This window comes from Herbidospora sakaeratensis (genome assembly GCF_001570525.1).
GTDB lineage: Bacteria > Actinomycetota > Actinomycetes > Streptosporangiales > Streptosporangiaceae > Herbidospora > Herbidospora sakaeratensis.
Map to the genome: position 1 here is coordinate 538707 of NZ_BBXC01000007.1, position 57671 is coordinate 596377.

General features: G+C 72.7%; 49 protein-coding genes (2 of these 49 cut by a window edge). 29 read left to right on the forward strand and 20 right to left on the reverse strand.

Features of this window, described 5'->3' with window-relative positions; all coding sequences use genetic code 11:
• The 3 genes in view from AW271_RS02275 to AW271_RS02285 are tightly spaced (each overlapping or abutting the next) and all read left to right on the forward strand, a layout consistent with a single transcriptional unit that may run on beyond the window.
• Positions 1-270, forward strand: the end of a protein-coding gene (locus tag AW271_RS02275; protein ID WP_062330942.1) for an enolase C-terminal domain-like protein. Its footprint begins 813 nt before the window's first position; the window shows 270 of its 1083 coding nt (coding positions 814-1083); the start codon falls outside the window, past its left edge; its stop codon occupies positions 268-270.
• Complete coding sequence (locus AW271_RS02280; protein ID WP_062330945.1) at positions 267-3170, forward strand: FAD-binding and (Fe-S)-binding domain-containing protein; 2904 nt, start codon at positions 267-269, stop codon at positions 3168-3170. The genes AW271_RS02275 and AW271_RS02280 overlap by 4 nt, the downstream gene beginning before the upstream one ends.
• Positions 3167-4186, forward strand: coding sequence for an SDR family oxidoreductase (locus AW271_RS02285; protein WP_062330948.1), 1020 nt, complete (start codon positions 3167-3169; stop codon positions 4184-4186). Before AW271_RS02280 ends, AW271_RS02285 begins: the two co-directional genes overlap by 4 nt.
• Here AW271_RS02285 and AW271_RS02290 read toward each other — a convergent pair.
• The 4 genes from AW271_RS02290 to AW271_RS02305 form a co-directional block, all read right to left on the reverse strand.
• Positions 4155-4943: a hypothetical protein gene (locus AW271_RS02290; protein WP_062330950.1), complete on the reverse strand. Its 789-nt coding sequence runs from the start codon at positions 4941-4943 to the stop codon at positions 4155-4157. The two genes, AW271_RS02285 and AW271_RS02290, sit on opposite strands and share 32 nt — an antisense overlap.
• Positions 4940-6163 carry an NRAMP family divalent metal transporter gene (locus AW271_RS02295; RefSeq protein WP_062330953.1) on the reverse strand — a complete coding sequence of 408 codons (1224 nt, stop codon included), beginning with the start codon at positions 6161-6163 and terminating at the stop codon, positions 4940-4942. The genes AW271_RS02290 and AW271_RS02295 overlap by 4 nt, the downstream gene beginning before the upstream one ends.
• Positions 6160-6588: a hypothetical protein gene (locus AW271_RS02300; RefSeq protein WP_062330956.1), complete on the reverse strand. Its 429-nt coding sequence runs from the start codon at positions 6586-6588 to the stop codon at positions 6160-6162. Before AW271_RS02300 ends, AW271_RS02295 begins: the two co-directional genes overlap by 4 nt.
• A 129-nt stretch (positions 6589-6717) precedes the next feature.
• A complete protein-coding gene (locus AW271_RS02305; RefSeq protein ID WP_174553060.1) occupies positions 6718-7716 on the reverse strand; it encodes a DNA topoisomerase IB in 999 nt (332 codons plus the stop codon).
• Between the two features lie 57 nt (positions 7717-7773).
• On the opposite strand from AW271_RS02305, the gene AW271_RS02310 reads away from it, so the two are divergent.
• The 5 genes from AW271_RS02310 to AW271_RS02330 all read left to right on the forward strand — a co-directional run bounded on the left by AW271_RS02310 (position 7774) and on the right by AW271_RS02330 (position 11943).
• Positions 7774-8136 (forward strand): hypothetical protein, encoded by a 363-nt coding sequence (locus AW271_RS02310; RefSeq protein WP_062330958.1) that lies wholly within the window; start codon positions 7774-7776, stop codon positions 8134-8136.
• Between the two features lie 79 nt (positions 8137-8215).
• Positions 8216-8848, forward strand: a complete 633-nt coding sequence (locus tag AW271_RS02315; RefSeq protein ID WP_062330960.1) for a DUF6766 family protein — start codon at positions 8216-8218, stop codon at positions 8846-8848.
• Between the two features lie 55 nt (positions 8849-8903).
• Entirely contained in the window at positions 8904-9425 is a 522-nt protein-coding gene (locus AW271_RS02320) for a PadR family transcriptional regulator (RefSeq protein ID WP_062330963.1), read from the forward strand.
• On the forward strand, positions 9422-10147 hold the full coding sequence (locus tag AW271_RS02325; protein ID WP_062330966.1) for an ABC transporter ATP-binding protein: 726 nt from the start codon (positions 9422-9424) through the stop codon (positions 10145-10147). The genes AW271_RS02320 and AW271_RS02325 overlap by 4 nt, the downstream gene beginning before the upstream one ends.
• A gap of 5 nt (positions 10148-10152) precedes the next feature.
• Positions 10153-11943 carry an ABC transporter permease gene (locus tag AW271_RS02330; protein ID WP_062330968.1) on the forward strand — a complete coding sequence of 597 codons (1791 nt, stop codon included), beginning with the start codon at positions 10153-10155 and terminating at the stop codon, positions 11941-11943.
• A gap of 12 nt (positions 11944-11955) precedes the next feature.
• On the opposite strand, the gene AW271_RS02335 is transcribed toward AW271_RS02330, so the two are convergent.
• Positions 11956-12843: an SDR family oxidoreductase gene (locus AW271_RS02335; RefSeq protein WP_062330970.1), complete on the reverse strand. Its 888-nt coding sequence runs from the start codon at positions 12841-12843 to the stop codon at positions 11956-11958.
• 100 nt (positions 12844-12943) lie between these two features.
• Here AW271_RS02335 and AW271_RS02340 point away from each other — a divergent pair, with 100 nt between their 5' ends.
• Together AW271_RS02340 and AW271_RS02345 are read left to right on the forward strand one after the other, a co-directional pair.
• Positions 12944-13519, forward strand: coding sequence for a TetR/AcrR family transcriptional regulator (locus AW271_RS02340; RefSeq protein ID WP_062330971.1), 576 nt, complete (start codon positions 12944-12946; stop codon positions 13517-13519).
• A 119-nt stretch (positions 13520-13638) separates the two neighbouring features.
• Positions 13639-14973, forward strand: a complete 1335-nt coding sequence (locus tag AW271_RS02345) for a type I glutamate--ammonia ligase (protein WP_062330973.1) — start codon at positions 13639-13641, stop codon at positions 14971-14973.
• On the opposite strand, the gene AW271_RS02350 is transcribed toward AW271_RS02345, so the two are convergent.
• Complete coding sequence (locus AW271_RS02350) at positions 14945-15580, reverse strand: DUF998 domain-containing protein (RefSeq protein WP_083975980.1); 636 nt, start codon at positions 15578-15580, stop codon at positions 14945-14947. The two genes, AW271_RS02345 and AW271_RS02350, sit on opposite strands and share 29 nt — an antisense overlap.
• A gap of 136 nt (positions 15581-15716) precedes the next feature.
• Between AW271_RS02350 and AW271_RS02355 the strand changes: the two genes are divergently transcribed.
• From AW271_RS02355 to AW271_RS02370, 4 genes are all read left to right on the forward strand, one after another.
• On the forward strand, positions 15717-16040 hold the full coding sequence (locus AW271_RS02355) for a YciI family protein (RefSeq protein ID WP_062330978.1): 324 nt from the start codon (positions 15717-15719) through the stop codon (positions 16038-16040).
• Positions 16037-17923, forward strand: a complete 1887-nt coding sequence (locus tag AW271_RS02360) for a sigma-70 family RNA polymerase sigma factor (RefSeq protein WP_062330981.1) — start codon at positions 16037-16039, stop codon at positions 17921-17923. The genes AW271_RS02355 and AW271_RS02360 overlap by 4 nt, the downstream gene beginning before the upstream one ends.
• 67 nt (positions 17924-17990) lie before the next feature.
• Positions 17991-18434 carry a CBS domain-containing protein gene (locus AW271_RS02365; protein ID WP_062330985.1) on the forward strand — a complete coding sequence of 148 codons (444 nt, stop codon included), beginning with the start codon at positions 17991-17993 and terminating at the stop codon, positions 18432-18434.
• Between the two features lie 49 nt (positions 18435-18483).
• Positions 18484-22149, forward strand: coding sequence for an FHA domain-containing protein (locus AW271_RS02370; protein ID WP_062330988.1), 3666 nt, complete (start codon positions 18484-18486; stop codon positions 22147-22149).
• Positions 22150-22153: 4 nt separating this feature from the next.
• Here AW271_RS02370 and AW271_RS02375 read toward each other — a convergent pair whose 3' ends face one another.
• Positions 22154-23485, reverse strand: coding sequence for a S41 family peptidase (locus AW271_RS02375; protein ID WP_062330991.1), 1332 nt, complete (start codon positions 23483-23485; stop codon positions 22154-22156).
• A gap of 87 nt (positions 23486-23572) precedes the next feature.
• Here AW271_RS02375 and AW271_RS02380 point away from each other — a divergent pair, with 87 nt between their 5' ends.
• Positions 23573-24226, forward strand: coding sequence for a response regulator transcription factor (locus AW271_RS02380; protein WP_062330994.1), 654 nt, complete (start codon positions 23573-23575; stop codon positions 24224-24226).
• On the forward strand, positions 24223-25284 hold the full coding sequence (locus tag AW271_RS02385) for a sensor histidine kinase (RefSeq protein WP_062330999.1): 1062 nt from the start codon (positions 24223-24225) through the stop codon (positions 25282-25284). The genes AW271_RS02380 and AW271_RS02385 overlap by 4 nt, the downstream gene beginning before the upstream one ends.
• On the opposite strand, the gene AW271_RS02390 is transcribed toward AW271_RS02385, so the two are convergent.
• Positions 25277-25855: a hypothetical protein gene (locus AW271_RS02390; RefSeq protein WP_083975982.1), complete on the reverse strand. Its 579-nt coding sequence runs from the start codon at positions 25853-25855 to the stop codon at positions 25277-25279. The genes AW271_RS02385 and AW271_RS02390 overlap by 8 nt on opposite strands.
• Before the next feature lie 332 nt (positions 25856-26187).
• On the opposite strand from AW271_RS02390, the gene ctaD reads away from it, so the two are divergent.
• Positions 26188-27846 carry an aa3-type cytochrome oxidase subunit I gene (gene ctaD, locus AW271_RS02395; RefSeq protein ID WP_062331005.1) on the forward strand — a complete coding sequence of 553 codons (1659 nt, stop codon included), beginning with the start codon at positions 26188-26190 and terminating at the stop codon, positions 27844-27846.
• 210 nt (positions 27847-28056) lie between these two features.
• Here the strand turns inward: ctaD and AW271_RS02400 are convergent, their stop codons facing one another.
• The gene (locus tag AW271_RS02400) at positions 28057-28731 is read right to left on the reverse strand and encodes a VOC family protein (protein ID WP_062331008.1); all 675 of its coding nucleotides are present in this window, start codon (positions 28729-28731) and stop codon (positions 28057-28059) included.
• 222 nt (positions 28732-28953) lie between these two features.
• On the opposite strand from AW271_RS02400, the gene AW271_RS02405 reads away from it, so the two are divergent.
• Both AW271_RS02405 and AW271_RS02410 read left to right on the forward strand, forming a co-directional pair.
• Entirely contained in the window at positions 28954-32301 is a 3348-nt protein-coding gene (locus tag AW271_RS02405; protein WP_218007921.1) for a beta-L-arabinofuranosidase domain-containing protein, read from the forward strand.
• Positions 32301-33461 (forward strand): cytochrome P450, encoded by a 1161-nt coding sequence (locus AW271_RS02410; protein ID WP_062331013.1) that lies wholly within the window; start codon positions 32301-32303, stop codon positions 33459-33461. Before AW271_RS02405 ends, AW271_RS02410 begins: the two co-directional genes overlap by 1 nt.
• Here AW271_RS02410 and AW271_RS02415 read toward each other — a convergent pair.
• Both AW271_RS02415 and AW271_RS02420 read right to left on the reverse strand, forming a co-directional pair.
• The gene (locus AW271_RS02415; RefSeq protein WP_062331016.1) at positions 33458-34066 is read right to left on the reverse strand and encodes a TetR/AcrR family transcriptional regulator; all 609 of its coding nucleotides are present in this window, start codon (positions 34064-34066) and stop codon (positions 33458-33460) included. The two genes, AW271_RS02410 and AW271_RS02415, sit on opposite strands and share 4 nt — an antisense overlap.
• Position 34067: 1 nt before the next feature.
• On the reverse strand, positions 34068-34709 hold the full coding sequence (locus AW271_RS02420; RefSeq protein WP_062331018.1) for a biliverdin-producing heme oxygenase: 642 nt from the start codon (positions 34707-34709) through the stop codon (positions 34068-34070).
• Positions 34710-34901: 192 nt separating this feature from the next.
• Between AW271_RS02420 and lon the strand changes: the two genes are divergently transcribed.
• The 6 genes from lon (at position 34902) to AW271_RS02450 (ending at position 42820) form a co-directional block, all read left to right on the forward strand.
• A complete protein-coding gene (lon, locus tag AW271_RS02425; protein ID WP_062331020.1) occupies positions 34902-37274 on the forward strand; it encodes an endopeptidase La in 2373 nt (790 codons plus the stop codon).
• 115 nt (positions 37275-37389) lie between these two features.
• Positions 37390-38358, forward strand: coding sequence for a GlxA family transcriptional regulator (locus AW271_RS02430; RefSeq protein WP_062331023.1), 969 nt, complete (start codon positions 37390-37392; stop codon positions 38356-38358).
• Positions 38359-38988, forward strand: coding sequence for a DJ-1/PfpI family protein (locus AW271_RS02435; RefSeq protein WP_062331026.1), 630 nt, complete (start codon positions 38359-38361; stop codon positions 38986-38988).
• A gap of 102 nt (positions 38989-39090) precedes the next feature.
• The gene (locus AW271_RS02440; protein WP_062331029.1) at positions 39091-39660 is read left to right on the forward strand and encodes a hypothetical protein; all 570 of its coding nucleotides are present in this window, start codon (positions 39091-39093) and stop codon (positions 39658-39660) included.
• Between the two features lie 107 nt (positions 39661-39767).
• Entirely contained in the window at positions 39768-41294 is a 1527-nt protein-coding gene (locus AW271_RS02445) for an acyl-CoA synthetase (RefSeq protein WP_062331032.1), read from the forward strand.
• Between the two features lie 119 nt (positions 41295-41413).
• On the forward strand, positions 41414-42820 hold the full coding sequence (locus AW271_RS02450) for a S1C family serine protease (RefSeq protein WP_062331034.1): 1407 nt from the start codon (positions 41414-41416) through the stop codon (positions 42818-42820).
• A gap of 165 nt (positions 42821-42985) precedes the next feature.
• Here the strand turns inward: AW271_RS02450 and cydC are convergent, their stop codons facing one another.
• Genes cydC through AW271_RS02470 form a run of 4 tightly spaced genes read right to left on the reverse strand, consistent with a single transcriptional unit; the run spans position 42986 to position 48142 of the window.
• The gene (cydC, locus tag AW271_RS02455) at positions 42986-44665 is read right to left on the reverse strand and encodes a thiol reductant ABC exporter subunit CydC (protein WP_062331037.1); all 1680 of its coding nucleotides are present in this window, start codon (positions 44663-44665) and stop codon (positions 42986-42988) included.
• Positions 44662-46263 (reverse strand): thiol reductant ABC exporter subunit CydD, encoded by a 1602-nt coding sequence (cydD, locus tag AW271_RS02460; protein ID WP_245652893.1) that lies wholly within the window; start codon positions 46261-46263, stop codon positions 44662-44664. The genes cydC and cydD overlap by 4 nt, the downstream gene beginning before the upstream one ends.
• 10 nt (positions 46264-46273) lie before the next feature.
• The gene (locus tag AW271_RS02465; protein ID WP_062331041.1) at positions 46274-46966 is read right to left on the reverse strand and encodes a cytochrome d ubiquinol oxidase subunit II; all 693 of its coding nucleotides are present in this window, start codon (positions 46964-46966) and stop codon (positions 46274-46276) included.
• A gap of 9 nt (positions 46967-46975) precedes the next feature.
• Positions 46976-48142, reverse strand: coding sequence for a cytochrome ubiquinol oxidase subunit I (locus AW271_RS02470; RefSeq protein WP_062331044.1), 1167 nt, complete (start codon positions 48140-48142; stop codon positions 46976-46978).
• Between the two features lie 107 nt (positions 48143-48249).
• On the opposite strand from AW271_RS02470, the gene AW271_RS02475 reads away from it, so the two are divergent.
• Entirely contained in the window at positions 48250-48546 is a 297-nt protein-coding gene (locus AW271_RS02475) for a PadR family transcriptional regulator (RefSeq protein ID WP_062331046.1), read from the forward strand.
• Here AW271_RS02475 and AW271_RS41045 read toward each other — a convergent pair.
• Together AW271_RS41045 and AW271_RS02485 are read right to left on the reverse strand one after the other, a co-directional pair.
• Positions 48515-49189, reverse strand: a complete 675-nt coding sequence (locus tag AW271_RS41045) for a permease prefix domain 1-containing protein (RefSeq protein WP_063817828.1) — start codon at positions 49187-49189, stop codon at positions 48515-48517. The genes AW271_RS02475 and AW271_RS41045 overlap by 32 nt on opposite strands.
• A 40-nt stretch (positions 49190-49229) precedes the next feature.
• A complete protein-coding gene (locus AW271_RS02485) occupies positions 49230-50384 on the reverse strand; it encodes a pentapeptide repeat-containing protein (RefSeq protein WP_062331049.1) in 1155 nt (384 codons plus the stop codon).
• Positions 50385-50782: 398 nt separating this feature from the next.
• Between AW271_RS02485 and AW271_RS02490 the strand changes: the two genes are divergently transcribed.
• Positions 50783-51148: a thioredoxin family protein gene (locus AW271_RS02490; protein ID WP_062331051.1), complete on the forward strand. Its 366-nt coding sequence runs from the start codon at positions 50783-50785 to the stop codon at positions 51146-51148.
• 52 nt (positions 51149-51200) lie between these two features.
• On the opposite strand, the gene AW271_RS02495 is transcribed toward AW271_RS02490, so the two are convergent.
• Together AW271_RS02495 and AW271_RS02500 are read right to left on the reverse strand one after the other, a co-directional pair.
• On the reverse strand, positions 51201-52535 hold the full coding sequence (locus AW271_RS02495) for a class II 3-deoxy-7-phosphoheptulonate synthase (protein ID WP_245652894.1): 1335 nt from the start codon (positions 52533-52535) through the stop codon (positions 51201-51203).
• Between the two features lie 51 nt (positions 52536-52586).
• On the reverse strand, positions 52587-53804 hold the full coding sequence (locus AW271_RS02500; RefSeq protein WP_062331054.1) for an FAD-dependent oxidoreductase: 1218 nt from the start codon (positions 53802-53804) through the stop codon (positions 52587-52589).
• A 52-nt stretch (positions 53805-53856) separates the two neighbouring features.
• On the opposite strand from AW271_RS02500, the gene sigK reads away from it, so the two are divergent.
• Entirely contained in the window at positions 53857-54438 is a 582-nt protein-coding gene (gene sigK / locus AW271_RS02505) for an ECF RNA polymerase sigma factor SigK (protein ID WP_245652895.1), read from the forward strand.
• Entirely contained in the window at positions 54435-55151 is a 717-nt protein-coding gene (locus tag AW271_RS02510) for an anti-sigma factor (RefSeq protein WP_062331060.1), read from the forward strand. The genes sigK and AW271_RS02510 overlap by 4 nt, the downstream gene beginning before the upstream one ends.
• A 9-nt stretch (positions 55152-55160) precedes the next feature.
• Here AW271_RS02510 and AW271_RS02515 read toward each other — a convergent pair whose 3' ends face one another.
• On the reverse strand, positions 55161-57671 hold the 3' portion of the coding sequence (locus tag AW271_RS02515) for a hypothetical protein (protein WP_157553864.1). 1662 nt of this gene lie beyond the right edge of the window; 2511 of the gene's 4173 nt are visible here — the last part of the coding sequence; the start codon falls outside the window, past its right edge — the gene reads right to left on this strand; it ends in the stop codon at positions 55161-55163.

Below are 57671 nucleotides of genomic sequence, written 5' to 3' on the forward strand. Positions count from 1 at the left end.
CGCGCCGCCGCGCTGGCCGCCGCCGCCAACCGGGACGTGTCGGCGCACTGCGCGAACTCCCTCTCGGCGCACGCGGGCGCGGCCACCCAGAACCTCCGGCACCTCGAATGGTTCGCCGACCACGAACGCGTCGAGAACCTGCTCTTCGACGGGTGCCTGGAACCCGCGGACGGTGTCGTCACCCCGCCGGTGACGGTGTCCGGCCACGGCATGTCCGTCCGGGAGGACGTCGCCCGGCGCTACGCGGTCGAACTCGGAGGAGACCCATGACGATCATCGACGCCCCGCCCGCCCTCGAAGCGGCCCTGCGCGACCGGGTCGACGGCGAGGTCAGGTTCGACGCGGGCAGCCGCGCCGCCTACTCCACCGACGCGTCCAACTTCCGCCAGGTGCCTCTGGGCGTGGTGGTGCCCCGCACCCCGGACGCCGGGGCCGAGGCGGTCGCCGTCGCCCGCGACTTCGGCGCGCCCGTGTTGTCGCGGGGCGGCGGCACGAGCCTCGCCGGGCAGTGCGCCAACACCGCCGTGGTGATCGACTGGTCGAAGTACTGCACCACGCTCGAATCGGTGGACGCCGAGGGCCGCACCTGCGTCGTCCAGCCGGGCATCGTCCTGGACGACCTGAACCGGCGGCTCGAACGCCACGGCCTGCGGTTCGGCCCCGAGCCCGCCACCCACATGAACTGCACCCTCGGCGGCATGATCGGCAACAACTCGTGCGGCGCGACCGCGCAGCGCACCGGCAAGGTCGTCGACAACGTCGCCCGCCTGGAGGTGCTCCTCTACGACGGCACCCGCTTCTGGTGCGGCGAGACCACCGACGAGGAGTACGCCGCCGTCGAACGCCGGGGGGACCCCCGGGCGGCGGTCTACCGGCGGTTGCGCGCCCTGCGCGACGACCACGCCGACGAGATCCGCCGGCGCTACCCCGACATCCCCCGCCGGGTGTCCGGCTACAACCTCGACTCCCTGCTGCCCGAGCACGGCTTCGACGTCGCCGGGCTGCTCGTCGGCAGCGAGTCGACCCTGGTCACCGTGTTGCGCGCGGAACTGGAACTGGTGCCGGTGCTGCCCGAACGCGCCCTGGTCGTGCTCGGCTACCCCGACATCGCCGCCGCGGCCGACGCGGTGCCCGCGATCCTGCCGCACGACCCGATCGCGCTGGAGGGCGTCGACCACAAGCTGGTCCGCGACGAGCAGCTCAAGCGCCTCAACCCCGACGCGCTCGGCGAGCTTCCGGCAGGCCGGGCCTTCCTGATGGTCCAGTTCGGCGGCGAGACCGCCGAGGAGGCGCGGTCGCGCGCCCAGGGCCTGCTCGACGACGGGCACCGCGCCGACGTCCGGTTCCTCGGCGACCCCGTCCGCGAGGACGAGCTCTGGCACGTCCGGGAGGCGGGCCTGGGCGCGACCGCGCACGTCGCCGACCGGCCCGACACGTTCGAGGGCTGGGAGGACTCCGCCGTGCCGCCCGACCGGCTCGGCGAGTACCTGCGCCGCCTGCGCGACCTCTACCGGGAGTTCGGCTACGAGAGCGACACCGGCCCGGCGCTCTACGGCCACTTCGGGCAGGGCTGCGTGCACACCCGCATCCCCTTCGACCTCTACACCGCCGACGGCGTCGCGGCCTACCGCCGGTTCATGGAGCGGGCCGCCGACCTCGTCGCCGAACTGGGCGGGTCGTTCTCCGGCGAGCACGGCGACGGCCAGAGCCGGGGCGAACTGCTGCCCCGGATGTTCGGCCCCGAGATCGTCGCCGCGTTCGGGCGGCTCAAGGCGATCTTCGACCCGGACGACCGCATGAACCCCGGCAAGGTGGTCGCGCCCGACCCGCTCGACGCCCATCTGCGGCTGGGCCCGCACTGGGCCCCGGCCGAGCCGGGCGGCCTGCGGTTCGCCTATCCGCACGACGGCGGCTCGTTCGGCCAGGCGGTCAACCGCTGCGTCGGGGTCGGCCGGTGCCGTCAGCACAGCACCGACGGCGGCCAGGTGATGTGCCCGTCGTACCAGGTCACGGGGGAGGAGGAGCACTCCACCCGGGGCCGCGCCCGGCTGCTGTTCGAGATGCTGAACGGGCACGGCGACGAGACCCTCCACCGGGGGTGGCGCTCGCCGGAGGTCAAGGACGCCCTCGACCTCTGCCTGGCGTGCAAGGGCTGCAAGAGCGACTGCCCGGCGAACGTGGACATGGCGACGTACAAGGCGGAGTTCCTGTCCCACCACTACGAGGGCCGCCAGTGGCGGCGGCCCCGGTCCGACCTGGCGCTGGGCTGGTTGCCGGTGATCGCCGGGATCGTCGGCGGGCTCCGGCTCGGGCCGGTGGCGAACCGCCTGCGGGGCCTGGCCAGGACGGTCGCGGGGCTCGCCGACCGGGAGCTCCCGGCGTTCGGCGGCGAGAGCCTCCAGCACTGGTTCACCCGCAGGGGCGCGCGGGGGACCGGCGAACGCGGGACCGTGCTGCTGTGGCCCGACACCTTCACCAACCGGTTCCACCCGGAGGTCGGGCGGGCCGCCGTCGCGGTCCTGGAGGAGGCGGGCTGGCGGGTCGTGCTGCCGCCCGGTCCGGTGTGCTGCGGGCTGACGTGGATCTCCACCGGCCAGGTCGACACCGCCAAGCGGGTGCTCGGCCGGACCGTGGCGCGGCTCGCCGGGCACGTGCGCGACGGCGGCCTGGTCCTCGGGCTGGAACCCAGCTGCACGGCCGTGTTCCGCGGCGACGCCGAAGAGCTCTTCCCGGCCGACCAGGACGTGCGGCGGTTGCGGAACCAGACGGTCACCCTCGCCGAACTGCTCACCCGGCACAGCCCCGGCTACCGGCCGCCGCGCCTCGGCGTCGACGCGCTGGCCCAGGTCCACTGCCACCAGCACGCCGTGCTGGGGTTCGACGCCGACGCGGAACTGCTGGACGCCGCCGGGGTGCGGGCCGAGCGCCTCGACTCGGGCTGCTGCGGGCTGGCCGGGAACTTCGGCTTCGAACGCGGCCACCTGGAGGTGAGCGAGGCGTGCGCCGAACGCGTGCTGCTGCCCCGCCTGCGGGCGGCCGGGCGGGAGACCGCCGTGCTCGCCGACGGGTTCAGCTGCCGGACCCAGATCCACCAGCTCGACAGCGGCGGCCGGGAGGGCGTGCACCTCGCTCAGCTGCTCGCCGTCGGGCTGCGTCAGGAGGGGCGATGAAACCCGGGGAACAGGTCGTGGTCGTCACCGGCGCGAGCGGCGGCGTCGGCCGTGCCGTGGCCGAGGCGTTCGGGGCGCGCCGGGCGAAGGTGGCCCTGCTCGCGCGGGGCGTCCGGGGCCTGGGGGCGGCCGCCGGGGACGTGCGGCGCGGCGGCGGCACGCCGCTGGAGATCCCGGTCGACGTGTCGGACTTCGCGCAGGTGGACGCCGCCGCCGGGCGGGCCGAGGCCGAGCTCGGGCCGATCGACGTGTGGGTCAACGTCGCCTTCACCTCGGTCTTCGCCCCGTTCGCCGACATCCGGCCGGACGAGTACCGCCGCGTCACCGAGGTCACCTACCTCGGTTACGTCCACGGCACGATGGCCGCGCTGAACCGGATGCGGCCGCGCGATCGGGGGACCGTCGTCCAGGTGGGCTCGGCGCTGGCCTATCGGGGCATCCCGCTGCAGAGCGCCTACTGCGGGGCCAAGCACGCCATCCAGGGCTTCAACGAGGCGCTGCGCTGCGAGCTGCTGCACGGGCACAGCGGGGTGCACGTGACCATGGTCCAGCTGCCGGCCGTCAACACGCCGCAGTTCTCGTGGGTGTTGTCGCGACTGCCCCGCCAGGCCCAGCCGGTGCCGCCGATCTACCAGCCCGAGGTCGCCGCGCGGGCCGTGCTGCACGCCGCCGACCATCCGGAGCGCCGCGAGTACTGGGTCGGCGCGAGCACGGTGGCGACGCTGCTGGCCAACGCGGTCGCGCCGGGGCTGCTCGACCGCTACCTGGCCAGGACCGGCTTCGACTCCCAGCAGACCGACCGGCCGAGGTCGCGCCGTCAGCCGGCCAACCTGTGGGCGCCCGCCGACGGCCCGCACGGCCGCGACTACGGCGCGCACGGCGTGTTCGACGACCGGGCGGCGGCGGTCAGCCCGCAGGCGTGGGCCAGCCGGCACCACGTCGTGGTCGCCGCCCTCGGCGCGGTCGCGGGCGCGGCGGCCGTCGTCATCCGGAGGCGCTCGCGTCACCCCGCGTGAACAGCTCGGCCAGCGGGAGCAGGGCCGCGCGCGGCTCGGTCAGCCTGATCGGGTCGCCGGGGTCGGCGACCTGCTCCCACGAGACGAACCGGCTGCCCCGGTGGAGGCGCCGGATCACCGCTCTGACCAGCGCCGGGCTGTTGCCGCCCGGGCCGCGCTCGTAGCCGAACAGCTGGCCGGTGTGCCGGGGGACCACGACCAGGCCGCTCAGCCGCAGCGCCTGCGTGGTCTCCCCGAGGAGCGGGCCGTCCTGGGTGAGCTGGACGTCGGCCACCTGGCCGACGGGCGCGCCGTCGCGGTCGACGACCCGGCGGCCGACCAGCGAGCTGAGCCGGTCGCGGGCCGGGACCTCTGGCCGCCGGACCGGACGGGGCTCGCGCAGCCCCGGGTCGGCGCCGCCGCTGCCGGGCAGCGGGTCGATCAGATGCTCCCGGACCCAGCGTTCCAGCGACGCCTCCGGCACGTCCCCGCCCACCGTCAGCGCGCTGCCGATCTCGCCGACCAGGGCCATCGGGATGCGGCGCGGGGCCGGGTCCTCCTCCGGCCGGAACAGGCGGGTGGTCCCGGTCATCAGCCGGCCGGCCACGCCGCCGACGCGCGGGCCGAGCGCCAGCGGCCCGGCCAGGATCGCGGTCACGTACGGCGCCTCGCCCGGCTCCGTCTCCAGGTCGTCGACCTTGCAGAGCAGGCGGCCGTCGGCCCTGACCACCTGCCGGTCGAACAGGTGGAGATGGGCGTGCAGGACGCGGCCGGTCACTGGCCCGCCTTGGTGGCCAGCATCAGCGGGACGGCCGCCACCGCGACCACCATGAGCAGGATCATGTAGAGGGTCCCCAGGGTGTTGGAGAGGCGGCCGTTGACCCGGTCGCCCATGTAGTCGGGGTCGTTGGCGATCATCAGCACCGGCAGGTACGTCAGCGGCAGCGCCGCCGCCGAGAAGACCAGCGAATACTCGGTGACCTTGATCGGGTCGATCGTCGTCAGGATCAGCGCCACCGCGACGATCGTCGAGACCAGCAGCGTCGCGTGGAACCGGGCCGCCTCCCGGGGGCGCACGTACTTGCCCCACTGCCAGCCGAAGTACTGGCTGATCGAGTAGCCCGACGACAACGCCGTCTCCAGGGTCGCGCCGAACGTCGCGGCGAACACCCCGAAGATCACCAGGGCCAGCCCGATCTGGCCGAAGGCGAGCCCGGCCGGCAGCACCATCTGGCCGAGCGTGTCGACCTCGATCATCCGCGGCAGGAAGACGGTGGCCGCGCAGGCGGCGATGGCGATCGACAACAGGCCGCCCAGCGGGAAGCCGACGAACACGTTGGCCCGCATGACGCCCAGGTCGCGCCGGGTCCAGCGTTCCTCGACGCCGCCGGAGGAGAAGAAGAACACCTCGTACGGCGTCATCGCCGCGCCCAGCAGGGCGACGGCGTAGAACCAGTAGGTCGCCGCCCCGTCGTCGGACGGATTGTGCGTCAGCTGGTGCCCCAGCTCCCCGTAGTCGGGGCCCAGGGCGAAGAAGGCCACCAGGAAGACGATCAGGGCGAGCCCGGCCAGGCCGAAGACCCGCTCCATCGTCTCGAACCTGACCCGCCACATCACCAGCCAGGCCACCAGGCCGACGGCGGGCACCCACAACAGGTAGTCGATCCCGGTGGCCAGCTCCAGCGCCAGGGCCGCGCCGCCGATCTCGGCGGCCAGGGTGAGCAGGTTGATGCCGAAGGACGCGGCCAGGTTGAGCAGGCCCGCGCGGGGGCCGAGGCGTTCCCGGACGAGATCGAAGACGGGCCGCCCCGACACCGCCGCCACCCGCCCGGCCATCTCGGCGAACAGGCAGATGCCGACCACGCCGACCACGACCACCCAGGCCAGCGACATTCCGAACCGGGAGCCGACCAGCGCGTTGGCGACCAGGTCGCCGATGTCGACGAACCCGCCGATCGCGGTCAGGATGCCGAGGGTGACGGCGAAGAACCGCTTCACGACGGATGCCTCTCGGCGAAGGCCCGCAACCGGTCGGCCAGCGCGGCCAGGTCGGCCGCCGCCTTCTCCGGTTCGGCGATCTCCCGGAGCCGCACCTCGTCGAGAAGCACCTGCACCTGCTCGGCGGCCTCCGAGGTCAGCTCCGTGATCTCCGCCCGGACTTCCACGGCCTGCTCCGACGGCGGCTGCACCGCGCCGAACTGGGAGTCCACGCTGCCGAGCGCGGTGGCGGTCTCGGTGAGGAGGGTCTGCAGGTAGGGGCGGGTCAGCCGCGCCTCGTGCTCGACCGCGAGCCGCACCAGCGCCACCGAGGAGGCGGCGGCCTCGGCCGTCGCGCCGGCCTTCTTGCCGTAGTCGGCGTCGTTCCACGCGGGGGAGGCGCAGCCCGCCAGGAGCAGCGGCACGATCAGCAGGAGCCGTCTCACGGCCGCGTCCGCAGCAGGAAGTAGGCCAGCAGGCCCAGCAGCACCACGAACTGGCCCCACGCGGCCAGCAACACCAGTCCCTCGTCGGTCACGGCTCGGCCACTGCCCCCGCCGGAGCAGGCCGAACGTTCACCCCTTGGTACGTCGGAGCAGCGCGATCACCGCGCGCTCGGCCGCGCCGTGGGTGGCCGGGCCGTCGCCGTCGCCCAGGTCGGCCAGCGCGCGGTCGATGGTCTTCCCGCGTTCGTACGCGGTGACCACGCGGGGGTCGACGTAGGAGGCGCGGGCCACGGCCGGGGTGTTGCCCAGGTGCCCGGCCACCTCCTTCATGACCCGGGTGATCGCCCGGCGGCGGCCGGTCCGGCTGCGCACCCGCTTGGAGACGGCCAGGCCGACGGCGGCGTACACGGTGGCGTGCCAGGTGCGGAAGTCCTTGGCGCTGACCTCGGCGCCGAAGCGGTCGCGCAGGTAGTCGTTGATGTCGTCGCTCTTGACGTCGACCCAGTCGCCGTCGCGCTGATATTGGAGCAGTTCGCCCTCGTCGCGCCCCTCGCGCAGAGCGGTGACGACCGCGCAGACGTCGGGGTCGGTGATCTCGATCTCGCGCGGCACCCCGCCCTTGGCCGGATAGGCGCAGGAGACCCGGCCCCGCGAGCACGTCACGTGCTCCAGGCGCAGGGTGGCCAGGCCGAAGGACTCGTACGCCTCCCCGCCGACCCGGAACAGGCCGATGTCGAGCATCCGGGCGGCGGCGGCCAGCACCCGCTCCCGGGTCAGGCCCTTCTCGCCGAGGTCGGCCCGGACCCGCTCGCGGAAGGCGGGCAGCCGTTCGGCCAGCTTGCCGACCCGCTCGAACTTGGCCCGGTCCTGCTCCTCCCGCCAGGCGTCGTGGTAGCGGTACTGGCGGCGGCCGGCCGCGTCGGTGCCCACGGCCTGGATGTGGCCGTCGGGGTCGCGGCAGATCCACACGTCCCGCCAGGCGGGGGGCAGCGCCAGCGCCCTGATCCGGCGCAGGGCGCGCAGGTCCTTCACGGGGCGGCCGTCGGCGTAGGCGTAGGAGAAGGACCGCCCGCGACGGCGGCGGGTGATGCCGGGTTCGGCGGGGTCGCTCGGACGCAGTTCGGGCACCCTGCCTCCGTGCCCGTCGTCGTGTCGCCCTAACGGACCGGGGGAACATCCGTTGACGTGCTGAAATACGTGATGATCGCGCTGCCGGTCAGCGCCTGCGCCGCCGGGGCCGGGCCCGACGTCGAGGAGGCCGCGGGGCGCTTTTTCGCCGCCGTGGCCGCCGGGCAGGGGGCGGCGGCCTGCGCGCTGCTCACCGACGCGGCCGCCGCGAGCCTGCCCGAGCCGTGCGCGACCAGCATCCTGGACGCCGGCCTGCGCGGCGGCCCGGCCGAGGAGGTCGCCGTGTGGGGGTCGGAGGCCCAGGTGCGCCTCGCGCGGGACACCGTGTTCCTGCACCGGGGCCCCGGTGGCTGGCGGGTGCGCGGGGCGGGGTGCCGCCCCGACGGCGAGCGGCCCTACGACTGCGAGGTGTCCGGCTGATGCGCGCCATGTTCGCCGTGACCGTCGCGATCATCGTGGTCGGTCTGGCCTGTTTCCTGCTCGTCGGGTTCCTGCGCCGATGATCCGCCGCAACGGGCTCAGCCTGTTCTTCCTGGTCATCTTCGTGCTCGCGCTGGCCGGTCAGTCGATCGCGGGCCTCGGGGCCTACAACGACGACCAGCTCGGCTCCGGCGGCGACCCCGTCTCGTGGGGCGCCTACGTCACCTCGGCCGACTTCGCGGTCGACGTCGCGGAGAACTGGCAGTCGGAGTACCTCCAGTTCCTGCTGTTCATCATGGTCACCGTCTGGCTGGTCCAGCGCGGCTCCCCGGAGTCGAAGTCCGACGGGACGGGCGACCAGGTGCGGCCGGGCAGCCCGGAATGGGCCAAGACCGGGGGCCTGCGGACCATGCTGTTCGCCAACTCGCTCGGCCTGGTGATGGGCGCGGCCTTCGTGCTCTCCTGGTACGCCCAGTCGGTCGCCGGCACCGCCGCCTACAACCGCGAACAGCTGTCCCGGTTGCAGGACCCGGTGACCTGGCCGGAGTACGTGGCCTCGCCGGACTTCTGGGACCGCACGCTGCAGAACTGGCAGTCGGAGTTCCTGGCGGTGCTCTCGATGGTCGCCCTGTCGATCTACCTGCGCCAGCGGGAGTCGCCCGAGTCCAAGCCCGTCGGCGCGCCCCACGGGGAGACCGGCACGGACGTCTGAGTTGACGCTGCCATCACCTGACCGCTATTCATTGCCTAGCCGTTAGGGGTGGTGCATGCAGGACGCGATACTGGCGATGCTCGCCAAGGAGCCGTCACACGGCTACGACCTCGGCCTGCGGCTGCGGCGCGCCCTGGGCCCGCTCGGCGGGTCGATGAACGCGGGCCAGGTCTACGTGACGCTGGCCCGGCTGGAGAAGGCCGGCCTGGTCGTGCACGAACGGTCGGCCGGGTCGCCCGACCGGCCCGACCGCAAGGTGTACGCCCTCACCGACGCCGGCCACGAGCGGGTGACCGCGTGGCTGGCCGAGGTGAACCGGCCCAAGCCCGACCTGGTGGAGTTCCACCTCAAACTGGCCGCCGCGAGCGCGTCGCGGCTGGCCGACCCGGTCGAGCTCGTCGACGTCCAGCGCCGCGAGCTGCTCCGGCGGCTGGCCGAGGCGCAGCGGGCGGTGCTGGCCGAACCCGAGGGCTCCACCGGCGGCCTGCTGCTCGAAGGCGTCGCGCTGCGCCTGGAGGCCGACCTGCGCTGGCTGGAGGCGTGCGAACGGGTCTGGTCGAGGAGGGCGGAGGCGTGAACGTGCTGCAGGTCCGCGACCTGACCAAACGGCACGGCCACAAGCACGGCCTGGTCCGCGCCGTCGACGGCGTCGACCTCGACGTGCCGGCCGGGCAGCTGCTCGCCGTGACCGGGCCGAGCGGCTGCGGGAAGTCGACCCTGCTCCACCTGCTGGGCGGCCTCGAACGGCCCACCTCCGGCCAGGTGTGGCTGGCCGGGCAGCGCGTCGACACGGCGGGAGAACGGGCCCTGGCCCGGCTGCGCCGCCGGTCGGTGGGGTTCGTCTTCCAGTCCTTCCACCTGGTGGAGGAGCTGACGGCGGCCGAGAACGTGGAGCTGCCGGTGCTGCTGGCGGGCGGCTCGCCGCGCGCCGCCCGGCGGCGGGCCGGGCAGCTGCTCGACCAGGTCGGGCTGGCCCATCGGGCCCGCCGGCAACCCTGGAGGTTGTCGGGCGGGGAGCGGCAGCGGGTCGCCGTGGCCCGCGCCCTGGCCAACGAGCCGCTGGTGGTGCTGGCCGACGAGCCCACCGGCAACCTCGACACCGCGGCCACCAACGAGGTGCTGCGGCTGTTCGCCGACCTGCGCGCCATGGGGCAGACCGTCGTCCTGGTCACCCACGACGCCCGGGTCGCGGCCACCGCCGACCGGCTGATCTCGATGCGCGACGGCGTCTTCGTCGACGACGCCTGGCTGGGCGGGCCCGCCGGGCGGCTCGGCGACCTGTTCGCGATGGGCGACTGACCGCCGTGGGACGCCTTCTGCTCGTGGTCCGGCTCGTGCTGGGCGACCTGCGCCGCCATCCCGGCCCCGCCGCGCTGCTGGTGTTGTCGACGCTCGTCGCGACCGCCGTGCTCAGCCTCGGCATGTCGTTGCCCGGGGCCACCGAGCGGCTCTACCTCCAGACCCGGGCCGCCACCGCCGGGCCCGACGTGGTCGTGGTCGCCCCCGGCCGGAGCCGGGCGGCCGACGCCGCGCTGAGGTCGCTGGAGGACGTGCCGGGGGTGGCGGCGCGCAGCCGGACGTACCGGACCTTCTTCACCGAGATCACCACCGGCGGCGGCGCGGTGCGCGCGGCGGTCCTCGGGGCCGACGCCGAACCCGGGCCGATCGACCGGCCGCTGGTGACGTCGGGGGCCTGGGTGCGCCCCGGCGGCGTGGTGGTCGAACGGGGCTTCGCCGGCGCGCTGCGCCTGCGCGTCGGCGACCGCGTCACCGTCGGCGGCCGGTCGTTCCCCGTGGTGGGCGTCGCGGTGACCGCCGCGCGCATGGTCTACCCGTGGGCCACGATGGGCGGCCCCGACGGCGGCCCCAGCGACCGGTCGGGCCTGGTCTGGCTGCACGAACGCGACACCCGGGCGCTGGCCGGGGCGGACGTCCCGGCGGCCTCCCTCGTCTACCTGCGGTTGCGCGACCCAGGGGCCACCGCGGCCTTCCGGGCGGTCTACCACGAGAGCCACGACCCGGCGGTCCGGCTCAACGCCTTCACCTGGCCGTTCATCGCCCACCAGGGCGCGGTCTACCTCCGCGACGGCCAGCCGATCCTGATCGTCGGCGGCTGGTTGCTCAGCTTCATGGCCGTCGCCGGGCTGAGCACCCTGGCCGCCGGGCGCGCCGCCGGGCAGGCCCGCCGCGCCGGGCTGCTCAAGGTGGTCGGCGCGACGCCGGGCCTCATCGCCGTCGTCCTGCTGACCGAATACCTCGCGCTGGCGCTGCTGGCCGACGCGGCGGGCCTGGCCCTCACCCGGCTGGTCGCGCCGCTCGTCGTCAACCCCAGCGGCAGCCTGCTCACCGCCGACGCCGGGCCGAGCGGCCCGATCGCCGCGATGACGACCGTCGTCGCCGTCGGCGTGGCGATCCTGACCGCCCTCGCCCCGGCGGTGCGGGCGCTGCGCACCGACGCCGTCACCACGCTCGCGCCCGCCGTCGGCCGCCCCGACCACCTGGTCCTGCTCAGCAGGCTGGCCGGGCTGCTCCCGGTGCCGCTGCTGCTCGGGCTGCGCCTCGTCGCCCGCCGCCCCGGCCGCGCGCTGCTGCACGCCGGGAGCGCGGCGACCACGGCCGTCGGCCTCACCGTCCTGCTGATGGTGGACGCCCAGCCCGACCAGGGCTGGGACTTCGGCGGCGTCACCGTCGCCGACCTCATGGACGACCGCTCCCGCCTCCTGCTGCTGGGCGTCACCGGGGCGATGGCCGCCCTCGCGGTGGTGAACACCCTCACGACGACCTGGACGACCGTGCGGGAGTCGCAGGCCACCATGGCCGTCGCCCGCACCCTCGGGGCCACCCCGGGGCAGGTCACCGCCGGGCTGGCCACCGCCCAGCTGCTGCCCGCCCTGCCCGGCGCGCTCGCCGGCATCCCCCTCGGCCTGTTCGCGCAGTGGTTCTTCGGCCACCAGAACACACCGCAACCCGTCACCCCGTGGGTGTGGCTGGTCCCGCCCGCGCTCCTGCTGGCCACCGCCGCCCTGGCGGCCGTGCCCGCACGGTTCGCGGTCCGCCGGCCGGTGGCCGAGACGCTCCGGGCGGAGGCCGCCTAGCACCGCCGCGGCTCACTCGCAGTAGTGCACCAGATCCTCGAGAAGACCGGGTCCGGTGGGCTCCCAGGAGAACCGGGCCCGGGTGAGCACGCCGGAGGCCGGGCTGTCCGCGGCGATGAGCGGAGCCAGCCAGGCGTACGAGACGGCCGCCTCCTCGGGCGTGAGCGACGCCACCGGGATCCCGAGCCGCTTCCCCACGGCCTCGGCGACGTCCCGCAACGGGACGCCCTCCTCGTGGACGGCGTGCAGCACCGACCCGGCCGGCGCCTCCTCCAGGGCGAGCACGAACAACCGGGCGGCGTCGGACCGGTGCACGGCGGGCCACCGTGCCTCGCCGACGAACCCCGCGCGCCCCGCGGCCCGGGAGGCGGCGACGTAGAAGGCCATGAACCCGTTGTCTCCCGCGCCGTGGACGGTGGGCGGCAGCCGCAGCACGGACGCGCGAGCCCCCTGCTGCTCCACCACCCAGCGCGCCGTTTCCGCCCGCCGATGGATCGGCGACTCCGACGCGGCGGGGAGGTCGCGCTCGGTGCCGATCCGGCCGGGAGCCAGCCCGAGCAGGCCGGACGCCAGCACGAACGGCCGCCCGGTGGTCCCCAGGGCCCCGACCATCGCCTCGACGGCCGCCCGATCGGCCCCGGCGGCTTCGGCGAATCCCCCGGAGAAGGCGACGTCGTGCTTGAACGCCAGGTGGACGACCCCGTCGGAGGCGGCCGCCGTTTCCCGGAGCAGGCCGAGATCGTCGAGGGTGCCGCGAACCACCTCCGCGCCCGCCTCGCCGAGCGTTTCTGCGGAGGCGTCGGAGCGGGCGAGCCCGACGACCGCATGCCCCCTGGCCAGCAGTTCCGGCACCACGGCCGATCCGATCCATCCCGACGCGCCCGTCACGAACACACGCATGATGTCTTGCTCCTTTGATGTCATGAACTGTCATCACAGTAGGCGATGTCAGTCTCTGACATCAAGACGACAGGAACTGACATCACCTAGACTTCGCCGCATGGCGAGATGGGAGCCGAACGCACGCGGCAGGCTCGAAGACGCGGCCCTGGACCTCTTCACCGAACGCGGCTACGACAAGACGACCATCGCCGAGATCGCCCAGCGCGCGGGCCTGACCGAACGCACGTTCTTCCGCCATTTCACCGACAAACGCGAGGTCCTCTTCGGCGGCTCGGCCCACCTGCACGACGTCCTCGTGGGCGCCGTCGCCGGGGCTCCGGCCGGCGCGCCGCCCCTGACGGTGGTGGCGAGCGCCCTGGAACAGGTGGGGACGCTGTTCGAGGAGCGCCGCTCCTTCGCGCGCCGGCGGCAGGCGGCCATCAAGGCCAACGCCGAGCTGCTCGAACGCGAACTGGTCAAACTGGCCGGGCTGGCCGAGGCCCTCGACGCGGCCCTGCGGGCCCGCGGAACCGCCGAAGGACCGGCGTCGGTCGCGGCCGAGACGGGCATCGCCCTGTTCCGGGCGGCCTTCACGTCGTGGATCGCCGCCGACGACGCGGCCGACCTCTCCGAATACATCCGCGCGGCCTTCGCCCGCCTCCACGCCCTCGCCCTCGCGTCCTCCCCGAAGTGAACGCGCGGCGGCGCGGGTTTGGGCGCCGCCGGGCGGACCCTCCGGAATGGCGACGGTGATGGCCGTGCGGTCCGGCCGCCCCTAACGTCGTGGCCGGTGACCGGGCGGGAGGGACGCGGATGCGGAGAACGGCGGAGCAACTGGCCGAGGACGGCGTCGTGGGCCTCATGGTCGTCTGGGCCGACAACAACGGCATCCCGCGCTCCCGGACGATCCCGGTCGAGCAGCTGCCGCAGGCGGCCGAGCGCGGCGTGGGCGTCAGCCCGCTGTTCGCGGTCTTCGACACGCACGACGGCATCACCTACGGCCCGCCGGGGCTGACCACCCCGTCGGGCGACGTGCGCCTCGTGCCGATCGCCGACCGGATCGTGCCGCTGGCCGGGCAGCCCGGCTTCGCGTGGGCCCCCGGGCGGCAGATCACCGCCGAGGGCGAGCCGTGGCCGTACGACCAGCGCGGGGTGCTGGAACGCCAGGTCGAGGCCGCCGCAGGGGCCGGATACGAGTTCCGGGCGGGCTACGAGATGGAGTTCCGCCTCAGCCGCGAGGACGGCCCCCTCCCGGTGGCCGGTCCCTCCTACAGCCCGCGCCTGCTGCTGGAGGTCGACGAGTTCGCCGCCCGGCTGATGGGCGACCTGCGCGCCAACGGGGTCGAGATCGGCCAGCTGCACGCCGAATACGGCCCCGCGCAGTTCGAGCTCAACATCGCCCCGGCCGACCCGGTCACCGCCGCCGACCGGCAGCTGCTCACCCGCCAGACCATCCACGCCGCCGCCCGCGCCCACGGGCTGCGGGCCTGCTTCGCCCCGCTGACCGACGGCGCGCGCGTCGGCAACGGCTGGCACCTGCACACCTCCGTCGCCCGCGACGGCGTCAACCTGCTCTCGGGCGGCGACGGCGTCCACGGGCTGACCGCCGACGGGGCCGCCTACCTGGCGGGGCTGCTGCGCGACCTGCCGTCCATCGCCGCGATCACCGCCCCCAGCGTCGCCTCCCTGCTGCGCCTGCGGCCCGGCTTCTTCTCCAGCGCCTACGCCTTCTGGGGCGTGGAGAACCGGGAGGCCGCGCTGCGGTTCGTGCCCTCCACGCCGTTGCTGGGCGCGGCCCACGCCAACGTGGAGCTCAAGCCCTCCGACGCCTCCGCCAACCCCTACCTGTCGCTGGCCGTCGTCATCGCGGCGGGCCTGGCCGGCATCGCCGACGGGCTCGTGCCCCCGCCGCCCGTCCAGGAGGACCCGGGCCCGTGGACCGACGAGCGGCGCACGGCGGCGGGCATCCGGCGGTTGCCCGCGACGTTCGCGGACCAGCACGCGGCCCTGCTCGGCAGCGACCGCGTGCGCGCCGTCCTGGGGGAGGAGCTCTTCGGCGCCTTCACCGTGGTGCGCGCGGCCGACCAGGCGTGGGCCGAGGGGCGGCCCGACGACGAGGTCATCGCCGCGCACCTGTGGCGGTACTGACGTCCGCCAGGGTCCAGGAGACCCGCGAGACCCAGAGCAGGGCGGCGATCGCCCCGACGGCGAGGGTCAGCGACCCGGCCGGACCGCCGCCCATCGCCCAGAGGTTCCCCACGAGGAGGGCCGTCCCGGCGACCCGGGAGGCGACCGCCCGGCCCCCCGCGCCGGCGCGGGAGAACCGGCGGCCCAGCACATAACAGGCCGCGATCAGCGAGAAGAAGGTGAGCGACCCGGCCGCCATGTGGCCGATCCCGGCGAGGCCGAGCTCGCCGGGCCCGGCCGGGGTCCCCGCGGGGAAGCCGTCGGCGGGGTCCATCACGAAGACCCCGGCGGCGATCATGCCGATTCCGGCGGCGGCGACCAGCCGGGGCGTCCAGACGCCGATCCCGGCGCGGCGCAGGCCGGCGGACCCGAGGAGCAGCAGGATGCCGCCGACCACGAAGTTCGTGATCTGGAGCCAGCCGAGCGAGCCGGTGCTCAGCAGGCTGAGCGGGTGGCGGGTCAGGTCGAAGCCCTCCCGCGTGGCGGCCTGGGCCAGCGCCACCGCCGACCAGAGCGGTCCGGCGACGGCGGCGCAGAGGAGCAGGGTGCGGGTGGTGGACGTGGTCATCGGGGACTCTCCGAGTTGAGGGGGCCGGTTCATCCGGGACGTCGACGATGCGATATGACGGGGAACGCCGCCGTTCCCTGTCACATCGGCGAATCGACGTACCGGCACCGACACCGGACGACGAACGGAGACCGAGATGCGTTACCTGATGCTGAGCCTGGCCGACGAGAACACCCCCGCCCCCGACGAGAGGCTGTTCGCCGAAATGGGCGCGTTCATCGAGGAGATGAGCGCCAAGGGCATCCTGCTGGCCACCGGCGGCCTGGAGCCCGGCGGGCTGCGGATGACCTCCTCGGGGGAGGAGTTCACCGTCACCGACGGGCCGTTCACCGAGGCCAAGGAGGTCGCGGTCGGCTTCGCCCTGGTCGAGGTGCGGTCGGAGGACGAGGTGCTGGAACTGGCCCGGCGCTTCCGCCGGATCGTCGGCGACGGGGTCAGTGAGATCCGCAGAGTCCAGTGATCGACGCCGTCTGGAGGCTGGAGTCCGCGAAGATCGTCGCCGCGCTGACCCGGCTGGTCGGCGACGTCGGCCTGGCCGAGGAGTTCTCCCAGGACGCCCTGGTCGCGGCGATGGAGCAGTGGCCCGCCGAGGGCATGCCCGGCAACCCCGGCGCCTGGCTGATGTCCGTGGCCAGGCGCCGGGCGATCGACCACATCCGGGCCGAGCGGCGGCACGACCGCACCCACGAGCAACTGGCCCACGACCTGCGCCACGACGACGACGACCACGAGCACGACCGGGACGACACGCTGCGGCTGATGTTCCTGTCGTGCCACCCGGTGCTGCCGCCTCCGGCGCGGGTCGCGCTCACGCTGAAACTGCTCGGCGGGCTGAGCACCGCGGAGATCGCCCGCGCCTTCCTCACCGGCGAGCAGGTGATCGCCCGGCGGATCGCCGACGCCAAGCGCACGCTCGCGGAGCACCGGGTGGGCTTCGACCTGCCCGGCCCCGACGAGGCGGCCGACCGGCTCGCCTCGGTGCTGGAGGTCGTCTACCTGATCTTCAACGAGGGGTACGCGGCCGCCTCCGGCGACGACCTGATGCGCCCCGGCCTCACCCTGGACGCGCTGCGCCTCGGCGGCATGCTGGCCGAGGCGGCCCCGCGGCCGGAGGTGTGGGGCCTGCTGGCCCTGATGGAGATCCAGGCCTCCCGGGCCGACGCCCGCACCGGCCCGTCGGGCGAGCCGATCCCGCTGCACGAGCAGAACCGGGGCCGCTGGGACCGGCTCCGCATCCGCCGGGGCTTCGCCGCCATGTTGCGGGCCAGGGAACTCGGCGGGCCGCCCGGTCCCTACCTGCTGCAGGCCGCCATCGCGGTCTGCCACGCCCAGGCGCCGACGGCCGAGGAGACCGACTGGGACCGGATCGTGTCCCTCTACGAGCTGCTCGTCCGGCTGACCCCGACCCCGGTCGTGCGGCTCAACCGGGCGGTGGCCGTCGGCATGGCGCGCGGCCCGCAGGCGGGTCTCGACCGGACCGACGACCTGACCGCCGACCCGGCGCTGCGGAACTACCACCTGCTCCCGGCGGTCCGGGCCGACCTGCTGCTGCGCCTGGGCCGCGCCGAACCGGCCCGGCGCGAGTTCCTGCGGGCGGCGGCGCTGGCCGACAACGCCGCCGAACGGGCCTTCCTGGAACGCCGCGCCGCCGACCTCCCGGCCGAGGAGCCCACCGGAGCGACGCTCGGCCCGGCCGTGGCCGAATTCCTGGCCGGGCTCGCCGGCCCGACGGCGCGCTCCTACGGCCAGACGCTGAAGCGGCTGCGCACGGCCCTCGGCGAGCAGACCCCGGTGGCCGAGCCGGCCCCCGCCGAGGTGGCCCGGGTGGCGACGGCGGCCTGGCACGGCACGGCGGCCCGGACCTGGAACCGGCACGTGGCGGCGCTGCGCTCCTTCTTCACCTGGGCCGGCCGGCCCGAGCTGGTCGCCGAGCTCACCCGGCGGCCCGAGCCCCCGCCGGAGCCCCGGCCGGCCGCGCCGGCGTGGCGCGACACGGAGGCCGCCCTGCGGGAGCGGGCCCTGTGGTGGCTGCTGCGCGAGTCGGCCGCCCCGGTGACCCGGGTGCTGGCCCTCAACGTGGAGGACCTCGACCTGGCGGACCGCCGCTCCCGTACCGGGATCACCTGGCGCTCCCGGACGGCCGCGCTACTCCCCGACCTGATCGGCGACCGCACCCGGGGCCCGCTGTTCCTCTCGGGACGCCGCCCCGCGCCCGCCCGCGCCCCCGCCGAGAGTGACCGGTGCCCTCACACGGGCCGCCGCCGGCTCTCTTACGAGCGTGCCGAGCGCCTGTTCAAACTGGCCACCGGCCACACCCTGTCTGACCTGAAAAGTCAGGACTAACAGCCACCTGTACACCCGAAAATCCCCGATTTACACTCCGGGAGAATGATCGGGGAGGTGGCCCGCCATGCTGGTCGGCGACGTCATGACGGCGTTCCCGGCGCACATCCGGCTCGGTTCGACCATCAGACGGGCGGCCGAAGTGGTGAGCGTCTCCGAGGTCGGGCAACTCATGGTCATCGACCATGACGGCAGGTTCGCCGGGTCGTTGTCCGAAGAGGATCTGGTGCGGGCCATGCTGCCCGGCTTCGACGACGTGACCGCCGGTGGCGGCACCCTCGCCGACGCGTTCCGGATCTTCCTGGAGAAGGGCCGCGCCCTCGCCGACCGGGTCATCGACCCGCTCGTCGTGCGCGACACGGCCACCGTGAGCCCGGCCGACGAACTGGCCAGGGCCGCGATCGTGATGATCGAGCGCGGGATCCGGAGGCTTCCCGTCGTCGATGGGGGGAATCTCGTGGGCACGCTCTCCCGCGCCGACCTGTGCCGTGCGGTGATCTACCATTCCTGAGCTGCGGCTGACCCTCACCGACCGGCACACCAAGGCGACCAGCCAGCGGGTGTGCACCCTGCCGGTCACCCTCGGCCGCGACGCCGGCGCGGCGGCCGTGGTGCTCGACGACGGCGCCGTCTCCCGGCGGCACGCCCGGCTCGAATGGGACGACGGCCAGCTGGCCCTCACCGACCTCGGCAGCTCCAACGGCACGTTCGTCAACGACACGAAGATCACCCGGCACGTGCTCCGCGCGGGCGACCGCGTCCGCATCGGCCGCTACGAGGTGACGTGGGCGTTCGTCGACCCTGACCGGACCACCACCCTCGACGCCGGCCAGCTGACCATGCTGCGCCCGGTCGGGCCGCCCCGCGTCGCCGCCCGCCGGGTGGTCGAGGGGGCCGAGGCGTTCAACCGGCGGGCCGGGCACGAGCTCGACGGGTTCCTGTCGTTCGCCCACGGATTCCTGCCCGCCGAGCCGCCGCTGCTCGCCTTCCCCGATTCCCATCGCGCCTGGGACGAGATGACCGCGCGGTTGCCCGAGTTGTTCCGGCGGTTGTCGCTGCGGCGGGCCTTCGACGCGATGCCGGTGCTCGACGCCCGGCCCGAGGCGCTGCCCGACCGCTACCTGCTGCGCGCCTCGACGATGCTCGGCGTGTTCGCGCACGCCTACCAGTACATGGCCGTCGACCCGCCGAAGGCGCTGCCCGACTCCCTGCTGCGGCCCTGGACGACGGTCTCGCGGCGGCTGGGCAAGAAGACGCCCGCCGTGTCGTACATCGACCTGTTCTTCTACAACTGGCGGCTGCGCGACCCGGCCGGGCCCAGGGTCCTCGACAACATGGACCTGCTCGTGCCGACCTGGGACAACGCGGCCGAACGTGTCTTCTACCTGGTCACCACCGAGTTCGCGATGGGGCTCACGCCGGTGCTCGGCGCGATGGTCGAGGCGCAGGAGGCCGTCGTCGCCGACGACCCGGCCGCTCTGGAGCGTTCCCTCCTGGTCATCCTCGACCGGCTCCGGTACGTCACCCAGGTCGTCTATCCGCAGATCGACCCCAACCCGCGCGGCCGCAGCCCGCTCGACCAGGTGCTCTGGGCCAAGACGGTCGGCACGGCCGGCGTCCCGATCTTCGACGGCGCGCCCAGCCCGAGCGGCACCGCCCAGCCGCAGGTGCACGCGATCGACGCCTTCCTCGAACGCCGCGACTTCGGCTCGATGGTGGGGCAGCAGAGCACCTACCTGGCCGGCTTCTTCCCCCGGCACTGGAAGGAGCTGGTCGCCGCGCTCCGCGAGGTGTCGGTCCGCCAGTACGTCGAGGACACCCGCGACAGCACCCTGCGCGGCGTCTACAACGCGATGCTCGACGCCTACGTGGGTGACCGGGGCTGGATGGGGCTGCACCGCATCAAGGCGTACGGCTTCCTGGAGGTCGCCTTCAAGGTCGGCCGCCAGGTGACCACCGGCGCCCGCTTCACCGGCCTGTTCAAGGACCGGACCTGGGACAAGGTCGACGGCGAACTGGCCGTCGTCCGGGAGGAGCGCCGCCCGCCGGTCGGCGCGCCGGTGGTGTTCGGCACCGCCCGCCGGGGCCGCGTGGTCACCGGCGACGCGGGCTCCTGGACGTGCTACCTCGACCTCGACGTCACCGGGCAGGGCGTGCACCACCTGCCGGGCGACCGGGTCGGCGTGCTGGCCGAGAACGACGACGACCTGGTGCGCCGCACCGTCGCGGCGCTCCAGGCGACCGGCGACGAACTGGTGCCGCTCACCCCCGAGTGGCGCACGGCGGTGGCCGGCCGGGCCGGGTTCGGCGAGGCCGACGTGCTGCCGCTGCGCACCCTGCTGCGCTTCGCCCGCCTGCGGCCCATCGGCCGCGAGGTGGCCAAACGGCTGATCAGACTGACGGCCGTGGGAGCCTGGCAACGCGTCGTGGACGCCCGCATGGAAGACCAGTGGGAGCTCTGGGACGTCCTGAACCTGCTGTACGCGGGCGGCTACGACGTCACCCGGATGTGGAAGGCCGACCTGCGGGAGAAGGACGCCCTCTGCCGGGTGGTGCCGCCCGAGCCGTTCCGCCTCTACTCGATCGCCTCGGCCCCGCCGCCCGGCGAGGCGGCCACCACGTTGCGGCTGGTGGTCGCCGGTCTCGGCTACACCTCGGCCCGCACCCCGTGGTCCTACCCCCGGGAACGGCGCGGCACGGCCTCCCACTTCCTGCGCCGCGCCGCCCAGGAGGGCCGCCGCCAGTTGTCGTTGAAGATCGTGCCGACGCCGAGGTTCCGGCTGCCCGCCGACCCCTCCCGGCCGGTCGTGATGTTCGCGGCCGGTTCCGGCATCGCGCCGTTCCTCGGCTTCGCCGCCGCCCGCACCGGGCCGGGGGAGAACCGGCTCTACCTGGGGATCCGGTCGCCGGAGGAGTTCGTCCACCACCCCGATCTGGAGACCGCGGCGGCCGAGGGCCGCCTGCGGTTGTCGGTGGCGTTCAGCCGCGCCGACGCCGGCGTCACGTTCGACGGCGCCCGGCACGTCGTCGGGGCCGGCCGCCGCCGCCGGGTCGACGACGTGATCCGCGCCGAGGCCGACGACCTGTGGGCGCTGCTGGAGCGCGGCGCCCACGTCTACGTGTGCGGCAGCGCGCGCTTCGCCGTGGCCGTGCTCGACGCGCTGGCCGGGATCGTGCCCGGCGACGGCCGCGAGTTCCTGCGGCGGCTGACCGCCGACGGGCGGCTGAGCCAGGACGTCTTCACCACCTACCTGGGCCACGCGCAGCAGGGCCCCCGCTTCGACGTGTCGGAGCTGGCCCGGCACACCACGCCCGAGGCGGGCTACTGGATGGCCATCGGCGGAGCCGTCTTCGACGTCGGTGAGTTCCTCCACCTGCACATCGGCGGGCCGCACATCGTCCGCAACCACGTCGGGCTCGACGCGACGGCGGCGTACCGGAAGATCCTGCACCACGCCCACGCCGAGATCGACGCGCAGCTCGCCATGTACCAGATCGGCCACCTGCGCCGGCTGGAGTTCGGCGCGAAGTGGGGGGTGGTGCTCACCGAGGAGGGGCTGCGGGCGCTGCCGCTGGAGGAGCTGTTCCGGACCTGGGTCCGGTTCGTCTACCTGCTGGTCGGCATGGAGAACGCGCTGACCGCCGACTACGCCTTCACCACCATGGCCGCCACGGCGGGCGAGAACCCCGGCGAGCTGACGCCGTTCAAGGCGCAGTTCGTCGTCGAGGCCCACCGGCGGTTCCTGGTCAGCTACCTCGACGGCCTGCTCGGCGACGACCTGCGCACCCTGTGGCAGCTCACCGCCGGGTTCTGCGACCCCCATCTGGACCTGCGCTCCTACGACGCCGACCTGGCGGCGCTGGCGGCCCGCCCCGAGACCACGCTGGTCACGACCACGGTGTCGGCCGTGCGCGACCTCGACTTCCCGAGCGTGGCGACGCTCTGCCGCGCCTACGCCCACCACGACGTCCGGCTGCTGCGCGACCTGAAGGCCGCGATCCTCGACGGCCTGCGGGCCTTCGAGGTCCACGAGGCCGACGTCGTCGAGCGGGCGGGCGCGACGCTGCTGGGCGCGGTCGGCGAGGCCCTCGGCGCGGTCGCCGCCTACTACCGGCGGCTGGCCGACCTGACCCGCGCCCAGGGCGTCACCGCCGACGACGCCGCCGAACAGCCGATCCCGCCCGACCGGGGCATCCCCGGCCACGGCGGCCCGCTGCCCGTCTGAGACCTCAGCCGTTCAGCAACGACAGCGCCTTGCGCAGGGCCGGGTCGCGGCCGGTCGCCAGATCCAGGGCGGTCATCGGGGCCTGGTGGTCGGCCGGGACGCCGACCAGGTCGATGAGCTCCTTCCGGGGGCCGAGATGGCGCACCGACGGCAGCACGACCACGCTGCCGTCGTTCAGCAGCCACCCGCCGGCCGGACCCGAGATGGCGCCCGCCGTCCGGGTGCCGACGATCGGGCCGATCCCGAGGTCCTGGACGGCCGAGCTGAAGCCCTCGCAGGCCGACGCGCACCGCCGGTCGGTCAGCACGACGAGCCGGGCGCCGAGCAGGGGCACGGTGTCGTCGGTCATGTTGGGCGTGCAGGAGCCGTCGTACGCGCAGAAGTAGCTGGTGACCTCACCATGGGCGAACGCGCCGAGCAGCCGGACGACCTCCCTGGGGGAGCCGCCGCCGTTGCCGCGCAGGTCGAGCACGACCTTCTTCGGGCCGCCGCGCAGCGCCGCGATCACCTGGTCGGCGGCGCCGTCGTAGAAGCCGGACAGCGTGACGTGACGGACCCCGGAGACGTCCCGGACCGTCGGCACGCGCTCCGGACGCGTCAGCGGGCCCTCGGTGAGCTTCACCGTGCGCACCCGGCCGGTCGTGGGCCGCTTGAGGGTCATCGTGAACGACGGCCGCTGCACCTGCTCGACGAGCAGCGGGTTCAGCGTGTCGCCGATCCACACGGGCACCCCGTCGATCGCCTGGACGATGTCGCCCGGCCGGACGCCGGCCTTGTCGGCGGGGCTGTCCTCGACGACGTCGGTGATGAAGAACGGCGGCCGGGCCGCCGGGTCGAGGCCCGGCCCGCTGATCCCCGACGCGCCGACGATGCCGGTCCCGGCGGGGCCGTCCTCGCCCGGCGGCTCGGGCACCTGGTACCGGGCGTGGTTGTCGCGCAGCCCCGCGACCATCCCGTCGATGGCGGCGCGCAGCGCCACCGGGTCGCCCGCGCCGAGCGCCTTCGCCGCGGCGGCCCAGTCGGCGTCGCGGTCGCCGGTCAGCGCGGGCAGCCGCAGCCCCCCGACGTCGGCGCCGCGCTTGTGCAGGTTCCGCGTGTACGCGGCGAACGCGTCCCGCAGCAGATCCGAGGTGCGCAGGCCGGGCCCGCTGTAGTAGTGGTCGAGCACGCAGAAGAACGCCTGCCCGAGCGTGTCGACCGAGGTCGGGGGAGGAGAGGCGGGCGGCGGCCCCGTCATGCGGGCGCACGCCGGCGGGGCGGCGGCCGCCGGAGCGGCGGGGGCGAGAGGCACGGTCAGGAGGGCGGCGAGGGCCGCCGCGGCCAGCAGCTTGGTCATGTCGCCGAATGTCCCGGGCGGCGCGTTGCGCGGCGGTGACGGAAATCGTTGACGCCGCCGTAACCTCCGGCCCGGTAGGAACGGGGCATGCGAGTTCTGGTGGTGGAGGACGAACACGACCTGGCCGACCTCGTCGGCGAGGGCCTGCGGCGCCACGCCATGGCCGTCGACGTCGTCTACGACGGCGCGGCGGCGGCCGAACGCCTCGCCGTGCACGACTACGACGTGGTCGTGCTCGACCGCGACCTCCCCGAGGTGCACGGCGACGACCTCTGCCGCGACCTGGCCGGACGCGGCAGCCGCACCCGCATCCTGATGCTGACCGCGGCGGCCTCGGTGCCCGAGCGGGTGGCCGGCCTCGGGCTGGGCGCCGACGACTACCTGCCCAAGCCCTTCGACTACGCCGAACTGGTGGCCCGGGTCCGGGCCCTCGGGCGGCGCAGCCGCGAACCGGTGCCGCCCGTGCTGACCCGCCACGGGATCGTGCTCGACACCCTGCGGGTGCAGGCCGCCAGGGACGGGCGGCACCTGCACCTGTCGCTGAAGGAGTTCGCCGTCCTGGAGGCGCTGCTGCGCGCCGACGGGGCGGTCGTCAGCGCCGAACGCCTGCTGGAGCTGGCCTGGGACGAGCACGCCGACCCGTTCACCACGGTCGTGCGGGTCGTGGTCAGCCGGTTGCGCGGCAAACTCGGCGACCCGCCGTGCATCCGGACCGTGCCCGGGGCGGGATACGCGCTGTGAGGACGATCCGGGTCCGGCTGGCGCTGACGTACACGGGGCTGTTCCTGCTGACGGCCGCGGTGCTGCTGGTGAGCGTCAACCTGTCGCTGCACCAGCGGCTCCGGTTCGAGACCCGGCCCCTGGCGCCCCAGGCCCCCTTCCCGGGCGGGTCGCCCGTCCGGCCCGCGCCGGTGCGGCCGAGGCTGGTCGAGGAGGTCGTCACCTACCAGTGGGAGGTGGCCGGCGTCGCCATCGTGGTGATGACCCTGGTGTCGCTCGCCGTCGGCTGGTTCTTCGCCGGGCGCATGCTGCGGCCGGTGCACCGCATCACCGCGACCGCCCGCCGCCTGTCGTTGTCGAACCTGCACGAACGCATCGCGCTGGCCGGTCCGCGCGACGAGCTCCGCGAGCTGGCCGACACCTTCGACGAGATGCTGGCCCGGCTGGAACGTTCGGTCGAGGGCCAGCGCCGCTTCATCGCCACCGCCTCCCACGAGCTGCGCACGCCGCTGGCCGTGCAGCGGGCCGCGATCGAGATCGGGCTGCCCGACGACGTCGGCCCCGTCAAGGACAAGCTGCTGGCCGCCAACCGGCGCAGCGAGCGGCTCATCGACGCCCTGCTGGTGCTCGCCCAGGCCGAGCACGGGCTCGAAGCGCCGGAGGAGGTCGACCTGGCGGAGGTGGTCAGGCTCGCGGCGGCCGAGCTCGACCACGACGACGTGACCGTGACCGTGACGGCCGGGCCGTGCGTGGTGCTCGGCGACCGCACGCTGCTGCACCGCCTGGTCACCAACCTGGCGGGCAACGCCGTGCGCCACAACGTGCCCGGCGGGACCGCCGGGATCACCCTGGCCGGGGGCGTGCTGCGGGTGACCAACACCGGTCCCCACGTGCCGCCCGAGCGGTTCGGCGACCTGTTCGCCCCGTTCCGGCGCATCGGCACGACCCGGACCCAGGGCGCCGGCCTGGGCCTGTCGATCGCCGACGCCATCGCCCGCGCCCACGGAGCCCGGATGGACGCGCGCCCCAACCTGGGCGGCGGCCTGGAGCTCGTCGTCAGGTTCCCGCCGGTCAGCTGACCCCGAACCGCGACATCACGCGGGACAACACGGCCGACTGGTCGCCGCCGCCGGTCCGGTCCCAGACCCCGCCGGCCAGCAGGTAGCGCTCCCCGGCCACGAACGCGGTGCCGGCCCGCGACATGGCCTCGATGCGCCGCCGGACGTGCGGCCGGCGGGAGAACGCGCCCATCCGCAGGGGCAGCACCATCCAGCTGGTCAGCGTGTAGCCGCACGCGCGGGCGTGCGCCAGCACCGAGCACGGGTCGGCGTACGACGAGATCATCATCAGCACGGTGTCGAAGCCGGCCGACAGGATGCGCTTGCTGATGCCCGCGCCCGTGTGCCCGCCCGACAGATGAGGGAAGGCCGGGCGCTCCTCCGGATGGGGGAGATACGGCGGATTGGCGACCACGCAGCGCCGTTTCTCGCCGGGGTGGATACCGGCGAAGAAATCGCCGTGGCGCACTTCGTAACGCCCGGTCAGGCCGGTCTGGTGGATCAGCTCGCGGGCGGACGCGGCGGACGTCTCGTCGAGTTCGAAACCGCGCATCCGGCCCTGGAAATCGATGCGCTGAATGGTGCTCACCATGGCCCGACCAGAGCCGGCGCCGAATTCGTGGACGTGTCTCATCGCAGGTCGGCACGTGAGGAGCTCCTCTACACAGAGCCCGTAGAATTCCGACTCCTCGTGATCATAAAAAGCGAGCATTCACGCTCCTCGATTACTCGAATCGGCGATTCATTTCGGCGTACCCGGACGCTCGGAGGCCATGTCGGAAACGGGGGAGAATCTCTCCCCAACGTTAAATCCGGGGGGTGGTAAAAAGGCGGACAAGTTATTCGTGCCGGGTCGCCGGGTATTTTCCCGTCGGCCGGATCGTCCACAGCGGTTTTCCCGCATGACAGGCAGGTGCGCCGCCCATGGCCGTCCAGGAGCCGATCACCTCACCGCTCGCGCCCGTCAAACGGGGCAAGGGCGCCGTCATCGTGTCGTGGCTGACCACCACCGACCACAAGGTGATCGGGTACATGTACCTGATCTCCGCCTTCGGCTTCTTCCTGATCGCCGGGATCATGGCACTGGTCATCCGCGCCGAGCTGGCCCACCCGGGCCTGCAGATCGTCTCCAACGCGCAGTACAACGAGCTGTTCACCCTGCACGGCACGCTCATGCTGCTGCTGTTCGCCACCCCGCTGTTCGCCGGGTTCGCCAACGTCGTGATGCCGCTGCAACTCGGCGCGCCCGACGTGGCCTTCCCCCGGCTGAACGCGGTCAGCTTCTGGTTGTTCCTGTTCGGCGGCCTCGGGGTGACCGCCAGCCTCTTCAACGCCGAGGACGGCCCGTCGTTCGGCTGGACGGGCTACACGCCGCTGTCGACCGGGCCGTTCAGCCCGCAGATCGGCGGCGACCTGTGGATCATGGGCCTGGTGCTCTCGGGCCTGGGCACGATCCTGGGCGCGGTCAACTTCATCACCACGATCATCACCATGCGGGCGCCCGGCCTGACCATGTTCCGGATGCCGATCTTCACCTGGAACATCCTGCTGACCAGCGTGCTCGTGCTCATCGCCTTCCCGGTGCTGGCGGCGGCGCTGCTGGTGCTGGAGGCCGACCGCCGCCTGGGCGCGCACGTCTTCGACGCCGAGGTCGGCGGCGCGATGCTCTGGCAGCACCTGTTCTGGTTCTTCGGGCACCCCGAGGTCTACATCGTGGCGCTGCCGTTCTTCGGCATCGCCACCGAGATCATCCCGGTCTTCAGCCGCAAACCGCTCTTCGGGTACGTCGGCCTGGTCGGCGCGACCATCTCGATCACCGGCCTTTCGGTCACCGTCTGGGCGCACCACATGTTCGCCACCGGCCGGGTGCTGCTGCCGTTCTTCTCGTTCATGTCGTTCCTCATCGCGGTGCCGACCGGGGTGAAGTTCTTCAACTGGGTCGGCACGATGTGGCGCGGCCACCTGTCGTTCGAGCCGCCGATGTTGTTCGCGGTCGGCTTCCTGGTGACGTTCCTGTTCGGCGGCATCACCGGCGTCATCCTGGCCAGCCCGCCCCTCGACTTCCAGGCCCACGACTCCTACTTCGTGGTGGCCCACTTCCACTACGTGCTGTTCGGCACGGTGGTGTTCGCCATGTTCGGCGGCTTCTACTTCTGGTGGCCCAAGTGGACCGGCCGCATGCTCGACTTCCGGCTCGGCCGCTGGCACTTCTGGCCGCTGTTCATCGGCTTCCACACCACGTTCCTGGTGCAGCACTGGCTGGGCATCTCGGGCATGCCCCGCCGGTACGCCGACTACAGCGCCGTCGACGGCTTCACCACCCTGAACGTGGTCTCGTCGGTGGGCGCCCTCATCCTGGGCATCTCGACGCTGCCGTTCCTGTTCAACGTCTGGTACACCGCCAAGTACGCCCCGAAGGTGGAGGTCGACGACCCCTGGGGCTTCGGCAACGGCCTCGAATGGGCCACCTCGTGCCCGCCGCCGCGGCACAACTTCCACCGCATCCCGCCCATCAGGTCGGAGCGGCCGGCGTTCGACCTCAAGTACCCCCACGTCACCCGGCGCGGGATCCCCAGTGGATGACGAGCGGGTGCTGGCCGAGATGGCCAGCCGCCTGCGCGAGCAGGACCGGGCCTTCGCGGCCCGCATCGACCGGCTGAACGCCACCTGCGCCGCGATGGCCCGGGGGCGCTTCCAGTGGGAGGTCAGCCGGACCGAGGTGACCCTGGTCGTGCTGGCCACGCTGCTGACCGCCGTGCTGATGGGCGTGGTGGCGGTGCTCGTCCACCGGGATCAGCCGAGCACGCAGAACTCGTTGCCGTCGGGGTCGGCCATGAGCACCCGGCCCTCGGCGGCGCCGAGCCGGGTCGCCCCGAGGGCGGTCAACTGGTCGATCTCCACCTGGACGAGGTCGAAGTGCAGCCGGTTCTTCCCGGTCTTCGCCGCTACCGGCGGGCCGCCCCAGGTGATCTTCGGGCCGCCGTGCGGCGACCTGATGGCGGTCTCCTCGTTCTGGTCCCACACCAGGGGCCAGCCCAGGGCCGCGCTCCAGAAGTAGCCGACGGCCTGCGAGCCGTCGCACGCCAGCGCCCCGATGAACCCGCACTCGGCGAGGAACCGGTTGCCCGCCTCGATGACGCAGAACTCGTTGCCCTCGGGGTCGGCGAGCACGACGTGCTCCTCCTCGGGCAGCTGGCCGACGTCGAAGTGCCGGCCGCCCAGCGCGAGCGCCCGGGCCACGGTCTCCTGCTGCTCCTCGAACGAGCCGCTGGTGAGGTCGAAGTGCATCCGGTTCTGCCGGGTCTTCGGCTCGCGCGTCGGCAGGAAACGCAGGCGGAAGCCGGTGTCGTCGGCGGGCAGCAGGGTGGTGTCGCCGTCGGCCTTCCAGCCGAGGAACTCGCCCCAGAACCGGGCGAGCGCGGGCGGGTCCTGCGCGTCGACGCAGAGTGCGGCGAGCTGAGGGGTCATGCGGCCACGCTAACCAGGTGGAATGTGGCGGTTCTACTTATTTTCTCCGTAACGCATCTGTAACGGTTGAACCGCCCGGTCTGGTGTGTTTCTGATGTGAACGCTAACAATCTCAAGAGAAAAGCCCCTGGCTGAGCGGTGTTCGAGCTGTGTTAGCGCTAACAGTCGAGGGTCATGTGCGCAAGTGAAGGGAAGGCCATGACGGCATCCGAGAAGTCAGGAATGAGCCGCCGCACCTTCGTGCGGACGTCGGCCTTGGGGGTGGCGTTAGCCGCGACGACCACCGGCGTCCAGACGGCGACGGCGCAGGCCGCGACCGCGAACGTCACCGAGTCGGTGGCCGGGATCCCCTATGTCGGCGCGGGGAGCAACACCCCGGTCAGGCCGTTCCGGCTGCACGAGATCAGCCTGAAGACCGGTCTGCTGCAGGAGAAGCGCGACCGGATGAAGGCGTTCCTGCAGGCGTTCGACGAACGCCGTTTCCTCTTCCTGTTCAACAACCAGGCGGGCCGGCCCAACCCCGCGGGCGTGACCGCGCCCGGCGGCTGGGAGGACGGCGGCCTGCTGAGCGGCCACTGGGCCGGCCACTACCTGAGCGCCCTGGCCCAGGCGTACGCCGACCAGGGCGAGACGGTCTACAAGACCAAGCTCGACTGGATGGTCACCGAACTCGGCGCCTGCCAGGACGCCATCACCGCCCGCATGACCGCCCCGGAGAACCCCGAGGAGCCCGAGGCGCTGCCCATCGGCCGGGTGGCCGGGAAGTTCGGCAACGCCCTGAAGCTCAACGGCGGCAGCAACGCCGAGCACGTCAGACTGCCGCAGGAGGCGGTCTCCCAGCTCACCAACTTCACGATCGCGACCTGGGTCAACCTCGCCGCCGCGCAGAACTGGAGCCGGGTCTTCGACTTCGGCCAGAGCACCGCCGTCAACATGTTCCTCACCGCCCGCGCGGGCGTGACGGGCAACCCGCCCCGGTTCGCCATCACCACCACGGGCAGCGGCGGCGAGCAGCAGATCAACGGCACCGCCGCGATCCCCACCGGCCAGTGGGTGCACCTGGCCGTCACCCTCTCGGGCTCGGTCGGCACCCTGTACGTCAACGGCGCCGTCGCCGGCACCAACCCGAACATGACCCTCAACCCGACCAACCTCGGCGTGCCCGGCAACGTCTGGATCGGCCGCTCCGCCTACGGCGACGCCATGCTCAACGCGAGCATCGACGAGTTCCACATCTTCGACCGCGCCCTGAGCGCCGCCGAGATCACCTCGCTCCAGACCTCCGCCGCCGGTGCCACGGGCGGCGGCAACATCGCCTGGTACCGCTTCGACGAGACCGACGGCGCCTCGGCGCTCGACTCCTCGCCCAACAACCGTCCCGCCGGCATCGTCTCCATCCCCCAGTCGGGCGGCCAGCTCTGGAAGCCCGTCTACGCCGGCTACCTGGGCGCCATCCCGGAGGACGCCGTCATCCGCGTCGCCCCGCCCCGCTACGCCCAGTACGGCGGCAACGCCGCCACGAACGTGTGGGCGCCCTGGTACACCCAGCACAAGATCGTTCGCGGGCTGCTGGACGCGTACACGCTGGCCGGCAACACCCGGGCCCGCGAGATCGCGGTGAAGATGGCCGACTGGGCGCACAACGCCCTCACCACCGGCGACAAGAACCACCCGAGCTACGCCGGCCCGATCACCCGCGACAACCTCAACCTGATGTGGGACACCTACATCGCCGGGGAGCTCGGCGGGGCCAACGAGGTGTTCGCCGAGATCCACGCCCTGACCGGCGACGCCAAGCACCTGGAGACGGCGAAGTTCTTCGACAACCGCGAGTCGCTCTTCGGCGCGACCGTCGAGAACCGCGACATCCTCACGGTCACCAACCCGCTCGCCTACGGCCGCCGGCGCCCGGCCCGCCTGCACGTCAACCAGCACGTGCCCGGCTTCTCGGGCTACCTGCGCATCTTCGAGCAGGGCGGCGGCGACGACTACCTCAAGGCGGCGAAGAACTTCTTCGGCATGCTGGTCCCGCACCGCATGTTCTCCCACGGTGGCCTGGGCGGGAACTACCCGGGCTCCAACAACAACATCGAGATGTTCCAGAACCGGGACAACATCGCCAACGCGATCGCCCAGGGCGGCGCCGAGACGTGCTCGATCTACAACGTGGCCAAGCTGGCCCGGAACCTGTTCTTCCACACGCAGGACCCGGCCTACATGGACTACTACGAGCGGGCCCTGTTCAACCAGCTCGCCGGTTCCCGGGCCGACTCGGCCAGCACGGCCAACCCGCAGGTCACCTACTTCCAGCCGCTGACCCCGGGCGCCACGAAGTCGTACGGCAACACCGGCACCTGCTGCGGCGGCACCGGCCTGGAGATCCACACCAAGTACCAGGAGGCGACCTACTTCAAGTCGGCCGACGGCTCGGCCCTGTGGGTCAACCAGTTCGTGCCCTCGACCGTGACGTGGACGGAGAAGAACTTCGCGCTCACCCAGGAGACGAACTTCCCGCGCCAGGCCGGCACCAAGCTCACCGTCACCAGCGGCGGTCAGCTGGCTCTCAAGTTGCGGGTGCCCAAGTGGGCCGTCAAGGGCTACTCGGTGAAGATCAACGGCGTGCTCCAGCTGCTGCAGACCCCGGTCCCGGGCACCTACGTGACCCTGAACCGCACCTGGGCGACCGGCGACGTCATCGAGATCTCGATGCCGTTCGCCATCAGGATCGAGCGCGCCATCGACCGCCCCGACACCCAGTCGATCATGTGGGGCCCGCTGCTCATGCCGATCCTCGGCAACCCCGGCGGCGGCGCCTACCGCGAGCTGACCCTCTACCGCCACCTCAAGCGCGACGGCGACTACGCGCGGGCGGCCATCACCGCGAACGGCGTGAACGCGGCCGGCGACCCGCTGTTCACCACGGGCGGCCTCAACCTCCGTCCCTGGTACGTCGGCGACACCCAGGCCCACTCGGCCTACTTCCGCCGGGTCGAGCCGAAGATCGTGTTCGGCACGATCGACTCGGGCGTGCCGAACGTGAAGCGCAACGACGGCCTGCCCAACTACGACGTGCCGGTCACCGGGATCGTCTCGCCGGGCACCGACGGCCTGACCTTCCTGGACGTGCTCTGGGACAACGCCCCGTTCGCGACGCACGCCGCGTTCATGGCGAAGGTCACCTCGACGGCCGACGCGTTCGTGGCGGCCGGGCTGCTGACCGCCGCCCAGAAGACCGCGATCGTGGCCGCCGCCGACAGCGCGCGGGCCCAGCTCGCGCCCGGGGCGCAGCTCCCGGCCACGGTCACCCCCGAGGCCCGGTTCATCGGCGGCTCGGCCTACCTGGCCGTCCGCGTGGTGAACGACCACGACGCCCCCGTCGACGTCGAGATCGAGACCGCCCACGGCTCGAAGACCTTCACCGGCGTCGCCCCCGGCAAGTCGGCGTTCCAGCAGTTCCCGGTCCGCGCCGCGGCACTGCCCGCCGGCGAGGTCACGGTGTCGGTCACCGGAACCGTCGAGGGCGACGAGGTCACGACCGAGATCGTCAAGCAGTACGCCGCCACGTCCTGATGATCACCGAGTTCGGGCTCTCGGAGCTCTGGGAGCCCGCCACCCGCCGCGACCCGCACGCGTTCTACACGCGCGTGCGGGCCGCGGGCCGGCCCGTGCCCCAGATCGACCCCGCCGGCGACCGTTTCTGGGTGGTGGCCCGGCACGCCGACGTCCTGGCGGGCCTGCAGCACCCGGAGATCGGCCACCAGCCGCCCGGGCACGCGCCCGGGCACGGCGAGGCCGGGCGGATCGCGGCCCGGCAGCTCATCTCCCTCGACCCGCCCGACCACACCCGGCTGCGCGGGCTGGTCAGCAGGGCGTTCACGGCCCGGACGGCGGCCCTCCTGGAGCCGTGGATCACCGAGGTGGCCGACCGGCTGGTCGCCCGCGCGCGGGAGCTGGGCTCCTTCGACGGGGTGGCCGACCTGGCCGACCCGTTGCCGGTCAACGTCATCGCCCAGCTCGTCGGCGTGCCGGAGGAGGACCGGCCGATGTTCCGCGCCTGGTCGGCGACGATCGTCTCGGGCGCCGACTGGGACGGCACGGCCACCCTGGCGTTCGCCGCCTACGTCGACGACCTGGCCGCCCGCCGCCGGGCCGACCCGGCCGACGACCTGCTCTCCGGGCTGGTCGCCCTGGAGGCCGAGGGCGACGCCCTCGACCGCGACGAGCTGGTCGCGATGATCCAGCTGCTGCTGATCGCCGGGCAGGAGACGACGGTCGACGTCGTCGTCAACGGCATCCGGCTGCTGCTCACCCACCCGGAGCAGTGGCGGGACCTCCGCGACGACCCCGCGCTGGCGGGCGCGGTGGTGGAGGAGACGCTGCGCTTCCGCGGCCCGGTCGAGATCGTGCCGCCCCGCTTCGCCTTCCGCGACCTCGACCTGGCCGGGGGCGTGATCCCGGCCAACGAGCGGGTGGCCCTGTCGCTCTGGGGCGCCAACCGCGACCCGGAGGTCTTCGCCGACCCTGACGTGTTCGACGTCCACCGGACCGACGCGAGCCGGCACCTGGCGTTCGGGCACGGGATCCACTTCTGCCTCGGGGCGGCCCTGGGCCGCCTGGAGGCCCGGATCATGCTCGACCGCGTCGCCCGCGAACTCGGCACGCTGCGCCTCGCGGCCGACGCCGGAGACGACTTCCGCCTCCACCACGGGGGCCTGCCGCTGACGCTCTAGTCTCCCGAGTCTCCCGGCCCGAGGGCGCGCAGGCAGAAGACCGAGACGAAGCGCTCGGCCTCCTCCAGGGTCCGGCCGCCCTCGGTCAGCGGGATGCGTTCTGACCCGAGGACCGCCAGCACCGCCCGCGCCGCCGCCTCGACGTCGGCGGTCTGGAACTCGCCCGAGTCGACGCCGGTCTGGATGATCTCGCGCAGGATCGCCTGCATCGGCGCGACGTGGGCGGCCAGCCGCTGGTAGGCGTCGGGCCCGAGGGTGGCCGACAGGTCGGCGGCCCCCGGATGGGGGTGGGCGACCAGCCCGGTCAGCTGGAGCCGGACGAACGCCCGCAGCCGGACCGACGGCGAGGCGTCGGCGGGCAGGTCGCGGGCGTAGCTCTCGACGAAGTAGTGGGTCACCCGCTCGGTGAAGGCCAGCAGCAGCGCGGTCTTGTCGGGGAAGTAGTTGTAGAGGACGGTCCGGGTGATGCCCGCCTCGGCCGCCAGCTCGGTCATCGAGATCGCGTCGATGCCCTGCCGGCGGGCCAGCCGCGCGATCGCCTCCAGGATCTTCTCCTGGGTCTGGGCGCGGTGCTCGCCGATCGTGGCGGCCGAGATGCGCGGCACGTCAGGCCGCCACCGTGGCCACCCGGCCCAGGTCGCCGAGCACCTCGGTGTTCAGCTGGTAGGCCAGCCGGGTCTCCCGGATGACGCGCTGCCGCCCGGCCTCGTCGAGGCTCTCGCCGAGGGCGTCGAGGCGGCGCCGGTATTCGTCCTTGAACCGGGGGAGGCTGCCGATGTCGAAGTGGTAGAAGTCCACCCCGCCCCCCTTGCCGAAGCCGTAGATCTTCTGCAGTTCCAGCCGGATGAACTGGCCGCCCGACAGGTCGCCGAGGTAACGAGTGTAGTGGTGGGCCACATATCCGCCCGGCCAGTCGGAAACCTGGTTGATCCGGGCCACCAGCGTCTGGGTCGGCTTGCTGGGGGCGATGCGCGCGGCCCAGTCGTCGCCGTAGATGGTGGTGAGGTCGCGCACGAGCGCCTGCTCGCGGTAGAGCTCGGGGAAGACGAACGCCCCGGCGACGGGGTCGCCGGCCAGCCGCTTCGACGCGCCGTCGAGGGCCACGTAGGCGAAGTAGTGCTGGGCGACCATCTCGCCGTAGGCCTCGGGACTAAGCCTGCCCGCCATCAGGTTCTTCAGGTAGCTGTCGTCCTCCGCGGACTCGTGGTCGGTCCAGGTCGCGGTCCGCAGGACCTCGGCAAAACCCATCGCAGGCTCCTCAGAGAGTCGTTCATGACGAAGTGTCACAAACCTTCGCCGCGATCGTCAACAGGTTGATGACACCGTGTCGTTAAACCTGATTACAGAATTACGATCGCTCTCAGCGAACTCACGCAAGCTTGGGAACACCATGGGACTCGCCTTAGTTGAGCGCATATAACTCAAGGCTGAGGAGCACGCATGACTGAGATCCTTCCCGTCCTGCCCCTGGACGACGAGGTCGTCCTGCCCGGCATGGTCGTCCCCCTCGATCTGTCCGACTCCGAGGTGCGCGCGGCGATCGAGGCCGCCCAGGCCACCGGGGCCAAGAAGCCCCACGTCCTGCTGGTGCCGCGGATCGACGGGCACTACGGGGCGGTCGGCGTCAGCGCGGTCGTCGAGCAGGTGGGCAGGCTGCCCGGGGGCGAGCCCGCCGCCGTGGTGCGGGGTGTGTCGCGCGCCCGCGTGGGCACCGGCACGACCGGCCCCGGCGCGGCCCTGTGGGTCGAGGCGACCATCGTGCCGAAGAGCACCGACGAGCCCGACGCCAAGGTGAGCTCCCTGATGAAGGAGTACAAGGCGCTCACCACCACGATCCTGCAGAAGCGCGGCGCCTGGCAGGTCGTCGACCAGGTGAACGGCATCGACGACCCCTCGGTGCTGGCCGACAGCTCCGGCTACGCGCCCTGGCTCTCGACCGCGCAGAAGCTGCTCCTGCTGGAGACCGCCGACGCGGGGGAGCGGCTGGAGAAGCTGGTCGGCTGGGCCCGCGACCACCTGGCCGAGGTCGACGTCGCCGAGACGATCCGCAAGGACGTCCAGGAGGGCATGGAGAAGCAGCAGCGCGAGTTCCTGCTCCGCCAGCAGCTCGCGGCCGTCCGCAAGGAGCTGGCCGAGCTCAACGGCGACCCCGAGACCGAGGAGGAGGACTACCGCGCCCGCGTCGAGGCGGCCGACCTGCCCGAGAAGGTGCGCGAGGCGGCCCTCAAGGAGGTCGACAAGCTGGAGCGCACCTCCGACCAGTCGCCCGAGACCGGCTGGATCCGCACCTGGCTCGACACCGTCCTCGACCTGCCGTGGAACACCCGCACCGAGGACGCCTACGACATCGCCGGCGCCCGCGCCATCCTCGACGCCGACCACACCGGCCTGGAGGACGTGAAGGACCGGATCATCGAATACCTCGCGGTCCGCAAGCGCCGCGCCGACCAGGGGCTCGGCGTCGTCGGCGGGCGGCGGTCGGGCGCGGTGCTCGCGCTGGCCGGCCCTCCCGGAGTCGGCAAGACCTCGCTCGGCGAGTCGGTCGCCCGCGCCATGGGCCGCAAGTTCGTGCGCGTCGCCCTCGGCGGCGTCCGCGACGAGGCGGAGATCCGCGGCCACCGGCGCACCTACGTCGGCGCGCTGCCCGGCCGCCTGGTCCGGGCGATCCGCGAGGCCGGCTCGATGAACCCCGTCGTCCTCCTCGACGAGGTCGACAAGGTCGGCGCCGACTACCGGGGCGACCCGACGGCGGCCCTGCTCGAGGTGCTCGACCCGGCGCAGAACCACACGTTCCGCGACCACTACCTCGAGGTCGAGCTCGACCTGTCCGACGTGCTGTTCCTGGCCACGGCCAACGCCCTGGAGCAGATCCCCGGCCCGCTGCTCGACCGCATGGACGTCGTCACCCTCGACGGCTACACCGAGGACGAGAAGGTCGTCATCGCCCGCGACCACCTGCTGCCCCGGCAGCTCGAGAAGGCGGGCCTGACCCCCGACGAGGTCACGGTCGACGACGCGGCGCTGCGCCGCGTGGCGGGCGAGTACACCCGCGAGGCGGGCGTGCGCTCCCTGGAGCGGGCGGTCGCGCGGGTGCTCCGCAAGGTCGCCGCGGCGGTCTCGCTGGGCGACAAGACCCTGCCGCTGACCGTCACCGACGACGACCTGGTCGGCTACCTCGGCCGGCCGCGCCACGTGCCCGAGTCGTCGCTGCCCGAGTCGCGCCAGCGCACCTCGGTGCCCGGCGTGTCGACGGGCCTGGCGGTGACCGGCGCGGGCGGCGACGTCCTCTACGTCGAGGCGTCGCTGGCCGATCCCGAGACCGGCTCGACCGGGGTGACCCTGACCGGCCAGCTCGGCGACGTGATGAAGGAGTCGGCCCAGATCGCGCTCTCCTACCTGCGCTCGCGCGGCGCGGAGCTGGAGCTGCCGGTCGGGTCGCTGAAGGACCGCCAGATCCACATCCACGTCCCGGCGGGCGCGGTGCCGAAGGACGGCCCCTCGGCCGGCGTCACCATGACGACCGCCCTGGCCTCGCTGCTCAGCGGGCGCCCGGTGCGGGGCGACGTGGCGATGACCGGTGAGGTGTCGCTGACCGGCCGGGTCCTCCCGATCGGCGGGGTCAAGCAGAAGCTGCTGGCCGCCCACCGGGCGGGCATCACGACCGTCCTGATCCCGGCCCGCAACGAGCCCGATCTCGACGACGTCCCGGCCGAGGTGCTGGCCGATCTCGAGGTCCACGCCGTCAGCGACGTGCGTGAGGTCCTGGAGATCGCGCTGACCCCGGCGACGGTGGGGCAGTCGGCCGCCGCGTAACCTTCCCCCGGCGCGAAGGGGGCCTCCCGGGACAGGGGAGGCCCCCTTCGTCATGTCCTGATCTGCACGGTTCGTGTCGTTGCGGCCACCGGGGGGCGGATTCCAGGATGGAGGCATGCGGGTCGTCTGCGTCATCACCGAAGGGTTCCAGCACCTCGATCTGGCCGGGCCGGCCGACGTGTTCGCCACCGCCGGGCTGGTCAGCCGGAGGGCGGCGTACACGCTGGAGGTGACCTCGGCCGTGGCCGGTCCGGTCCGGTCGTCGAACGGGCTGGCCACCCTGGTCGAGACCCCGATCGACGAGGTCACCGGGCCGATCGACACGCTGCTGGTGGCCGGCGGGCTGACCGTCGACGACCACCTGCGCGACCCCCGGCTGGTGGCGGGGGTGCGGCGGCTGGCGGCGAGGGCCAGGCGGACCGGGTCGGTCTGCACGGGGGCGTTCCTGCTCGCCGAGGCCGGGCTGCTCGACGGCGGGCGGGCCACCACCCACTGGTTGTCGGCCGACGACCTGGCCCGGCGTTATCCCGCCGTCGAGACCGACCCCGATGCGATCTACGTGCGCGAGGGCGACGTCTGGACCTCCGCCGGGGTGACCACCGGGATCGACCTGGCCCTGGCGATGGTCGCCGACGACCACGGCCACGACGTCGCCCGGCACGTCGCGCGGGGGCTGGTCGTCTACCTCCACCGGCCCGGCGGGCAGTCGCAGTTCTCGGCGCCGATCCAGGCCGTACCGCGAAGTGAACCCCTGAAAGAGCTGCAGACCTGGATCGACGAGCACCCGGAGGAGGACCTCAGCGTCCCGGCGCTGGCCCGCCGGATGAACCTGAGCGAGCGCCACTTCTCCCGCGTCTTCACCGACGAGACCGGCATGCCCCCCGGCCGGTACGTCGAGATCGCCCGCACCGGCGCCGCCCGGCGGCTGCTGGAGACCACCGACGAACCCCTCGACGTCGTCGCCCGGCGCACCGGGCTCGGCCTGCCCGGCAGCCTCTACCGGGTGTTCCGCCGGCACCTTCGGGTTTCCCCCGGCGACTACCGCCGCCGGTTCCGCGACCGGTCCCATGACAAGGAGCACTGAATGCGCGTCGCCATCCCCCTCTATCCCGGCTTCACCGCCCTCGACGCGGTTGGCCCCTACACCGTGCTGGCCTTCGCGCCCGGCGTCGCCGTCACGTTCGTGGCGGCGGAGCCGGGCCCGGTCGCCGACGACCAGGACAGCCTGTCGATCACCGCCACCGCGGCCTTCGACGACCTGCCCGACCCCGACGTGGTCGTGGTCCCCGGCGGCCCCGGCACCCTCCCGGCGCTGAACGACCGGCGGCTGATCGACTGGATCACGACCGCCCACCGCACCACGACCTGGACCACCTCGGTGTGCAGCGGCGCGTTCCTGCTCGCCCACGCCGGCATCCTGGCGGGCCTGCCGGCCACCACCCACTGGGGTTTCCACGACGGGCTCGCCGGCTTCGGCGCGGTCCCGGTGGCCGAACGTGTGGTCACCGAGGGGAAGGTCGTCACCGCCGCCGGGGTCTCGGCGGGCCTCGACATGGCGCTGACCCTGCTCGCCCTGATGCGCGACGAGGACACCGCCCGGGCCGTGCAGCTGGCCATCGAGTATGACCCGGCCCCACCCTTCACTTCGGGCTCGGCCGCGACCGCCACCCCTGAGCTGCGGGAACGGGCGATGGGCCTCATCCGGGTGGGGTGACCTGCGCTTTAAAGCGAGGTTCAAGTCAGTCGCTACTGGGTCGCTATCGGGACGGTTTATTCATTTTCCTGTCAAACTCCTCGTCCCGAGAGGAATCCGAAAGTGCGATTCATCAAGAAGCTCCTGGTGAGCGGTGGCGTCGCCGCCGCCCTCATCACCGGCGCCGTGGTTGCGCCGACGGCCGCCAGCGCCTCCCCCTTCGTCGGGGACTGGGGCCCCTACTACTCCGCCGACCACAAGGCCGAGGCCGAGGGCAAGTACGCCGTCGACCACGGCAAGAAGAAGGTCTGGTATTGGGAGAAGTTCAAGAAGCCCATCAAGAAGTGCTGGTGGAAGCACGGCGAGAAGAAGTGCAAGATCGTCGGCTGGAAGTGGGACAAGAAGTGGTCCTGGAAGTGGGAGGAGTACACCAAGGTCTCGGTCAAGGGTGAACTCACGAACCACAAGTGGTGGGGCGACAAGAAGTACAAGTGCGCCTGGGCCGTCTTCAAGATCGAGGACCTCGACGGCCACACCTCCTACGAGAAGTTCCGCAACTGCGACAAGGGCGGTGACTGGTTCGGGTTCCACGCCACCAACGTGAACACGATCGACGTCCAGGTCTCCCGCGGCAACCACTTCGGTCCCAAGGGCTTCTTCGGCCCCTGGTCGCCGGTTTACGAAGCCGTCTGATCGGCACCCTCGAACGGTAGGCTGAGCGGTCTACTGAACGGCCCGCGCCATTCCCGGCGCGGGCCGTTTCCCTTTCCGCCCCGACGATCACCGAGTAATGTTCGGTCATGTACCCGGGTGCCATCGCCGCCGTGAGCCCTGACAAACCCGCTGTGATCATGGCCGGTTCCGGCCGGGTGGTCACCTACCGGGAACTCGACGAGGAGTCCAACCGCCTCGCCCACCTGCTGCGCGAGGCCGGGCTGCGGCCCGGCGACCACATCGCGTTCATGCTGGAGAACCATCCCCTCTTCCTCGCCATCGCCTGGGCGGCCCACCGGTCGGGCCTGTTCTACACGGCGGTCAGCTCGCGGCTGCAGGCGGGCGAGCTGACGTACATCGTGGAGAACTGCGGCGCGAAGGCGTTCATCTCCTCGGCCGCCTGCGCCGAGGCCGCCGCCGCGGTGACCGGGCCGCCGCTGCGGCTCATGCTCGACGGCACGGTCCCCGGTTTCCTCCCGTACGAGACCGCGGTCGCCCCCATGCCCGTCACCCCCGTGGCCGACGAGGTGCAGGGCATGGACATGCTCTACTCCTCGGGCACCACCGGGCGGCCGAAGGGCGTCAAGCCGAACTGGACCGGCCAGCCGCTGGAGACGCCCGGCCCGCTGATGAACCTGATCGGCTTCCTGTTCGCCGCCACGGCCGACAGCGTCTACCTGTCGCCGGCGCCGCTCTACCACGCCGCCCCGCTGCGCTACTCGCTCACCTTCCAGCGGTTCGGCGCCACCGTCGTCGTCATGGACCGCTTCGACCCGGAACAGGCCCTGGCCGCCATCGAGACGTACGGCGTCACCCACTCCCAGTGGGTGCCGACCCACTTCATCAAGTTCCTGAAGCTCCCGGCCGAGACCCGGGCCAAGTACGACCTGTCCACGCTGGCGTACGCCATCCACGCCGCCGCCCCCTGCCCCATTCCGGTGAAGGAGTCGATGATGGAGTGGTGGGGCCCGATCGTCCACGAGTACTACGCGGGCACCGAGGGCAACGGCTTCATCTACGCCGGCCCCCACGACTGGCTCGCCCACAAGGGCACCGTCGGACGGCCGCTGCTCGGCGTGCCGCACATCCTCGACGCCCAGGGCGAGGAACTGGGCCCGGGGGAGACCGGCGTCGTCTACCTCTCCGACGGGCCGGCCTTCGTCTACCACGGCGACCCCGACAAGACCGCCGCCGCGCACGACCCGAAGGGCCGGGGCTGGTCGACGCTCGGGGACATCGGCCACCTCGACGAGGAGGGCTTCCTTTACCTGACCGACCGGAGCTCGTACATGATCATCTCGGGCGGGGTGAACATCTACCCGCAGGAGGCGGAGAACCTGCTGGCGGTCCATCCGAAGGTCGCCGACGTGGCCGTCTTCGGGGTGCCCGACGAGGAGATGGGCGAACAGGTCAAGGCCGTCGTGGAGCCCGCCGACCCCGCGGCGGCCGGGCCGGAGCTGGAGGCGGAACTGATCGGGTACTGCCGCGAACGGCTGGCCCACTACAAGTGCCCGAGGTCGGTCGACTTCCGCACGGAGCTGCCCCGGCACCCCACCGGGAAGTTGTACAAACGGATTTTGCGCGACGAATACTGGCCCGAGCAGCACAAATAAGGCCAGTGTTCGGTTTCGCCAGGTCAGCGGGGTGATCGCTTAAGCCGGCCTTATCGGCGGTTTGCCATCTTAGAACCACCGGCCCGAAGGAGCCGGGATTCGGTAAGGGGATGGCAGAGATGAGCGCTGACGAGCGGGAGAACGAGACGGGGACCACCGAGGTCCTCGAAGGGCGCGGCTGGAGCCAGTTCGGCCGCCGGGCCCCGCAGTACGGCGACTACCGGGGCGAGCAGCCCACGCCGCAGTTCGCGCCGCCCCCGCCGCCGCACCAGCCGGGCCCCATCCAGGGACACGTCGGCGCGAACCCGGTCGGCGACACCGCCGTCTACGGTCTGCCGCCGCTCCCCCCGGAGCCGCCCCGGCAGCAGCGGTCCGACGGACGGGCCTGGAAGCGGGGCGTCTCGATCCTGGCGCTGGCGTGCGTGGCGGTCGGCGGTGGGGTCGCAGGGGCCCTCATCACCAACGCGATGGACGACGACGGCGTGCCGGTGCTGGCCAGCCCGGTGGTGAACTCGCAGAGTAACGGCTCGGCGGCGATGCCCGCCAAGGGCACGATCGCGGCGGTCGCCAAGGCGGTGCAGCCCTCGGTGGTCATGATCACCGTGACCTCGCAGCAGGGCCAGGGAGAGGGCTCCGGCGTGATCCTCTCGGCCGACGGGCTGATCCTCACCAACAACCACGTGGTCGCCGGCGCCGGGCAGAACGCCCAGATGGCCGTCAAGTTCAGCGACGGCCGCACCATCCCGGCGACGCTCGTGGGCACCGACCCGACGACCGACATCGCGGTCATCCGCGCCACCGGCGTCTCGGGCCTCACGGCCGCCTCGCTCGGCGACAGCGACGCGCTCCAGGTGGGCGACTCGGTGCTGGCGATCGGCAGCCCGCTCGGCCTGGAGGGCTCGGTCACCTCGGGCATCGTCTCGGCCCTCGACCGCACCGTCACCTCCGGTGGCGGCGGCGGAGGCGGCGGCCCGCAGTTGCCCCCCGGCTGGGGCGGCGGCGGCTTCGGCCAGGAGCAGGAGCAGCAGGCCGAGCCGACCACGACGATCGGCGGCATGGTCCAGACCGACGCGGCGATCAACCCCGGCAACTCCGGCGGCGCCCTGGTCAACGCGGCCGGCCAGGTCATCGGCATCAACACCGCGATCGCCACCTCGGGCGGCGGCAACGGCAACATCGGCGTCGGCTTCGCCATCCCGATCAACACCGCCAGGAACGTCGCCGACCAGCTGATCAAGACCGGCAAGGCCGTGCACGCCTACCTCGGCGTGAGCGTCGGCGACGCCACCGGCGACATCGCCGGCGCCCTGGTGTCGACGGTCGAGCCGAACAGCCCCGCCGCCAAGGCGGGCCTGCAGCAGGGCGACATCATCACCAAGGTCGACGACACCCCGATCGACGCGGGCGAGACGGTGGTCGGCATCATCCGCGGCCACCAGCCCGGGACCAAGGTGACCGTGAACTACACCCGGAACGGTCAGGCGAACACGGCGACGATCACTCTGGAGGAGAAGACGACGAGCTGACGCGGAGATCTCTCAGGTATGGGGACAGGGGAAGACCGGCGGCGCCTCAGGGCGCCGCCGGTCTTTTTCTCCGTTACGGCTCCGCCTGGCCGGCCCCGCCCGCCGTCTCCGGCCCGCGCCCGTCCGGCGGCGCGCACCGGCCGTTCCCGGCCCGCACCGTGACGGCTACCCGCGGATCATGGTCTCGGCCCGCCACAACTCGCGGTAGTAGCCGTCGGCCGCGACGAGTTCGGCGTGGGTGCCGCGCTGCACCACCAGGCCGTCCTCCAGCACGATCACCTCGTCGACCGCCTCCAGGCCGCGCAGCCGGTGGGTGACGAGCAGGGTGGTGCGGCCCCGGGTGGCGTCGAGCAGGTCGCCCATCAGGGCGTCGGCCGTGGTCTCGTCGAGGGCCTCGGCGGGTTCGTCGAGCAGCAGGACCGGCGGGTCGTAGAGGAGGGCGCGGGCCAGCGCCAGGCGCTGGATCTGGCCGCCCGACAGGGTGCGGCCGTCTTCGCCGAGCTGGACGTCCCAGCCGGCCCGGTCGGCGAACGTGCCCAGCCTGGCCTCGCGCACCGCCCGGTCGAGCTCGGCGTCGTCGGCGTCGGGGCCCGCCAGGCGCAGGTTGTCGCGGAAGGTGGTCTGGAAGACGTAGGGGTCCTGGGTGAGGCCCGTCATCATGGCCCGCGCGTCGTCGGGGGAGAACCGGCGCAGGTCGACGCCGTTGACGGTGACGCCGCCCGACACGATCTCGACGGTCCGCATCAGCGCCGACAACAACGTGCTCTTGCCCGCCCCGCTGGGGCCGACGACGGCGACGCGTTTCCCCGGAGTGAGCGTCAGGCTCACCCCGCCGAGCGCGGGCCGGTCGCCGTGCCGGACGACCAGGTCGTCGACCACGACCGTCAGCGGCCCGGTAGGCCGGGGCAGCGGGTCGGCCGGGGCGGCCACCGCCGGGGGCACGGCCTCGATCTCCCGCAGCCGCCGCACCGCGGCCAGCACCCCGGTCAGCCGTTCGCCGGCCACCGCCAGCGGGAGCACCGGCTCGAAGCAGACCAGCGACGTCAGGGCGAGCACGGCGGTCGCGATCGAACCGGCGTCGAGTGCCATGGCCACGGCCACCACGATCACCACCGTGAGGCCCTGGACCAGCACCCCGGCCGCCAGCGCGGTCGCGTTCACCCGGGCCTGGCCGCGTTCCAGGCGGGCGAGCCGGTCGTCGGCCGCCGCCGCCGCGTCGAGGGCCCGCCCGGTCGCGCCGTAGGCGGCCAGGTCGGCCGAGCCGTGCACGAGGTCGGCGGTGTGGGCGGCCAGGTCGGCCCGCGCGGGCGCCAGCCGGGTGGTCGACCGGCGGGCCAGCGCGGCGGTCGCGGCCGGGAGCAGCACCCCCGCGACGATCAGCCCCGCCGCCAGCACCACCGCCGCGAGCGGCAGCAGGAACGCCGCGATCACGACGGCCGTGACCCCGGTGACCAGGGCGGCGACGGCCGGGAGCAGGCAGCGGACCAGCAGGTCCTGGACGGCGTCGGTGTCGTCGACCATCCGGCTCAGCAGGTCGGCCCCCCGGTGGGAGAGCGGCCCGGCCGGGACGAGCGAGTCGTAGAGGCGTTCGCGGGTCGCCGCCTGCGCGCGCAGCGCGACGTCGTGGCCCGTCAGCCGCTCGGCGTAGCGGAACACCCCGCGGGAGGTCGCGAACGCCCGGACCGCGACGATCGCCACCGACAGCGCGGCCAGTTCGGGCTGCTGCGCGGCCCGGGTGATGAGCCAGGCGGCCGAGGCGATCAGCCCGAGCCCGGCCAGGTCGGCCGCCGACCCGGCCAGCGCGGCGATCAGCAGCCGGCGGTTCCAGATGATCGAAGAGGTCATGCGATCACTCCGTCGTCGACGCGGATCACCCGGTCGGCCAGGGCGATCATGGCCGGGCGGTGGGCGACGATCACCGCCGTGCGGCCTTCGGACAGGGTGCGGGTGGCCTCGACCACCGCCGCCTCGCTGCGGCCGTCGAGGCGGGCGGTGGGTTCGTCGAGGAGCAGCAGGCCCGCGCCGGGGCGGCAGAACGCGCGGGCCAGGGCCAGGCGCTGGCGCTGGCCCGCCGACAGGTCGGCGCCCCGTTCGCCGATGACGGTGTCGTAGCCCTCGGGCAGGTCGGTGACGAAGGCGTCGGCCTGGGCGGCGACCGCCGCGGCGCGGATCTCCTCGGGGGAGGCCGTGCCGTCGAGGGAGATGTTGCCGGCCACCGAGGCGGCGAACAGGTGGGGGCGCTGGGGCACGAAGGCCAGCTGCCGGCGCCACTGATCGAGGTCGAGGGTGGCCAGGTCGACGCCGCCGACCAGGACCCGCCCCTCGGAGGGGGCGACGAAGCCGAGCAGCAGGTGGAGCAGGGTGCTCTTGCCCGCCCCGCTCTCGCCGACCAGGGCCACCCGTTCGCCGGGCGCGATGGTGAGCGACACGTCGAGCAGGGCGGGGTCGTCGCGGCCGGGGTAGCGCACGGTCACCCCTTCGAGGCGGATCTCCGGCACCCGCTCGGCGGCGACCGCCGGGCGCGGGGCGGCCGGCTGCGCCCCTTCGAGCAGCGCGAACGCCTGGTCGGCGGCGGTGACGCCCTCCATGGCGGCGTGGAAGCGGGTGCCCATCGCGCGCAGCGGCAGGTAGGCCTCGGGGGCGAGCAGCAGCACGAGGAGGGCCGTCGTCAGGTCGAGCGAGCCCGACAGCAGCCGCAGGCCGACCGGCACCGCGACCAGCGCCAGCGACAACGACGCGACCAGCTCCAGGACCAGCGACGACAGGAACGCCACCCGCAGGGTCTTCATCGTCGCCGAGCGGTGGGCGCCGGCCACCTCGCGGATCACGGTCGCCTGGTGACGGGCCCGGCCGAACGCCCGCAGGGTCGGCAGGCCCCGGACCACGTCGAGGAAGTGGCCGCCGAGCCGCGACAGGGCGGCCCACTGCCGCTCGGTCACCGCCTTGGTCGTCATGCCGACCAGCGCGCCGAAGATCGGGATCAGCGGCACCGTGACCAGCACGATCAGCGCGGTCGTCAGATCGGCCACGAACAGCCGGACGATCACCGCCACCGGCACCACGGCCGCGACGGCGATCGACGGCAGGTAGCCCGTCAGGTAGGGGTCGAGCGCGTCGAGGCCCCGGCCGGTCAGCGTCACGAGTTCGCCCGAGCGGGTCTCGGCCGGGCTCATGCCCTGGAAGCGGCGCAGCAGCCGGTGGCGCAGCTCCGACTTCACCCCGCTAGCGGTCGCCCCGGCCGCGACGCCCTGGACCCAGCCCAGCGCGCCCCGGGCCGCGATCACCAGGGCCAGCCAGCCCAGCACCCCGACGGCGAACCGCCCCGACAGCACCCCGGCCAGCAGTTCGGCCTGGACCAGGACGAGCAGCCCGGCCGCCACCGCCGCGCCCAGGCACACCATGAGGTGGCGGCGCGGCAGCAGCCGCACGAGACCTTTGTGCACCGAGCCCCCCTCAGAAGTAGGCGGGGACCGGGCCCTTCCCGAAGGCCCTCCACACCCAGATCTGCGCCCCGGCCAAGACCGGGACGAACGGCAACACCATAAACGTCAACACCGTCAGGTTCGCGGACGGGGCCGCGTTGGCGACCACCGCGCCCGCCGTGCCGACCAGCGGCACCAGCGCCGGCACGGCCGCCAGCGCCCCGGTGACCAGCGGTGATCCCCCGCCGGTCAGCCGCCAGTCGAGGAACCGGCGGCCGTGCAGCACGAAGAGGGCGGCGATGAGGAGGCCGTACAGGAGCCCGAACGGGACGGAGAACCCGCCCAGGCCGGCCAGCAGCAGGCCCCAGGCCAGGCAGACGCCGAGGGAGGCCAGGGCGATCGCCCACTCCCAGAACGCGCGGGTGAACAGGCGGCGGCGGAACCACAGGCCCGCGTCGCGCACCACCCACGAGACCAGCAGCAGCACCACCGCCTCGTAGTTGGCGCTCAGCACGTTCTCGCACGCGGGGAAGGCCCCGAACAACACGCCCGCGACGGCGATCAGCCACACCTCGTTGGCCAGCACGAACGGGCCGATGGCGCCGATGGCCCGGTCGCGGTCGGCGGTGACGGGCAGCAGCAGGCCGACGCCGAGGTCGAAGCCCTCCAGGACGAAGTAACCGATCAGCAGCAGCGCCAGGACGCCGAACCACAGGATGTCCATGATCAGCTCCTAGAAGGTCAGGGCCGGCGCGGGCGCGGGGTTCTCGCCGAGCGCGACCTCGTGGGCGCCGCGCCGGACGACGCGCACGATCAGCACGTAGTCGGCCACCGCCAGCAGCGTCAGCACGCCGACGAACCCGACGAACGACAGGGTGATCTGGCCGCCGGTCAGCCCGGGGGTGATCGCGTCGGCGACCTTGAGGCGCTCCCAGATCATCCACGGCTGGCGGCCCTCCTCCCGGGCGATCCACCCGAGGATCGCCGCGATGAAGGGAAGAGGGGTGACCAGCACGATCAGCGGGTGGAGGAAGCGCCAGCGCGGCGCCCACTTGACCACGATCACCAGCGCGAGGGCGATGAGCTGGAGCAGGTGCCCGATGAGGATCATCATGCCGAGCCCGAAGGCGGCCAGCGGCCGGTCGGCGAACTTGTCGGGCTGGACACTGGTCACCGGCCCGAACTGGGCGAACCCGAAGCCGACGACCATCATCGTGCCGGCGAAGGAGGTCCAGATGCCCATGCGCAGCGACCGGGAGAACAGCTCCTGGTCGGGGGTCCTGCGGAACAGGTGGTAGGCGCTCGCGCTCATCACCACGAAGCCGCCCACGGTCAGCCCGGCCGAGAGCACGTGGGGCAGCGCCATCGACAACGACGGGTTGGTCAGCAGCGCGCCGAAGTCGTCGAGCCGCAGCACCTCGCCGTCGCGCACCGACCCGGCCGGGTGCTGGAGGAACGAGTTGGCCACCATGATCCAGAACGCCGACGCGTAGGCGGTGATCGTGACCAGCCAGATCGTCGCGAGGTGGAGCCACGTGGGCAGCCGGTGCCAGCCGAAGATCCACAGGCCGAGGAACGTGGACTCCAGGAAGAACGCGATCAGCGTCTCCAGCGCCAGCGGCGCGCCGAAGACGTCGCCGGCGTAGTGGGTCAGGCCGCTCCAGCTCAGCCCGAACTGGAACTCCATCACGATGCCGGTGACGATGCCGAGCGCGTAGTTCGTCACGTAGATCTGCCCCCAGAAGCGCGTCGCGCGTTCGTCGAGGGTGCTGCCGGTGCGGGCGTATCGGGTGTGCATGATCGCCACAAGGGGGGCCAGGCCCAGCGTGAGCACGACGAACAGGAAATGCAGGCTCCCCGTCACCGCGAACTGCAACCGGGCCAGGTCGAGGACGTCCATGAAAGGCTCCTTATGTCTGGCTACATATAGAGAGCCTACATGTAGACTGCCTACATGCCGCACCCGGTTAAGGTGAACACGTGAACCCCGACGCGCTCCGTGGGCATATGGACGCCCTCCTCCTGTCCGTGGTGGAGCACGAGCCCCTCCACGGCTACGCGATCATCGAAGCCCTGCGGGAGCGGTCCGGCGGCGCCCTTGACGTACCGACAGGTACTGTTTACCCAGCGTTGCGGCGGTTGGAGCGGGCCGGCTTCCTGGCCAGCGAATGGGCGACCGTAGGCGGCCGCAAACGCCGCACCTACCGGCTGACCGATTCGGGGCGCGCCGAACTCGCGGGCGAACGCACCGCCTGGTCGAGCTTCACCAGCGTCATCGGGCGGGTGCTGAACCCGCAGACGTGAGGCAGCGGGCCGCGCTCGAGAGCTGCCAGGCCCAGAAGGCGACGCTGATCCACGTGGCCACCTGGCCGGGGAAGTAGCCGGGGAAGGCCGACAGCGCCGTGCCGGCCGTGAACATCAGGGTTCCGCAGAGCGCCGCCATCAGCGGCGCCTGGATCCAGACCAGCAGGCCCAGCAGCCGGGCCGCCCCGCGCGACCGGCGGGTGCGGCGCAGGCGCAGCAGGACCGCCGCGCCCGTCAGGCCCGTCGCGATCTGGATGAGGTCGACCGACCGGGCCACCACCTCGAACCAGACGGGTTTCACCACGTCGAAGTCGGCCGGGAAGAGCTGCCACAACACGCCCCACATCAGCGCCACCGCCGGGGTGCTGAGGAACAGCAGGGTCGCCGTGCGGCGGCTCTGCGCCGCGGTGAGCTCCTCCTGGAACCCCGGCGCCACCTCGGCGACCGGGCCGAAGTCGGCCACCGCGCGGGCCTGCGCCTCGTCGGGCGGCAGGCCCTGTTCCGCATAGGCCTCGGCGGCGTCGTACAGGCCGTCGCGGGCCTCGGCCACGAGGTCGTTCCTGGCCCTGCGCGGCCCCCGGAGCGTCTTGGCCAGCCGGTCGGCGTAGTCGTCGACGGCAGCCGTCTGGAATGCGGTGTCCATAGTCGTTCGCCAGGCTATGGGGGACCTCGCGGGCCTCACATCAGGGCGAACCCTGATCCGTCCCCGATGAGTGGGCCCAGGTGCCGCCCTGCGTCACCGCCGGGCGGGGATGGCGGTGCTGCTGCTGCGGGGTGGACGACCAGAGCACCGCCGCCACCGCCACCAGGGCGAGCAGCGCCACCCACGACAGGCGGCTGAAGAAGGTGCCCCGGAAGGGCGGCCAGCTGAACCGCAACTGCCGCCGGCCGCCGGGGCTGGCCGCGAACACGCAGTCGCGCAGCCGCAGCCGGTCGGCGTTGACCACGCCGGGCAGGTGGCAGCGGGTCAGGTCGGCGCCCTCGATCGTCAGGTCGTCGGCGTCGAGGCCGGTGATCGACAGCACCCGGATCGGGCCGCCCCTGCGCCCGACCTTCGACCGGCCCCGGCTGGTCAGGCGGGTCAGGTCGAGGTCGGCGTCGCCCGCGCGCACGGTCAGGCGGCCGAGCACCCGCGCCTCCGACAGGTCGACCGGACACCCCGTGACGTGGAGCTCGACCGGGCCGGTGGCCCTGGCCTGGGTGAGCGCCAGGTGGCGGCCCACCATGGCGGGGGCCAGGAACGCCTTCGCCCCGAACCTGACCGACTGGAACCCGGCCGCGCCCTCGAACGCGGTCTTCAGGAACGACACCGGCCGCGAGAACCGGGCCCCGCGGAAGGTCGCGTCGCCGTGGAACCTGGCCTGGTCGAAGGAGCTGAACCCGTGGAACTCGGCCCCCCGGAACGACGCCGAGCCGAAACACGCCTCGCCGAAGAGGGCGTCGCTGGCGACGGTGGACTCGTCCATCGAGAGGTGGCCGCGCACGCGGGAGCCGTACAGGGAGAATTCACGGCCGAAACGCACGCCCTGAAAAGAGACATTTCCCCTGAAATGGGTATTGAAGAACGACGCGAGCGCGTCGAAACGTGCTTCGTCGAACGACGCGTCGCCGGTGAAGGTGACGTCGCCGAACCGGGCGGGGGAGGAGAACACGGTCTGGTCGAACCGGGCCCGGCCGACGACGTTCTCCATCGCGGCGAGGATGCGGTCGAGCAGCCCGGCGGGGACGGTCGTGCCGCGCAGGTCGAGGGCTTGCCCCGGCGTCAGCGTGGCGAGGTGGGCTTCCAGTTCTTCGGCTTCCAGGTGGGTCAGACAGCGGTTGTACGGCTGCCGCGTCACCCCTACGCAATCGGCGCTCGTGGCGCAGGTGCTCCAGGAAAGGAGTTGCCTCATGTCAAAGGCTTACCCACGATCGGCAATTCTTCCGGCCCTTTTCCGCGCCCCTGTCAAATGTGTCGCGGATGCTACCCCCGGAACGGAAAACGGCCCCGGAAGTGTTCTTCCGGGGCCGTTTCGCTCATTCGGTGCTCAACTGGGTGATGCGGGGTGGGCGGAGGGTGCTGAGAATCTCGTCCGAGCAGTTGCACGAGCCGCAACCGGGGATCATGGGAGTCTCCTGCCGTCGTCGGGACGTGGGACGTACCCAGGGGTGCGAACGGGCAACCTAACCGGCGTGATAGGCCTTGGAATGCGGCGCGGCCCAATCGGGTTGCACCCCGAGAGGAAAGGAGTCGCGAGTGGCGACCATCGAGGTAACCGAGAGCAACTTCAACGAGATCGCCGACGACGGCATCGTCCTGCTCGACTTCTGGGCGGAGTGGTGCGGACCGTGCAAGTCGTTCGGCCCGATCTTCGAGAAGGCCTCGGCCAAGCACGAGGACATCAAGTTCGGCAAGATCGACACCGAGGCCCAGCCCGCCCTGGCCCAGGGGTTCGACATCACCGCGATCCCGACCATCATGGCCATCCGTGACGGCATCGTGGTCTTCGCCCAGCCCGGCGCCCTCCCCGCCCCCGCGCTCGACGACCTGATCACCCAGGTCCGCGCCCTCGACATGGACGCGATCCGGGCCGAGATCAGCGCGGAGATCAACAAGAACTAGTCCGGCCAGACGAAAAAGGCCCCCGAACCGGGGGCCTTTCGCGTGTCTGGGCTCAGTCGCCCCGGTAGAGCTCCGCGACCCGGAACGCCAGGTCGAGCGACTGCGACCGGTTCAGCCGGGGGTCGCAGGCCGTCTCGTAGCGCAGCGCCAGGTCCTCTTCGAGGATCTGGTGGCCGCCGCCGACGCACTCGGTCACGTCGTCGCCGGTGAACTCGATGTGGATGCCGCCCGGGTGGGTGCCCAGCGCGCGGTGGACCTCGAAGAAGCCGGTCACCTCGTCGAGGACGTCGTCGAGGCGGCGGGTCTTGAAGCCGCCGCTCGCCTCGAACGTGTTGCCGTGCATCGGGTCGCAGATCCACGTCACCACGGCGCCGCTTGCGGTCACCTTCTCGACCAGCGGCGGCAGGGCGTCGCGGACCTTCCCGGCGCCCATGCGGCTGATGAAGGTCAGCCGGCCCGGCTCGTTGGCCGGGTTGAGCTTCTCGACCAGCGTCAGCGCCTCGTCGGCGGTCGTGGTCGGGCCCAGCTTGACCCCGATCGGGTTGCGGATCTTGCTGAAGAACTCGACGTGGGCGTGGTCGAGCTGGCGGGTGCGCTCGCCGATCCAGACCATGTGGGCCGACACGTCGTACGGAAGACCCGTGCGGCTGTCGATGCGGGTCATCGCGTGGTCGTAGTCGAGGATCAGGGCCTCGTGGGACGAGTAGAACTCGACCGTGTGGAACTCCGCGGGCTCGGCGCCGCAGGCGCTCATGAACGCCAGCGCCTGGTCGATCTCCCGGGCCAGCCGCTCGTAGCGCTGACCGGCCGGGGAACCGGCCACGAAGTCCTGGTTCCAGGCGTGGACCTGCCGCAGGTCGGCGTAGCCGCCCTTGGTGAAGGCCCGCGCCAGGTTCAGCGTGACGGCCGAGGAGTGGTAGGCCCGCAGGAGGCGGCCCGGGTCGGGCACCCGCGAGGACTCGGTGAACTCGAAGCCGTTGACCATGTCGCCCCGGTAGGCGGGCAGCTCGACGCCGTCGCGGGTCTCGGTGTTCTTCGACCGCGGCTTGGCGAACTGCCCGGCGAGCCGGCCGATCTTGACGACGGGCACCCGCCCGGCGTAGGTCAGCACGATCGCCATCTGGAGCAGCGTCTTGATCTTGTTGCGGACGTTGTCGGCGGTGGCGCCGGCGAACGTCTCGGCGCAGTCACCACCCTGCAGGACGAACGCCTCGCCGCGCGCGACCGCCGCCAGCTCGTCTTTCAGCCGGTCGCACTCCCCGGCGAAGACCAGCGGCGGCAACCCGCGCAACTCGGTGACCACATCGTCGAGCGCGCCGCGGTCGGGCCACTCGGGCTGCTGGGCGGCGGGCAGGTCACGCCAGGTGTCGAGGTTGAGTGCGCTCACGACATACGAGGTTATCGTTCCTCGTCCCGAGGACCGGCCTGCCATGTCCATTCAGTGAGATGAGCGGACGTGTTCGGGAAGGAATCCCAGCCCGATGACGCGGCCGAGGAGGCGGCGTACGGGCGGGGGGATCTGCCGCACGGCGGCGGCGATGGAGCCCGCATCCGCGTCGCCCGCGAGGACGCGGGCGATGATCCGGTTCTGGATCTGCACCTGGACGGCCTGCGTCGCGGCCGTCGGATACCACCGCCGGCGCCGCAGTTTCGCCAGGAGAGAAGCCGGCACGGGGTCGAGCACCGGCCGCCGGTTCGCCTGCGCCCGGGCCAGCGGCCCGGCGAGCAGGTTCCCGGCCGCGATGGCGTCCTGGATCGCCAGGTTGATCCCGACCCCGCCGACCGGCGACATGGCGTGGGCGGCGTCGCCGATGACCAGCAGGCCCGGCAGGTGCCACTGCCGCAGCCGGTCGACCACCACGGTCAGCAACTGGACGTCGCCGAAGGCGAGTTCACTGGTGTCGAGGTAGGGGAGCAGATCGGTGATGGTCGACCGGAAGTGCTCGATGCCGCCCGCCTTGAGGTCGTCGAACCCGCCCTTGGGGATCAGATAGGCCATCTGCCAGTAGTCGCCCCGGTTGAGCGACACCAGCGCCGTGCCCCGCCCCGGCCGCAGGAACACGTCGTCGGGGTGCCCGTCGTGGCGCGGCAGCCGGAACCACAACACGTCCATCGGCGCGCCGATGTCGACCGGCTCGAACCCGACGGCGCGGCGCAGGTCGCTGGACCGCCCGTCGGCCGCCACCGTCAGCGCGGCCCGGATCTCCGTCTGGACGCCGCCCGCCTCGACCTTCACCCCGCGGACCGCCCCGCCCTCGCGGATCACGCCGACGGCCCGGTGCTCCATGAGCAGCCGGAAGTTCGGGTAGCGGCCGGCCGCGGCGGTGATCAGCGTGAGGAAGTCCCACTGCGGCACCATCGCCAGCCGCCGGTGCCGGCCGGGCAGCCGCCGGAAGTCGGCGACCGGCAGGAACTCCTCGCCCGTGTAGAGGGCGAAGTAGTCGAACGAGCGGTGCGGGATGGCCTCGAACTCGGCCAGCAGCCCCAGTTCGTCGAGGACCTGGATCGTCGACGGGTGGATCGTGTCGCCCCTGAAGTCGCGGAAGAAGTCGGCGTGCTTCTCCAGCAGCACGACCTCGATTCCGGCCCGCGCCAGCAGCAGCCCCAGCATCGCCCCGGCGGGCCCGCCGCCCGCGATCACCACGGTGGTTTCCATATTTCCCTTCTACCCGGGCAATCCACGGGGCGGGCCGCGGCGAATGGGGTTCGTGAACGATGTCGTGCCCCTATCCGTCACGGGCCGCAGCCCCGAACTCGACGAGTTGCTGACGTCGGTCGCCCGCGGCGACGAGACGGCTTTCGAGCGCCTGTACGACAGGCTGATCGCCTCGGTGTTCGGGCTGATCCGGCGCGTCGTGCGCGACCGGGCGCAGGCCGAGGAGGTCGCCCAGGAGGTCATGGTGGAGGTGTGGCGCACCGCCGCCCGCTTCGACCCTGCCCGGGGGAGCGCCATGTCATGGGTGATGACCGTGGCCCACCGGCGCGCCGTCGACCGGGTACGGTCGGCGCAGGCGTCCTCCGACCGCGAGGACCGGGTGGCCCGGATGGGCGGCGAGGTGGCGTACGACCACGTGGCCGAGACCGTGACCACCCGCCTGGAGGGCGAACGCGTGCGCCGCTGCCTCGACGGCCTGACCGAACTCCAGCGGCAGGCCGTGACGATGGCCTATTACGGCGGCTACAGCTATCCCGAGGTGGCCGGCTTGCTGAAGGTCCCCTTGGGGACGGTCAAGACGCGCATGCGCGACGGCCTGGTACGACTGCGCGACTGCATGGGGGTGGAGCGGTGAACGAGGAGATCCACACCCTGTCCGGGGCCTACGCCCTGAACGCGCTGCCGCTGCGCGAACTGGGCGAGTTCGAGGGCCACCTGTCGCGGTGCGAGACCTGCTCGATCGAGGTCCGCGGCCTGCGCGAGACGGCCGCCCGCCTGGGCGCCGCCGTGGCCGAGGCCCCGCCCCGCGCCCTGAAGTCGCGGGTCATGGCCCAGATCGCCGAGGTCCGCCAGGAACCGCCCCAGATCGAGGAGGAGCCCGCCGCCGAGGTCGTCGTGCCGCTGCGGCGCGGAAAGGGCCGGTGGGCCCTGGCCCTGGCCGCCGTGTCGGCCGCCGCGGCGGTGTCGATCGGCGTGGTGGCCGTCAACGAGATCCGCTCGCGCGACGCCTCGATCGAGCAGACCCAGAGCCTGCTCGCGGCGCCCGACGCCGTGGTCAGGAAGGTCGAGATGGTCGGCGGAGGGTCGGCGACGGTGGTGGCCTCGGAGAGCCGCAGGAAGGTGATGTTCACCTCGGAACTCCCCGCTCTCGATCCTTCCAGGACCTACCAGTTGTGGACGATCGGCGGCGAACGCATCCGCTCGGCGGGGCTGGTCGACGGCGGCGGGATCCGGACGGCGACGGTCGAGCTGCCGGCGGGCACGGACCACTTCGGGGTGACGGTGGAGCCGGCAGGGGGTTCGCAACAGCCGACGACGGAACCGGTCATGCTCGCGAAGGTGGTCTGAGGCCGCCCCTCAGTCGAAGGACAGCCGCTCCCGGACCCGCTGGATGGAGTGCCAGGCCAGATGCGGGTCGGTGGCCAGCAGCAGCCGGGTCTCGGCCACGGTGTCGATCGGCCCGGAGTCGGCGCGCAGGTTCTCCAGCGCCGACTCCGGGCTCTCGACGAAGATCTGGACGACCGTCGCCAGGATGGACAGGTAGGCGCGCGACTGAACGACCACGGCCTCCTCCTGCCCCGGGGGGTCTTCGGCGAGGCGGTCGAGGTCGCGGGAGGTGAGCGGGGCGTCCAGGCAGGCGGCCAGCCAGCCGGTGACCAGGCCGCTCCCGTCTCCCAGAGCGGCCGCCACCCGTAGTTGTGCGGCGATCACCGTCGCGCGGTCCTGCCGGATCAGCCGCTCGGCCAGCACACCGAGCTTGCCGCTTCCGTCGGCGGCGAGCACGGTCAGGTCGAGCACGCAGCGGAGGAAGTCACGCGGCACGCCGCCGGTCAGCGCGTGACACAGCCAGACGAACGGCAGCGACAGCGGCACGCTCCGCCTGGCCAGCAGCGCGTGCGACTCCGCGCTGCGCAGCGCCGGAATCCTGATGATCCGGTCGAAGGAACTGTCGAAGGTGTTCCGGACGCCGAGGCTGCGCCGTTCGTACCCGGCGATGGCGTCTTCCGACAGGGCGACCAGGAAGAAGCACCCGTGCACCCCGAAGATCACCTTCAGGTCGTTGAGGAACCGCTCGGTCTCCTCGGCGGTGCCGATCTTGTCGAGCTCGTCGATGCCGATGATGACCTTGCCCTGGCGGTCCTGCCGGTCCAGGGCGATCTGGCCGAGCAACTCCCGCAGGTCGGCGACCAGCTGCGGATAGCCGCGCACGTGCTCGGTCCGCTGGACCGCCGACTGGCGGACCGCCTTCGACCCGACCGGCAGGCCGACCTCTCCCGAGCTCGTCTGGGTGACGGCCTCCAGATAGCGCAGCGACCGCAGGTGCGCCCGTGCCGCGACTTCGGAGGCGCTCGACCCGAGCGCCCTCGGCGACCGGCGGGACCCGCGCCACGCGAACGTCACCCCGAGGCAGATCAGCAGCGCGCCCGCCGCTCCCGCCACCGTCAGCGGATCGCGGGCCACCCCCGCCACGACGGTCCCGAGCCAGTCACGGAACACCGCCGTCGCCAGCAGCGCCGCCCCCACGAGGATCGCCGCCCACGGGAACGCCAGGGCAAGCCGGGCCCGCAGCCCCGGCCGGGGCGCCCGCTCCCGCGTCTCCCCGGTGACCTGCTCGCAGACGCGCAGGAACAGGTGGGTGATGAACTCCTTCGGGTCGTACGCGGTCGGCGCGTCGACCAGCACGCACAGGTGGGCCCCGGTCTCCGGCCGGTCGGGGGAGCACATCCGGCGCAGGGTGGTGCTCTTGCCCGCGCCACGCGCACCGCTCAGGCCGACGCTCGCGCTGCCGTGCTGCCCGATGACCTCCTCCAGGAAGGAGCTGCCCGCCGTGCCGACGAACTCGTCGATCCTGCTCCACCGGCCCAGCCGCCCCGCGTCGATCTCGGGCAGGGTGGTGGCCATGACGTCCCGGCCGTCGCCGAGTTCGCCTATGACCAGCGGCAGCAGGCCCTCCCGCAACAGGGCCCTGACCCAGTCCTGGTGCGCCTGCTGGGCCGCGACCCGGAACCGGGCCAGACCCGACGGCAGCCGCAGCCATGCGGCCGGGTCGGGGTCGGCCAGGACCGCGCGCACGTGCTGCGCCGGGGCACTCGCCCACCACAGCAGGACGGCGACCAGCGTGACCACGGCTCCGGCCCACAACCACCTGCGGGCGTCCGTCATGATCGCGGCCGAATCGGTGAGCACCGACATCCAGGTGCCGGCCAGCCCGGCGAACAGCGTGAGCGGCAGGGGTCGCACGACTATCCGGGCCACCGCCTGCCCGCCGTCTCGCACGCGCTCGGACAGGTTCCTGGTGTCGGGGCCGAATGGCTTTGATCGCGTCGCGGAGCGCCGGTCGCCGCGAAAGGCCGTCCAGAGGAAGGCGATCACGGCCACGGCCGCATATCCGGTCGCCGCGAGCCCCAGCGTCGTCCCCAAGACGGAGATCGGCAGCCAGATCATGCCCGCAGCCCAGACGGTGACGGCGCCCGCGCCCCAGGCGAACCGCCGATAGAGATGGGCCGGATGCGTCCACTTCGCCAGGCGGGCCGCCTCGACCAGGGCCTCCCGTGCTTTCAGGAAGCGCTGGTGATGGAACTGCGCGGCGGATTCGATCCTCTCCGCGTTCGTGTCCAGCAACCGGTGGATGAGCTCCTCGGCCGACTCGCCATTCCCGGGGCGCACTTCGGGCAGGGCTAGGGCTTCCTCGCGGACCTTGGCCCGGACGACGTGATCGATCGTGGTCGGCCTGCCGGGCGGTGCCGCGACCTCACGGGTGATCTGCCGGCTCGCCAGGTGGTTCTGCAGTTCCGGGACGCGGAACCGGTAGGCGGGACCAACCCGGCGGAGCAGACCCTGCCGGTGGGCGAGTTCAAGGAAGACCAT

What these genes read in the sequence shown, in the direction of transcription:
- AW271_RS02280 (WP_062330945.1), top strand. Translation starts at nt 267, where the DNA reads ATGACGATCATCGACGCCCCGCCCGCCCTCGAAGCGGCCCTGCGCGAC.
- AW271_RS02285 (WP_062330948.1), top strand. Translation starts at nt 3,167, where the DNA reads ATGAAACCCGGGGAACAGGTCGTGGTCGTCACCGGCGCGAGCGGCGGC.
- AW271_RS02315 (WP_062330960.1), top strand. Translation starts at nt 8,216, where the DNA reads ATGATCCGCCGCAACGGGCTCAGCCTGTTCTTCCTGGTCATCTTCGTG.
- AW271_RS02320 (WP_062330963.1), top strand. Translation starts at nt 8,904, where the DNA reads ATGCAGGACGCGATACTGGCGATGCTCGCCAAGGAGCCGTCACACGGC.
- AW271_RS02335 (WP_062330970.1), bottom strand. Translation starts at nt 12,843, where the DNA reads ATGCGTGTGTTCGTGACGGGCGCGTCGGGATGGATCGGATCGGCCGTG.
- AW271_RS02340 (WP_062330971.1), top strand. Translation starts at nt 12,944, where the DNA reads ATGGCGAGATGGGAGCCGAACGCACGCGGCAGGCTCGAAGACGCGGCC.
- AW271_RS02345 (WP_062330973.1), top strand. Translation starts at nt 13,639, where the DNA reads ATGCGGAGAACGGCGGAGCAACTGGCCGAGGACGGCGTCGTGGGCCTC.
- AW271_RS02350 (WP_083975980.1), bottom strand. Translation starts at nt 15,580, where the DNA reads ATGACCACGTCCACCACCCGCACCCTGCTCCTCTGCGCCGCCGTCGCC.
- AW271_RS02355 (WP_062330978.1), top strand. Translation starts at nt 15,717, where the DNA reads ATGCGTTACCTGATGCTGAGCCTGGCCGACGAGAACACCCCCGCCCCC.
- AW271_RS02365 (WP_062330985.1), top strand. Translation starts at nt 17,991, where the DNA reads ATGCTGGTCGGCGACGTCATGACGGCGTTCCCGGCGCACATCCGGCTC.
- AW271_RS02375 (WP_062330991.1), bottom strand. Translation starts at nt 23,485, where the DNA reads ATGACCAAGCTGCTGGCCGCGGCGGCCCTCGCCGCCCTCCTGACCGTG.
- AW271_RS02380 (WP_062330994.1), top strand. Translation starts at nt 23,573, where the DNA reads ATGCGAGTTCTGGTGGTGGAGGACGAACACGACCTGGCCGACCTCGTC.
- AW271_RS02390 (WP_083975982.1), bottom strand. Translation starts at nt 25,855, where the DNA reads ATGGTGAGCACCATTCAGCGCATCGATTTCCAGGGCCGGATGCGCGGT.
- ctaD (WP_062331005.1), top strand. Translation starts at nt 26,188, where the DNA reads ATGGCCGTCCAGGAGCCGATCACCTCACCGCTCGCGCCCGTCAAACGG.
- AW271_RS02400 (WP_062331008.1), bottom strand. Translation starts at nt 28,731, where the DNA reads ATGACCCCTCAGCTCGCCGCACTCTGCGTCGACGCGCAGGACCCGCCC.
- AW271_RS02405 (WP_218007921.1), top strand. Translation starts at nt 28,954, where the DNA reads ATGAGCCGCCGCACCTTCGTGCGGACGTCGGCCTTGGGGGTGGCGTTA.
- AW271_RS02410 (WP_062331013.1), top strand. Translation starts at nt 32,301, where the DNA reads ATGATCACCGAGTTCGGGCTCTCGGAGCTCTGGGAGCCCGCCACCCGC.
- AW271_RS02420 (WP_062331018.1), bottom strand. Translation starts at nt 34,709, where the DNA reads ATGGGTTTTGCCGAGGTCCTGCGGACCGCGACCTGGACCGACCACGAG.
- lon (WP_062331020.1), top strand. Translation starts at nt 34,902, where the DNA reads ATGACTGAGATCCTTCCCGTCCTGCCCCTGGACGACGAGGTCGTCCTG.
- AW271_RS02430 (WP_062331023.1), top strand. Translation starts at nt 37,390, where the DNA reads ATGCGGGTCGTCTGCGTCATCACCGAAGGGTTCCAGCACCTCGATCTG.
- AW271_RS02435 (WP_062331026.1), top strand. Translation starts at nt 38,359, where the DNA reads ATGCGCGTCGCCATCCCCCTCTATCCCGGCTTCACCGCCCTCGACGCG.
- AW271_RS02445 (WP_062331032.1), top strand. Translation starts at nt 39,768, where the DNA reads ATGTACCCGGGTGCCATCGCCGCCGTGAGCCCTGACAAACCCGCTGTG.
- AW271_RS02450 (WP_062331034.1), top strand. Translation starts at nt 41,414, where the DNA reads ATGAGCGCTGACGAGCGGGAGAACGAGACGGGGACCACCGAGGTCCTC.
- cydC (WP_062331037.1), bottom strand. Translation starts at nt 44,665, where the DNA reads ATGACCTCTTCGATCATCTGGAACCGCCGGCTGCTGATCGCCGCGCTG.
- AW271_RS02465 (WP_062331041.1), bottom strand. Translation starts at nt 46,966, where the DNA reads ATGGACATCCTGTGGTTCGGCGTCCTGGCGCTGCTGCTGATCGGTTAC.
- AW271_RS02470 (WP_062331044.1), bottom strand. Translation starts at nt 48,142, where the DNA reads ATGGACGTCCTCGACCTGGCCCGGTTGCAGTTCGCGGTGACGGGGAGC.
- AW271_RS02475 (WP_062331046.1), top strand. Translation starts at nt 48,250, where the DNA reads ATGGACGCCCTCCTCCTGTCCGTGGTGGAGCACGAGCCCCTCCACGGC.
- AW271_RS41045 (WP_063817828.1), bottom strand. Translation starts at nt 49,189, where the DNA reads ATGGACACCGCATTCCAGACGGCTGCCGTCGACGACTACGCCGACCGG.
- AW271_RS02500 (WP_062331054.1), bottom strand. Translation starts at nt 53,804, where the DNA reads ATGGAAACCACCGTGGTGATCGCGGGCGGCGGGCCCGCCGGGGCGATG.